Genomic DNA, 51,299 nt, shown 5'->3' on the forward strand with positions numbered 1-51,299 from the left:
GGGCCCAACGCGCGGGGCTCGCGGCGCTGACGCTGGCATCGGCCAGCACCCAGACCCGCCAATCCTGCACCGGCCCGCGCGTGATCGCCCCCGCCACGATGATGCCGCACTCATCCGACCCGGCATGGCCCGTCACCGGCGGATCGACCGCCACCACCACCCGGTCAAACTCGGGCAGGGTGTCGACGCGTGCCGCCTCCAGCACGGCAGGCGTCCAGAGCGCATCCTCGGCGTCGTCGATCAGGATCCCGTCCAGCTCCTGTCGCCCCAGCCGCGTTCCCGCATAGCGCGCCCGCACCTCATCGAGGAAACTCTCGGCCAGATAGGCGCGGTTGGCCTCGGTCGGCGCGCTGGTGACCACCGTCGAGGGCACCGCCACGATATCCTTCAAGACGCCCACATTCCGCGGTGTCGTGGTCACGCAGACACGCGGCGCCTCCCCCAAACGCAGGCCGAATTGCAGCATGTCCCAGGTTTCCCGCGCCCGCTTCCACTTGGCCAACTCATCCACCCAGGCGCCATCGAACTGCGGCCCGCGCAGCGCCTCGGGGTCATGCGCCGAATAGGCCTGCGCAACCGCGCCGTTTGGCCAAATCAGCCGCTTGCGCGTCGCCTGCCAATCCGGGCGGCGGTCGGGCGGCGAACAGGCCATGATGCCGCTCTCGCCAAACACCATCACCTCGCGCACCTGATCAATCGTCTCGCCCACCAGCGCGATCCGCTTGCACCGCCCCTCGTCCAACGGGCGCGATCCCTCGACCTGCGCGCGCACCCATTCGGCTCCAGCGCGGGTCTTGCCCGCGCCACGCCCACCCATGATCACCCAGGTGCGCCAGTCGCCCTCGGGGGGCAGTTGATGCTCCAATGCCCAGAATTCGAACAGATAGGGCAGGGCCATCCGCTCCCCGTCACTCAGCGCATCGAGGAAGTCGTCCCTCACAGCCAGCCCTCTTGAGGCGATCCAGTCGGCACCCGATCTGATGCCGGGCATCGTCGAAATCGAGCGCGTATCCGTGGACAATGCCACGGTCTTCTCGTCTGCGTTTTTCAAGTTGTGCCTCCGCTTCTATGGCGATCTTCAGCCATTGCCGGATCTCGGCAGTGGCCTTGGTCGCATTCTTCAACTCATCCAGGTCTCCGGCCCTGATCCGCAGATAGATATCTGCGAGGTCTTCGCGCATATCCGCCAATTGGCGCTCCAGCGCATCGATCGAGGTCGTCAGGCCCGTGGGCCCCACATCGGGGGTGATCAAAACCATGCGTGCTCTTGCCTCATGATTGGTGTGTTTCGGAAAACCCTCCATCCCGCCGACACGAAAAAACGGCCGCCGGGGTTTCCCCCGGGGCCGCTTGCCCAATTCGTCCAGCATGTCACAACCGATAGATGAAAGCGTGCGCCGAGTCAAGCACGCGCGCCTCGCGCTTGTCGGCTAAGCCTCCGGTATATTTACCTTTTCTTAACTATGTGCCACCACGCGGCCGGGTTTTTCTTGGTCCACATACTCCCGCCGGAGGCGCTCTTTGACCTCTGCGTTCAGGCGCGGTGTGCGCCCTCGGCCAGCCCCTGCACAAAGCTCAGAACATCCGCCACAGACCGCCCCTTGGCGATCTCGCCCACAATCGCCGAACCCACAACGCAGCCATCGGCGACGCTGGCAATCGTCTGCGCCGTCTCGGGCGTGCGGATGCCAAAGCCCACGATCACCGGCAGATCGGTCTGCGCCTTGATCCGTGCCACCTCGGGGGCCACATCCGCCGCCTCTGCCGCCGCAGCCCCGGTGATGCCGGTGATCGAGACGTAATAGACAAAGCCGGATGTGTTCTCCAAAACCTTGGGCAGTCGTTTGTCATCGGTGGTGGGGGTGGCGAGGCGGATAAAGTTCATGCCCGCCTTGCTCGCCGGAATGCACAACTCGTCATCCTCTTCGGGCGGCAGATCGACCACGATTAGCCCGTCAATCCCGGCGGCCTTGGCGTCGACCAGAAACTTCTCCACGCCGCGATTGTAGATCGGGTTGTAATAGCCCATCAGCACGATGGGCGTGGTGTCATCGCCCTTGCGAAACTCGGTCGCCATCGCCAGCGTTTTCTCCAGCGTCATGCCTGCCGCCAGCGCTCGCTGCCCCGCCAATTGGATTGTCGGCCCATCCGCCATCGGATCGGTAAAGGGCACGCCCAACTCGATCACATCGACGCCCGCCTCCGGCAAGCCCTTCATCACTTTGAGCGACTGATCGTAATCCGGATCGCCCGCCATGATGTAGGAAACAAACGCCTTCTTCCCGGCGGCTTTCAACTCTGCGAATTTGGCGTCGATGCGTGTCATGGGGGTCTGTCCTTCGAATGGGTCCGTGCGGGTTTGGCGCAAAGCGCGCGGGAAATCAATGCCCGGCTTGACCTTGGCCCGCGCAAACCCGTAGATGCGCGCAATTCACCGCATGGAGGGTCTGAGATGGGCTTTAAAATGGGAATCGTGGGCCTGCCCAATGTGGGCAAATCCACGCTCTTTAACGCGCTCACCCGCACCGCTGCCGCGCAGGCCGCGAATTTCCCCTTTTGCACCATCGAGCCGAATGTCGGCGAGGTAGCCGTGCCCGATGCGCGGCTGGACAAATTGGCCGAGATTGCCGGCTCAAAACAGATCATCCCAACCCGGATGACCTTTGTCGATATCGCAGGCCTTGTCAAAGGCGCGTCCAAGGGCGAGGGGTTGGGCAATCAGTTTCTCGCGAATATCCGCGAGACGGATGCCATCGCCCATGTGCTGCGCTGCTTCGAGGATGGCGACGTGACCCATGTCGAGGGCCGCGTCGATCCGGTGGCCGATGCCGATACGATTGAAACCGAACTGATGCTGGCCGATCTCGAGTCGGTCGAGAAACGTCGCGCCGGGCTGCAACGCAAGATCAAGGGCGGCGACAAGGACGCCGTTCAGGCCGAGCGCCTGCTCGCTCAGGCACAGGCTGCGCTGGAACAGGGCCGCCCCGCCCGTACCGTGCAGGTCGATGCCGAGGACACCAAAGCCTGGAAAATGTTGCAACTGCTGACCGCCAAGCCAATCCTCTACGTCTGCAATGTCGATGAGGCGAATGCCGCCACCGGTAACGCCCATTCCGACGCTGTGGCGAAAATGGCCGCCGAACAGGGCGCGGCCTCGGTCGTGATCTCCGCCCAGATCGAGGAGGAAATCTCCAAGCTGGAGCCGGAGGAAGCCGAAATGTTCCTCACTGAAATGGGGCTCGACGAGGCTGGCCTCGACCGTCTGATCCGCGCCGGTTATGAGCTTCTGCATCTGGAAACCTATTTCACCGTCGGCCCCAAAGAGGCCCGCGCCTGGACCATCCCCGCAGGCACGCCCGCCCCCAAGGCCGCAGGCGTGATCCACGGCGATTTTGAGCGCGGTTTTATCCGCGCCGAGACGATTGCCTATGACGATTTCGTGGGCTTGGGCGGCGAGCAAAAGGCCAAGGATGCGGGCAAAATGCGCTCTGAGGGCAAAAGCTACGTCGTCAAGGACGGCGACGTTCTACACTTCCTCTTCAACACCTGAGCGGGGCAGGGCGCGCCCTGCCTGCGGCTCATGCAGATGCGCCCCGCCAGATCCAGCCGCCGCCCAGCACGCGGCTGCCGTCCGTCTCATAGAACACGCAGGCCTGACCGGGCGACACACCTTCTTCGGGGGAGAGCAATTCGACCGTCGCCTCGGTCGCTGAAATGGGCCGCAACACAGCCTCGCGCGGCGGGCGGGTTGAGCGCACCTTGACCGAGACCTGCCATTCCGCCTGTGATGTCATCGGCACATCGCCCAGCCAGTTGATTTCGCGCAGCGGCACGGTGCGGGTCGACAGCATCTCTTTGGGCCCGACAATCACCCGGCGCGTGTCCACGTCAAGGCGCACGACATAGAGCGGCTCTTCCAGCCCGCCGATGCCCAAGCCCCGGCGCTGACCGATGGTGTAGTGAATGACCCCCTCATGCTGGCCCAAAACCCGGCCATCGGCATGCACGATCTCGCCCGGTTCCGCGGCACCGGGGCGCAGTTTTTCGATCACGCTGGCATAGTTGCCGTTGGGCACGAAACAGATGTCCTGACTGTCAGGCTTGTCCGCCACCTGAAGCCCGTATTGCGCGGCCAGTTCCCGCGTCGCCGCCTTGGACGGTAGATGCCCCAGCGGAAACCGCAGATAGTCAAGTTGCTCGGGCGTGGTCGAGAACAGAAAGTACGACTGATCGCGCGCCGAATCGCTTGCACAATGCAATTCCGGCCCCTGCGAGCCTAGTTTGCGCTGAATATAGTGCCCGGTTGCCATGCAATCGGCCTCCAGATCGCGGGCGGTTTCCAAGAGATCCTTGAACTTGACCCGCTCATTGCAGCGGATGCACGGCACGGGCGTCGCCCCCGCCAGATAGCTGTCGGCAAACTCGTCAATCACCGCATCACGAAAGATGTTCTCGTAATCCAGCACGTAATGCGGAAAACCCATCTCTTCGGCCACGCGGCGCGCGTCGTGAATATCCACCCCGGCACAGCAGGCGCCCTTCTTGGCCAGCGCCGCGCCATGGTCATAAAGTTGCAGCGTGACGCCCACAACGTCATAACCCTCAGAGGCCAGATGCGCGGCCACAACCGAGCTGTCGACGCCGCCTGACATCGCCACGACCACGCGGGTCTCGGCTGGGGACTTGGGAAATCCAAGCGAATTCAGTGGTTTGTTCGTATCCAGTGCCATAGTGGCCTCCGCTCGGGTCTTTCAGAATATAGGAAAATCCTAAACACTCTCAAGACCCGGTTTCACGCCCCGTTAAGCCTGAGATGGGCATTCTCACCCTATCAAGACAAAGGGTGAGCGTGATGTATCTCAAGAAAGTCGAAGGGCCAAGGGCCGTTAACCTGCCCGATGGCACCGTTCTCAGCCGGGCGGATTTGCCGCCCCCGGACACGCGGCGATGGGTCGCCTCGCGCAAGCTCGCGGTGGTGCGAGGGGTGGCCTACGGGCTGATCGCGCGGCACGACGCGCTCGAGACCTATGGGCTCAGTGACGAAGAGTTCGACAGCTGGATCGCCGCCGTCGTGCGGCACGGCGAGGGCGCGCTCAAAGTGACCTCGCTCAAGGTCTATCGGTAACCTTAAGTTGAGTTTGGCGGAGGCCATAACACTGGTAACGGGTAGTTAACCATTTTTGACCAGTGTGTCCGGTATCGAAGCAATTACCTGTGGAGTCCCCAATGCGCGTACTTTTGGTCGAGGACGATCCGACAACCTCTAGAAGCATCGAACTGATGCTGACCCATGCCAATCTCAATGTCTATACCACCGATCTGGGGGAAGAGGGCATCGACCTGGCCAAACTTTACGATTACGATCTGATCCTGCTGGATCTTGGTCTGCCGGATATGAACGGGCATGAGGTGCTGCGCCAACTGCGGCTGGCACGGGTTGCCACGCCCATCCTCATCCTCTCCGGGGCCGGTGACACCGACAGCAAGATCAGGGGGTTCGGCTTTGGTGCCGATGATTACCTGACCAAGCCGTTTCACCGCGACGAATTGGTGGCGCGCATCCATGCGATCATCCGCCGCTCCAAGGGTCATTCCCAATCGGTGATCCGCACCGGCATGGTCAATGTCAATCTCGACGCCAAGACGGTGGATGCGGGTGGCAAGGCGGTGCATCTGACCGGCAAGGAATACCAGATGCTCGAGCTTTTGTCGCTGCGCAAGGGCACGACGCTGACCAAGGAAATGTTCCTCAACCATCTCCATTGATGTGTAACATATTGATTTTATTCATGCGCAAGGGGGCCGTTTCAAAGACGTTTCAAAGTTCACGATCCGTTTTTGTTCCGTTCCGCCTGCGCTTTTTCCGCCCGTGCGCGCTGCGCGGCCTTGCCAGCATAGAGCCTGACCATGCCTGACGATGAGTGTCCGGTGATGCTCATGATGTGCTGATCATCCAGCCCGATGGCGGCCAGTTCTGATGCTGCCGTGTGGCGTAGGCTGTGAATATCCCAAGCCTGAGCGCCGATATTGTCGCGCGCCTCCTTGATCCACTTCCATGCCAATTTGTAACTTACCGGCCGCCCATCGCTCTGTGTGACCAGGTGCATGCCGCGCTTGGGCGTCGCGCGAAGAGCGGCGGAAAGGCGGGCGGTGAACGGTATCCACACCTCTGCCTTTGTCTTTCCCTGCCGCACTGCGATCCCGGCGCCATCAATGTGACCCCATTGCATTGCCAGAACGTCACTGATGCGCTGGCCCGTGCCAATCAGCAGCTCGAACAGCAAAAGAACCTGCCCATCTGTGGTGGCACGAAATGCCTCGACCATATCGGCTGGCCATGGGTGGCGGGTCTTGGTGGGGGCAAGGCTCTCAACGCCCTTTGCGGGGTTGCGCTCAAGCCAATCAATATCAATGCCGTGTTCCAAAAGGATCGACATTGCTCCTACGCGCCGGTTGGCCGTGGTTGGGGTGGCGGACAAGGCGTCCCGCATTTCTATGACGTGGCGGCGGCGGATGCTGGCGGGATCTACGAGCCCGATGCGATCCTCAAGATAGCGAAATGACTGCCGGTAGCTTTTTTGCGTGTTGGGGGCCAATCGCGCCCATTTGTGCGATTGCATATAATGGGCGATCAGCTTCTTTACTGTGCGCTGTGGCTCGCGGCTGATGTTGCCATTCAGCAGGCGGTTATACTCTGCCCAGAACGCGTTGCTACCGGGTTCGGATTGAATGCGCATGCAGACGTTGCCGCGAATGAAGTAGGGGTAGCGATTCCGGCCCTTGAGATAGACGTGCTTTGGCAGGTCGCGCTTTACCATTTCACCTCGTCAATCTTTTGCGGTTTGTTCATGTCGGCGAGTTCGATCTCGATTTTCCTGCCATCGACCACGATTCTCGTGATGATCTCACCAGCTTGGCGAAGCTGGCGGACCAATTCAAGAGCGCGCTGATCTGTGCTGGCGGCGGGCATGGGTCAGTCTCCGGGGGCGGTGGGCTCTTTCGGATACAAGCGGTTCAGCTCATCTCTTGCTTCGGGAAATTCCTGCTCAATCTGAAACGCTAAGTCAGCCACCCTAGACGCCTCATCTCGGTCCCCACTTCTGGCTGCATGAAGACATCGGTGGTTTAGCTCCATGATTACGTGCGATGCGTGATGTTCAAACATTGACCGCCTCCCCTGCATCCGCGAGGGAGCGCAGGTGGTGCTCTTCCCCCGTTCTGGTCCTGATCCAGCCTGACCCGTTGGGCATGCCGTCCCAATCGCAGACGGGCGACAGGAGGATCAGGCCATCGTTGCGCAGATCGCGCAGGATGGCTTTGGTCACGTCGAGGGGCAAGGCGAGGTCGCGGGCAATCGCGCGGCCAAAGCGCAATTCTTCGGCATGCAGCGCGGGCACCTCGGCCAGAACGGCCATGCGCAGGGCGGCGTAGTGGCTGGCGGCGGTCATCACACCATCCCCAACGCTTCTTTATACATCTCCAGCACCGCCTCTTCTTCGGCGATGTCATCCTTGTCGCGCTTACGCAGGGCGATCACCTTGCGGATGATCTTGGTGTCGTAGCCGCGCCCCTTGGCCTCGGCCATGACCTCCTTTTGCTGATCGGCGATGTCCTTCTTTTCGGCGTCAAGGCGTTCCCAACGCTCGATGAACTGGCGCAGCTCGTCAGCGGTGACGCGGTAGGCTTGATCCTTGGCGGCGGCGAATTCGGGGTCGTGTTTCATGCGTGGGCCTTTCGATAGGGAGTCTGCGGCGCGCTTGAGATCGTCGCCGGTGAAGGGTGGCGTGGTGACGGTGCTGCCATCCGCGCCGGTGTAGCTGAGCGTCATGCGGGTGGTGTCGCTCATCGGATCGTTCCTCTCTCAATCATGCGCAGGGCCGCGCGGGCGTCCTGCCGTTCGGTGGGGTCTGTGCCGCGCAGCAGGAGGGCAAGGCTTGCCACTCTGATCGTGCGGGCGTCGTGGTGGGTGATATCGGCCAGCACCGCTCTGGAATCCGTGAGTGATGGCGCGGTGCTGGCCCCGCCGTGGGGAGCGGCGGTGTGGGGGTGGTGGGTCATACGAGTATCTCCTGACCAAGAACGGCCATGGCGAGTCTCCTGATCCTGCTGTCATCCGCCTGCTTCGCATCAAAGCCCTGCATCGGATCGGTGATGCCCCGGCTTTGGTCTGCCTTGATGCCCAGCATATCCAAAATCACGGGGTCACTGCCGCCTGCGGTGTGCAGATAGTGCGCCGTGACCTGTCGGCTTTGGCCGGGGCGGCGAAGTCTCCCGATGACCTGTTTGTGAACCTGCGGTGACCAGTCCAGTTCTCCGAACACCACGTCGCTGCAATACTCTTGCAGCCCGTCAAGGCCCGCGCCTGACCGGAGCGAAATCATCATCACGCGGGAATCTCCCGTGGTGAACCGCGCGACGTTGCGGCGCTTTCCCGCGGAACTTTCGGTGCCCGTGTACATCACCGGATTGTGGTGCTGCAGGGCGCGGTTCCATATGTCATAGACATCCCGATGCCAGCCCGCCAAAAGCACTCGTGGACTATCGCGCAGCAGCAGGTCCACATAGGCGGCGACAGAATCGGCCTTGGCAACGCCGGTCAGTAATCGCATCTTCATGTCCAGTTCACGCGCTGCCTGACCGGCCTTGACAAAAGAGCCTTCCAGAACGGTCATTGCCAGCATCTTGAACAGGTCTTCGGCGTCCTGGGCGGCGCCCTCGTTCCAGCCCACCTCCCAATCGACGGTGTTGAGGGGCGGCATTTGCGCCGAAACCGTCGCATCGTGTTCTGTGCGGCGCAGGAAATAGCCCTTGTCGCGCAGGTATGTTCCAAGCGCGTCCGGCTGTTTGACCGTCTTTCCCCAGTCGCACCATTCGCGCATGAATTCATCCCAACTGCCCAAGAGGCCCGGCTCGATGAACTGCATGACGTTGAATATTTCGTCGCCGTAGTTGTAGATTGGCGTTGCGGTCAGGCCCATTGTGACATCAGCGCGCGATGACAAGTAGGCGGCGGCGTGCCCTTTTGCAGTGCCTCTGCCTGTGCGCAGTTCCTGAACCTCGTCATAGATCACGCTACGAAAGAGGCCGGTGTTGATGACATCTGTCCACCCGGCGATGTTCGAGTATTTGAAGATATAGGCATCGGCGACTGGCAGATCATAGGGCTGTGTGCCCTTTATTATGTGGGTGCGCAGGTGCGTGAATTCCTCAGCCCGGTCGCGCCATTGATCGGCAAGGTGGGGTTGCACCACGATGGCGGCGGGCAGGGGGGCACCGGTGGTTAGCGTGCAAAGCGCCGAGATCGTCTTGCCCAACCCCAGATCATCACCAAGCAACAGGTTCGGGTTCTGGATGGTCAGCGCGGCTGCTTGCCGCTGGTATCCGTAAGGCTCGCGCCCTTCGATAAACCCTGCGTTGATGGGCGGCGTCCAGTCAGGCATCAGGATGCGCTCACGCTCCGAGGCCTTTTCGCGGAGTCGATTCACGCCGGTGATTAGGTCGAATTCATGGGTGTGGCGCAGCGGATAGCGCTGCATGAACCAGTGCAGATCGGCGCGAGTTTCGTCGGTGTCACCCAGGGTGATCTCCTGCGCGGTCTTGGGAACCTTGGTAAAGAGGCGTTTGAAGGCAATGGCGACGTGCGGCTGCAAGTCGGTGATGCGCCATTGTCTCGGGTCCCCTTCAAGGGTGAGATTGCCATAGGTAATCGTCACAATGCGGACCTTCCGAGAGAGACAAGGAACACAGGCACGCCGTGGATTTCGGTAGGCAGCCCGAGATATGTGCCAGTGACCAAAATCAAGCCGCTCAACCGGTCGCCTTCGCAGTATCTTTCGAGCTGCCGGTAGATCTTTCGACGCGGGTAGCGCGTCTTGACCTCAATGCCGATTGTTTCGCTCACCATGAAGTCGATGCGATCTTTCGGACCCATGCGGACCTCGCGTTGAAAAGGCAGGCCAGAGTCGGTCAGCCATGTGTTCAGCGCATCTTGGAGCGCCAGTTCTGTGGTCACCGGCAAGCGAAGGCCGCGCAGTTGGCGGGTCAGGGTTTCGAGGGGGTCGCTCATGCTCTCGCCCTCTCTGTGGCTGCGGTTGTCCATTGGGTTGCGGCGGCGCGCATATCAGTCTCCAATCCTGCCCATCAGCACCAACGCGATGCAGGCGATGAGGGTGTAGGCCGTGGCGAAGAAAAGCGGGAGGCCTGTGAGGGGCTTGGGGCGGGTCATACCGGCACCTCGTTCCATTCCCGGCCATCGAGCAGGCGACCGGCGCGGGCTTTGCCAATGCGGCGGATGATCGCATCGCCTTCCCGAAGGTGTCCGTCTGGCTCTCGATCACGCTGAACAAACCGCACCTTATCCTTGCGCATGTCGCCACCGAGATCGCCGCCCGCCATAGGATTCTCGACGCCCCACTCCCCCCATTGCTTAAAGTGGAATGCCACGCCCGCCGCTTGGCACTGGTCGCGCAGGGATCGCGCCCAATCAGGGTGCATTGGTCGCGCCTTGGGACCGCTCTCGCCGCCAACGATGATCCAGTCGAGGCCGTCGAGGATTTGGCCGCCGATGTCCTGCCTCTCATAGCCATCCTGATCGACGTATGTGGATGCGCCCGGCAGGCATGGCGCGGTGCCAATCCATCGCGTCAAATCCACCAGCCCCAGCAACGGCTCCATGCTCAGGAATCGCACCGCTGCGGGTGTGGCCAGCAGCTTCGGAATGTCCCGGTCGGCCTCGGCTTGATTGACGATAGTCGCGCCGACCCAGACGTTCGACGGGATGCCCTCGGGGAACATCACCGCCAGAAAGCGTGCTGCGTTGCCAATGCGCTTGGTCAGCAGCATCCAGATAAGGTTGGGTGTCGCCCGGATCAGATCCCCGAGGCGTTCACGGACGCCCTCTGGCCAGTCATTGTCGAACACGTCGCACAAGCTGCCGCAGAACACGCGCTTTGGATTTCCCGGTGCTGACAGGTTGTTCCACTTGATCGGCTGACGCCAGTAGGCATCGCTGGTGACGCGCCGCGCCTCCTTCGGCCCCCACTTTACCAAGCCGCTGCGCTTGGCCCAGCCTTCGGCATAGCAGTTGTCGCAGCCCGGCCCGACCTTCTGACAGCCGGTCACGGGATTGAACGTGTGGTCAGCCCACTCGATCTTGGTCAGTTCAGCCATGTCAGTTGCCCCCTATGATCAGCACGGCAAGCATGGTTGCCGCAGTCGTGCCTAGCGCGGCGAAAAACAGGACCGGGATGCGGCGCAGGGGCTTGGGCTTGCGGGGCGGGTGTGCCCATGTGCTGTGGTGGTTCATGAGTCACCGCCCTTCACATAGGCGCGGCGACCAAGGCGGACTTGCAGGGCGCGGAAGCACTGCTCCTTGATATCGTCCGGGCCTTTGCGCATTTGCAGCGCCGCCCAATTCCTGACAATGTAGAAATCATCCACGATCAAGCGCAGATCCTCGTCGGTCAGGTCTTGGCCGCGCGGGATGGTTCCGCCGCTGATCACATCGGCTTGAATCTTGTTCATCTCAGCACCCTCCCCGGCACGCGGCTTCAAACCCCGGCCCCACGTAAGGCGCAGGCGTGGCGGGCAGGGTCATCACCCCGAGGATGATGGCCCCGATCACGATGGCGGCGAATACGATCACCCACGCGGTGAGGCCGGGGGATGGCGCGTCGTCGTGGCTGTAGTGTGCGCGGCTGTGCTTGCGGGCCATGCCGGAGAATTCGCGCACATCGTCGGCCTGTGCTGCGGCGACAATGCGGGGGTCTGGCGGTGAGGGGGTCATGCTGCATCGCCCCCATTGTCGTAGCCGTGCTGTGCGGCGCGGTCGTGGATGCGGCGCAGGCGGTCAGGCTCGGTGGTGCCGAGGCGGGCGGTCAGCGTCATGGCACAGCCGTTGAAGTGGCGCACCATGGGCAGGCGGGTGTAGTTGTAGCTCTGGCCCCGCGCCTGTTTCAGGGTGGCCCATGCAAGGCCGCGTGCGCCGGGGGCAGTGCCAAAGCGCGCCGGATCGGACAGGAGCGCTATCGCCTCGGCGACTTGGGTTTCAGTGGGTCGGGACATTGTGGGTCTCCTTTCCGGGGTTCAGCGAATATGGCTGGGGGTGTCGAGCGGTTCGCCCATGGCAATTTGCTCGGCCTCGGTGAGGCTGATGTCCTTGCCGTTGATGGCAAATTGGGTGGTGTAGAGCGGGACGCCATCGGCAGAGTCCGGCGCCCGCGTGGCGGTGCAGGTCAGGTTGCCGTGGTCGGTCATCTGGCCCAGCACGCCCCGATCATCACGATCTTCGCAGAGGCGGGCAATCGCGACACGGCGCATGGCCTGGATGAAGTTCTGCGCGGCTTGGTCTGTGGGGGTGTCGGTCACGGGATGCTCCATCGGTTGATGGGGCGAAGTTCGCAAAAAGCGAACCACATTGCAAGATATAAATTCGCAATAAGCGAACTATGGTTTTGTGTAATAATCGCTGATAGCCGAATCGCAGCGATTTTCGTTTGAGCATTACGGCCTTGCCGTTCGATTTTAATGCCAATACCGTGACGGGGTAATTTTGACTGAATGAGGTTTCATATGAAGAGACGAATGTTTTTATGCGGGCTTGCTGCCGTGGGCTTGACTGGATGCACTGAGCCTGTGACCCACGCAACCGCTAGCGGAAAACCGGAAGTTGTAGTGAGTGGCCGCAATTCCGGTTGGGTTAAAGGGAAACTGGTGAACAGCATGTTGAACCGGGGGTATTCGATCTCGAACGACACCGGCTATACAATTGCTTTTGATCGACCTGTTCAGAACGCATTTGCGGCGGCCCTTCTCGGGAGCAGTTACGATTCGTCGCCGAACACCCGCGTCACTTTCTCCACAGCCGAGGTTTCGGGAGGCACTCGTGTGGTTGCCGATCTGGCCGTGATTACCAATCCTGGTTCCGCTTTTGAGCGCAGAACTGCGTTTAATGGTCATGAAGACAGTGTCAAGATTCAGCAAATGTTGAACGATCTCGCAAAATCCTAAAAAAATGCCATTTTGCTCGCACTTAAGGTGCGGGCATTTCTTTGTTCACTACCGCTTGACGGTGTTCACCTGTGCGTCTTACCGTGAACGAACGCGGAACATTCTAGGTGGTTATTATGTCAGATGAAGAAACGGCAGAGCTCATTTCCGTGCTATTGCGACTAAGCGCGCAAGAGCGGAAATCCGTTTATGAGATGGCTAAGTCGCTTTCTCAAGCAAAGACGCCGCGTGACGAGAAACGGAGCGACGGTCTTCCTCGCTGAGTGACTGCATAATCTCGATGTGCATCAGTATTTCTTGGGAAATGTCATCGCTATCAATAATCTCAAAGAGTGATACGCCGAGTTCGTTGGCAATCTTGCTCATTAGTCGACCGCTCGGAAACTTCTTCCCTGTCTCAATCTCGGACATGTAGCTTTTGCTGCACCCGGCCTTAGCGGCTAGGGTTTCGGCGGTCATGCCTTGTTTTTTCCGGATTTCTTTTATGCGCAGCTTCATGTTCGCAAGTTGCCACGAATGCGCATCACTGGCTAATCGCATATAGCGAACTTTTTTGCTTGTGCTTTGGTTCGCTTTTTGCGAACTATTGGGCATGATGAACCTCGACACATATCTGAAATCGGTCAAATGCACTCAGAGGCAGTTTGCGGCGAAGCTGAACGTTTCCCCGTCCTACCTGAACGAGATTGTAAAAGGCACGAAGTCTCCGAGCCTCTCGCTTGCGATCAGGATTGAGAATGAGACTGGCGGCGAAGTCGCGGTTGCATCCCTTCTCTCCCAACAAGACCGAGGTGCCGCATGACCTATCTCTCATTTCTCGCCCTGTCCTTTGCCGGGGGTGCGTTGTCCGGGGCGCTGCTCGCGCTGATCGTCGCGCGGCGGGCCGCTGCGGGGATGATCCGGAAGTTTGAGGGCCAGATGACGCCCCGTGTCGAAGTGGTCGCGCGCGTCGAGAATGGCAGCATCGTGCAGGCCGTGCGTGAGGCCAGCGCCAATGACGCGGTGCGGGTGGTGCATATGGCTGGTTCGACCCATGGAGGGCGGCGCTGATGTCACCTGCATTCACAGTCGCGAACGTGCGCACCTCTGAGCCTGATGAGGGGCAGCGGCTATCTGAGGCGAACATCGCCGAACTGACGGCGGGGTCACCCCGTTCGATCAAGAGCATCCGCACCTCAGTTCCAGATTTTGCGACAGGCGGTCTCCTATCTATTGCAGGGCCTGATGGGTGCCCTCTATGCGGTCGGCGCAGTGCTGCAACTCGGCGGCGAGGCGGCGTGCTGTCTCGGCTGTCATGCGTAGTTGGTGGATGTTTTGGGGCGGCACTTCGGTTCCCGCTGGCGCTCCTTCGTCGCCTGATGAGCAGAGGCGCAGCAGGATGAGGTCGACTGCAGCGAAACTCACTTCGGCGGTGCGGAATGTGTGCACGAGGCTGCTGATCAGTGTGCCGTCGCGGCGATACAGCAGGCCGTCTTTTCCGACTATGGCGTCGGCTTTGGTTTCCATGGGTGGTGTCCTTTCCGATGTATGGCACCTGTGGTTGGGCATGTCGGGGTTGCAGCCCCGGCATGCCGCTGATCTTGTGTCGGATTTCGTGCACTGTCCAGATGTTGTGGTGATGCGGGAAGCGGGAGGTCTGGCATGACCCCCCGTCCCGTCCTTTCCCTTGCTGCTTCAAATCCTGTTCACGCTCCATGTGATCAGGATGCAGGAAAGGGCGTTGTGATGTCTTACGAAATGTTTTTCAGGCCGCAGCCGGTCGATCTGACGGGCTTTGCGCGGGCGTTCCCGGATCGGGCGCGAGCGTATTTTCGCGCAACTGGATTAAGCCCGGCACAGATCGCCGTGGCCTATGGCGTGACCGAGCGCACGGCCATGAACTGGCTGGAGGGTGTCACGCGCCCGACCGGCGACAAGGTGGCGGTGATTGCCGTGGTCGATCCGGAAGGGTTCGCGCGGCATCTGGCCCCGGATCTGCGGAGGGCGGCGTGATGGTATCCCCGACACTTGGACGCGAGGTGATGCGGCGGCGACGGTCGTGTGATGCGACGGATGCCTCGGACGTGCTGCGCCAGATCGGCGCCGGGCTGCGCGATGACGCGACCATGGCGCTCTGCTGTGGGGCGGGTGTTGTGCAGACGCGGTTCACTCTGACGGTCGCGGATGCGCGGGCCTTGGCGGATGAGATCGCGCGGTTGCAACGGTTGGATGCCCCGGCTGTCGTTGCGCCCGAGGATTTGAGCCATGTCGCGCCGCCCGAGTGGCCGTTTTACGCGCTGTTCGGGCTGATCGTTCTGGCGCTGCCGGTCACGCTTTGGGTGCTGCAATGAGTGCGCTCTTGGCCAAGGCACGGGCGGGGCAGGCGGTGACGCTGCTCGACAAGATCGCGGCTGAGACCTCGGTCGAGGAACTGGACGGCATGCGCGCGGCGCTGTCGGCGCGGGGGCAGGTGTTGTGCCCGGCTGAGACAGAGGCGTTCGCGCTGCGACGGGCTGAGTTGTTGAAGGGGGCGCGGTGATGCCAACGAAAAACTACAGCCGGTCAGAGGATATTGTGGCGCTGGAATTGCTCGATATGGCGGATCGTGAGGGCCTGCGGGGCGCTGAGTTGCGGCGGCGCATGTCTGCGATCACGCGGGACAGTTGGAGCAATGGGCGGGTGCAGGGGCTTTTGTGCCGGCTGCGTCTGGAGCCTGAGCCTTGCGCCTGCGTCCGCCCCGAGAACCGCGATGGTGGCATGCCTGCCCGGTGGTGGGTAGAGGCGGTGCGTTGATGGGCAAGCGCAGCGCCTTTGAGCGGATCGAGCGGGATTTCTACTGGACGCCAGAGGCGGCTGTGCTGCCGTTGCTGCCGCATTTGCCCTTTGGCACCATGTTTGTCGAGCCATGCGCCGGGGATGGCCGGTTGGTCAAACATCTGGAAAAGCACGGCATGTCCTGTCTTTTCGCCTCGGATATTGAGCCGCGCGCTGAGTTTGTGCGTCGGCGGGATGCCCTTGATCTGTGGTTTCGGGCCGAAGTTCCGTCTGCGGATATGTGCATCACCAATCCGCCTTGGGGCCGCAAGGTTCTGCACCCAATGATTGATGCGTTCCGCGTCCAGCTTCCGACATGGCTGCTGTTCGATGCGGACTGGGCGCACACCGTGCAGGCGGCGCGTTTCATGCCCTATTGCCGCAAGATCGTGAGCGTGGGCCGGGTCAAGTGGATCGAGGGATCGACCATGACCGGGAAGGACAATTGCGCGTGGTATCTCTTCACGGCTGAGGCGGGTGCTTGCGAGTTTCACGGGAAGGTGGGCGCATGAGCGATTTCATCGCGCGCATTCGGGAAATGGCCGATGAGGGCTATAGCCAAGCAGAAACGGCGCGAGCGCTGCGGGCGACCGCAGGGCGGGTCCAGTATTACGCCAAGGCCAATGGCATCGAGTTTGGCAACAAGCGCAGCATCATCGACCTCAACGAGCTGCGGGCGCTGGCGCGCAAGGGCCTCACGCGGCAACAGGCGGCAATCCTGATGGGGGTTGCCTATCGCTCGATGTGTGTGGCGTGGCGGCGGGCAGGGTGTGATGAGCTGATGCCCGAGCAACCTGCGCCCGCCGTTGCTGAGGCTGAGCGTCAAGACATGCGCCCGGATCAGGCGGCGCGGATATTGGAGGCGGTGGCGCATCCCAAATGGTCGCCTGCGCTCGATGCCGACATTCTGGCGCGTAAGGATCGGGGCCAGCATTTCACGCGGATCGGGGCCGAAATGCGCTTGCCCCGCGTGACGGTCGAGCAACGCTGGCACCGCCTGCGGATCGTGCCCCTGATGGTCGAGGCGCTGCGCGTCGCGGTGCGCGCTGATCTGAAATACGCGGCCCTCGATGAGGTGACGCTATGAGCTTCTCCGGCATATCCTCCTCCCTTGCCGGGGCAGAGCCGGGGCGCAGCGGTGAACCTGCGTCGTATACGTCCCTGTTGGACTACCCCTCGGCCTTCGGGTCGGGGGGGCTTTTCTGGCCGCTTTCTGGTGGTGTGTGGCCTGCGTTGCTGCGCAGCTTGGTAGGAACGGGAGCTCGACGCCCTAGTACGCCAGCCACACACCTCCCGAGCGCGGATCGCAGAGCAATGTCGGCAAATGGCCCGAGTGATCATAGGGCACTGCGGGCCTCCCTAGCACATACGATATGTGCGAGTCCGACAGGCCGCGCGCTCAATATCCCCCGTCCGCGCCGGGTATCGCGCGACTACTGTCCTCAGACTGGCCCCGGTCGCGTGCCTCCAGCCCGCGCCGGGGTGTCTTTTGGGCATGGGGGGTGAGGCGATGGTCATGTGGAGGTGTGCAGGTTGTGGATTGGAGTCGCCCGACAAGGTGCGCCGCTGCGATTGCGCCACGTCCGTGGTCATTCCTTCCGATCCGAAGAAGGCCGGCGTTGGGTCGGCCTGGAAAGAAGAGTCCCTGAGTGTTTGCCCAACATGCGGGCACCACATCGAGTCCAGATAGGAGTAATGATGATGGCAACGGTAAAGAACGGCGAGGCCGATGATCGGCTGAGGGCAGTCAGCCCCAAGGATTACGACCGGATGAGCATGGATCAACTGTTTGCGCCGATCTCGGCCGCGGTGATCCCGGCGAACAAGCTCTGGACCGGGGGAGGTCGCCATGTGACGCCGCAAAAGGCCGCGCATTCGGGGCGGCGCGCTGTGGTCAACACGCGCGGCAAGCCGAAGGGGGCCGGGCTGTGAGTGAGACATCGCGCCAAGTCGATCCCTTTGCGGGCGTATTCTCGGGCCACACGCTGCGCCCGGATCGCGAGCCTGATTTCAAGATCGGCCCGCCTGATGATCCCTACATGCTGCGGTGGTGGCTGATCCCGCGCAATGAGGCGTTCAACGTCTATTATCACCGCATCCTGCACGATGACGATGACCGGGCGCTGCATGATCATCCGTGGCCAAGTTTCTCAGTCATGATGACCGGCGCGATCCGCGAGATCACGCCCGAAGGGCCGCGCATCCTGCTCAAGGGCGATTGCGTCTATCGCGGGCCGGACATGGTGCATCGGCTGGAGTTGGTGCGCGGCGAGCCTGCTGAGACGCTGTTCATCACCGGGCCGCGCATCCGCGAGTGGGGATTTCACTGCCCCAAGGGCTGGGTGCATTGGCAAGAGTTTGTCGGCGAGAACATCGGCGAGGTTGGGCGCGGCTGTGGCGAGATGGCCTGAGCCGCACTGAGGTTAGAGCAACGCGCGCCAGACGCGGAATGGGGGCAGAGATGGCCGATGGGGCAATTACAATACGGGGCGTGACCTATGCCAGTGCTGCGGCTGCGGCACGGGCGTTTGGTGTCACGCGGGCTGCGGTCTATGCGGCGCGGGATTTGGGGCGGCTGGATGCGGTCGGCATCGGCAGCGGCAACGCCGGGGCGCGGTGTCGTCCTGTGGTGATCTGCGGGCTGTCCTTCCCCTCGATCACGGCGGCGGCGCAGGCCGTGGGCGCGGATAAGAAATACATCTCGCACCGGATTGCGACTGGCGCGGGCCTTGGAGCCGATCTGCGCACGCGGTTCGAGACGCTGCGGTGCGCGCGCCATGCCGCCGCCTTGGCGCGTGTGGTCGCCGCCGAGCGCGCAAGGCATGCGAGGGTCTGGAAATGAGCCACAAGGCCACGACTTGGCTGTCTGAGATACCTGCCGACCGTCTTGGCGCGTCCGAGTTCCGCGTGCTGTTTCACCTCTGTGATTGCCACAATCCATCGGCGGGCTGTTTCCCGACGCAGGCCTATCTGATCGAGCGTGCCGGGGTGTCAAATGGCACGCTGAACAACGCCCTCAAAGCCATGGAAGTGAAGGGCCTGATTAAGCGTCACCAGACCCGCAACGGCGTGACCAAGCGGCAGAATCCGACACGCTACATCTTGGGGTTTGAGACGGTTGATACACAAGAGCCGACTCCAAAATCTGGAGACGGAAAACGGGGAAAGCCGTCTCCAAAAACTGGAGACGGAGCCGACTCCAAAAAAAGGGGTGAGCCGTCTCCAATTTCAGGGGGGGGTCCGTCTCCAGCCCACTGGAGAGTAACCTGTAAAGAACCCGTAAATAACCGGGCGTGCGAACGCGAGGCGATGTTTTTCACCAGCGATGAGGTCGGTGAAGCACAGCAGATCGCACGGCACGTCAAGGCAGGTAAGCCGGTTCGGGCAGAGGGCATCGCAGAGCGGATCAAGACCTGTCTGGTCGCACACAAGCTGCTGACGGATCACGATCTGAAAACTTTGGGCATTTGCTGAGAAAGGGCCAGAGGCATGGACAGCACCGAACAGGCAAGCGGCGAAAAGCGGGTGAGGGAGGTTCTGGTTGAGCCTCTGCTCTGTCGGGGTCTGGCCAAGCCGTCGAGCCTGACCAAGGATCAGTTCGAGGCGATGATTGACGATCTCTGCAAGAGGTTGGCCTACATGACCGGCGAAAGCCTTGCGGCGCTCGAAGAGGTCGTGGCGTCCAATCCGGGCGGCAAGGACAAGGATCGCCTGCCGATTGCAAATGCCATTCTCGGATGGGCGGCGCAGATCCAGCCACCCGGCGATGATGCGAGTCCGCTGATCCGGGCCGTGTTCGCCAACGCGCTCGGGGCGGACGCCTTGGCAGGCGGATGGGCACCGGAGCTGCTGGCCGAACTGCGGCGCAACCGGCGCTGGCCCAACGCCTGGACCGTGACGCAGATCAAATCCGATGCCGAGCCGAACGCGCGCCAGTTGCGGACCATCGAGGGCAAGTTGGCGCGGGGTGAGGATCTCGGCCCGACCGAGGCGATGTGGCGGGATCGGCGCGTGGCGGCGCTGCGCAAGTGTCAGGAGATCGCGGGATTGGCAGAGCAGGAGAGCGGCAAATGAGGCACAACATGCAGGATTTCATCAAAGCGGGGCAGGTGGTCTATGTGGCTGCGGATGGGGTGGCGCACTGTGGCAAGGCCATAGCTGCGGCAGAACGGGCGCGGGTGGCCGATCTCTTGGCGCGGGCCACGCCGCCCGATGCCTGCGGGCCTGAGATGCCGGTTGCCCCCGCACGCGGGCCGATGCTCGCCTTCACGCCGCGCAAGGTGGTCCAGACCGAGGCGGGCAACTATCGCTCGGTCAGTGATGGCTATGTCGGGCGTCAGGCGGCGCGGGTGGCGGATGCGTTCGACAATATTACCCGCAAGGCATTCGAGGCGCATGAGAAGCTGGGTGGCGGCGATGCAGCGTTCGTGCCGCCGTTCTCGGTCGGGCAGGTCGAGATAGGCCGGGAATATGCTGCACTGGTCGAGCGGGTGGCCAGTTCTGGCCTTGGCTGTGTCTCGCTTGAGACATCGGGCGGTGGTGGTGGCAATGGTGGCGAGGGTGTGCAGGCTGCGGTGTTCCGCGACATCGAGCGGCTGCGGATGCTGCGGCGGCGGATGGATACGGGGCTTGCCCGCAAGGTGCGGCGCGAGCGGCCCAATGGTGACAAGCGCCGCTCGATCTTGGTGCGTGTGCTGGTCGATCAGGTCTGCGTCCACGGCATGAGCCTCGATGCAGTGTTGAGGGCGCATGGATGGGGTATCAACACCCGGTGTCGGGACGGCCTGCGCAGCGCTCTATGTGGGGCACTGGACCGCATGCGGGGGTTCGATCTGGTGCGACCCACAAAATAGGGTTTGACAGCTTAGGCTCGCTGACGGTAAAGAATCTATTATCATCACGAATTGCGCCCGGAGCGGAGACCCCGCCACCGGGCGTAGTCATGTCCGGGCTATGCCCATCGGTGCAAAGGGCAGAAGCGAGCAATGATCAAATCAAGATGGTATGTTGATACTTGGTCTGGCTGGGTCATTGTTGGTCGCCGTGTAGGGCTCAAGTTTGATATTGGACATTGGTTCATTGGTCTCAATGTATCCCGATATGAGATCATGCTCGGTCTTGGACCTCTTAGGATCGTTGTTCACTTGGACACTGTGTCCAAATGGGGCGGCTAAGGTCGCTCCAGCCACGCATCGGTGAGTTGTCATCGGGGCCGCGCAAGCTCGACATCAGCTTCGAGGATGCCCGCCGCTCGGTCGAGTGGCGCAAGTGGTATAACATCGCACGATGGAAGGCCCGACCCAACGGTGCACGGTGGCGCTGCCTCGTGCGTGATCTGTTCACCTGCCAGATGTGCGGTGTGATTGAGGCCGACAGTTCGATGTTGGTCGCGGATCACAGGACGCCACACCGAGGCGATCCCGATCTGTTCTGGGATGACGACAACCTGCAGTGCCTGTGCAAGGCCTGCCATGACACACACAAACAGCGCGCCGAGCAGGGGCAGAGGGGAGGGGGGGTCTAATCTCTACGACCCGCCCCGGCTGGACACCGGCGGCTCCAACACGCGGAGATTTTTTATGATGGCGGGCAAATTTCGGGATGATCGGGCCACCGACCTTTTCGGGAACCCCGTCAGAGAGCGTCTGGGCGCGCGTGGCAGGCCACCTTTGCAGATCGCCCCGCAAGACCGGGATATGGTGGAGGCCGCGTTGGCGCGTGGCTGGGGAAGCCAGCGTATTGCAGATGCGGTTGGGATCTCCCTTGCATCTCTCAAGCGATATTTTAGAGCCGCGCTTCTGGAGCGTGACAAGATGCGTGATCGGCTGGAGTTGGCCGCGAATGCTCGCCTGATCCGGGCGGCCATTGAGGATGGCAACATGACCGCGATGAAGCAGCTGCGCGAGATGCTGGACCGCGATGGTCTAACGCGGCAAAAGGTGGTGCTGGAGGCCCAGCAGAAAGAAGCCCAAGACGCCGGGATCGGCATGGGCAAGAAGGAAGCCGCGCAGCGTGCGGCGGAAGAGGCGGCAACGTCTGACGGGTGGGACGATCTTCTCGGGCCGAGTCGGCTAAACTGAGATCATGAACGCACCAGTTCGTCGGCAGCTCTGGGACACCTCGCTGCCCGATTGGGATATCCGGATTCAGACCGGCCAAAGTCTGATTCCTGAGTTGCCATTGTTCGATGCTTCGGCGGATCGGGCACTGGCGATCTTCAAGCGGTTACGGGTTCCTGACCTGATCGGCATGCCGACCTATGGTGAGGTTTGTGAGAAGTGGGTGTTCGATCTGGTGCGGGCGATCTTCGGATCGCTCGACCCGGTGACCAAACGGCGGGCGCTGCGGGAATTCTTCCTGTTGATCCCAAAGAAGAACGGCAAGTCATCCATCGCGGCCGCGATCATCGTGGTGGCCTGTCTGGTGAATGAGCGGCCAGAGGCGGAGCTGCTGTTGATCGCGCCGACGATGACAATTGCAAAGATCGCGTTCAAGCAAGCGTGGGGTATCATCCGGGCTGATGAAACGCTCGACAAGCTCTTTCACATTCGTGAGCACCTGCGCACGATCACGCACCGGCTGAGCAAGGCGGAGATCGCCATCAAGGCTGCTGACAGTGACGTGATCACAGGGGGCAAAGCGACCTACACGCTGATTGACGAGACCCACGAGTTCGCGCGCAAGAGCCGGGCCGAGGCGGTCTTTGTCGAGTTGCGCGGCGCTTTGGCATCGAGGCCGGATGGCTTTTTGATGCAGATCACGACGCAATCTAAGAGCGCGCCATCGGGTGTGTTCAAGAAGGAACTGGAGCGCGCCCGCGCGGTGCGGGACGGTCGCTTGAAACTGCCGAACCTGCCGGTGCTGTATGAGCTGCCGCCCGCGATGGTGAAGCAATGGCAAGACCCCAAGACGTGGGGAATGGTCAATCCGAACCTTGGCCGGTCGGTCGATCCTGACTTTCTGACCGATCAACTTGTCCAGGCAAAAGAGGATGGCGCGCAATCGCTTGCTCTCTTGGCATCGCAGCACTTCAACGTCGAGATCGGCGTGGGGCTCGGAGGCGACTGGCAGGCGGCGCGGCATTGGGCCGGGGCTTCGGGGATTCTGACCTTCGAGGATCTGATGCGGCGTAGCGAGGTGATTGTTGCCGGCATCGACGGTGGTGGCCTCGATGACCTGTTCGGTCTTGGCCTCTTGGGCCGGGATCGTGAGACCAAGGATTGGCTGGCGTGGTTCCATGCCTGGGCGCATCCCGAGGTTCTGGAGGTGCGCAAGGAGATCGCCCCGCGGCTGATGGATTTTGCCGAAGCCGGGGATCTGACGATCCTCGACCCGGATCAGCCGACGCAGGACATCGAAGAGGTGGCCGCGCTGATCAAAGCGGTGGCGGATGCGGGCTTGTTGCCAGAGCGGGATGCTATTGGCGTCGACCCCTACGGAATTTCGGCAATGCTCGATGAGCTGGTGCTCAACGGGATCACTGACGATCAGATCGTTGCGATCCGGCAAGGCCCTGCCTTGTCGCCTGCGATCTGGGGGATCGAGCGCAAGCTCAAGAACGGAACATATCGGCACGGCGGCCAGCCCATGATGGACTGGTGTCTCGGCAATGCCAAAACGGAAACGCGAGGTTCGGCAGTGATGATCACGAAGTTCACGGCAGGGCGCGCGAAGATCGACCCGCTGATCGCGGGGCTGAACTCCTATCAGCTCATGTCGCGCAATCCGGTGGCAGCCGGTTCGGCGGCGTTTGAATACACGGGGATGTAGAGATGGGCCTGTTCAACATCTTCAAGTCCAGTGCTATCGCTGTGCCCGCCGCCGCACGCTCTGAACCGCCGATTTCGGCGGCTTCCGACGTCCAGAGTGAAAGCCAGTGGCGCACCTTTGCGGTCGAGGGTCGTGCGTCACGCGCCGGGGTGCGGGTCAATGAGACCAGCGCGCTTTCAATTCCAGCAACGCTCGCTGCCTTGCGCATTCTGACCGGCACGTTTGCCATGACGCCGGTGCATTACTACGAGCGAAGCGAATCCGGAAGGCTGAACCAAGATACTTTGCCAGAGGCCCAACTTTTCCGGGCCAGCCCGAACAGCCATCAAACGCCTTTCGCGTTCCTTGAGTTGATGTTGGCGGATATGCTGCTGACCGGAGACTTCTACGCCTATGTCAGTCGAAACGCGCGGGGTGAGCCAGTCGCTCTGACGCGGCTTAAGCCGGGCGCGGTGACGATCGCGGATTACTTCGACCGCGAGGTCGGGACCGTTTTGTTCTACGATGCCACATTGCCCGATGGGTCGAGTGGTCGTTTTGCCAAGCGTGACATCATGCATGTGCCCGGATTCAGCCGAGATGGCATTCACGGCCTTGATCCGGTGAAGTATGCGCGAGAGGCGCTCGGTGCGTCGATTGCCACGTCGAACCACGCGGCGAAATTCTGGGGCAAGGGTGGCAGACCGTCCACCGTTCTGCAAACCAAGGCCAAGGTTAACCATGACGACAAGGCGCGCATTCGTCAGGACTGGCAGTCGCTCTACAGCGGGCCAGAGGGCGATCAGGTTGCGGTGCTGGATCAGGAACTGACAGCGCAATTCCTGACTCATGACATGAAGTCGAGCCAGTTTTTGGAAACACGCCAGTTTCAGGTTGTTGATCTGGCCCGAATCTGGGGTGTTCCGCCGCACCTGATCTTTGATCTGAGCAAAGCGACGTTCTCGAACATCGAGCAGCAGTCTCTTGAGTTCGTCATCTATCACATGGGGCCGCATTATCAGCGCGTGTCGCAGGCGCTGACCATGCTCTTTGGGCGCGCCGGGCATTATTTCGAGCATCTGACAGACGCCTTGGTCAAGGGCGATCTGAAAAGCCGAATGGAGGCCTACTGGCTGCAGCGCCAGATGGGCATGGCCAATGCCAACGAACTGCGGGCCAAGGAAAATCAGCCGAACATCGACGGCGCGGCGGGCAAAGAATACTGGCGCCCGTCCAACATGGCGCTCGCGGGAACGCCCGCAGCGAACCAAGGAGAGACATCGTGAAACAGGAACTTTCAGCGGTCATTTCCGCTATCCGGTCACAGCCGTGGGCAATCTTGCCGGACTATCTCGCAGCCATTGAAGCCATCGCGCTGCGCGCTTTCGACTCGGATGTTCTTGAGCGCCTGGCAAAGGACGGCCATGCGATGCAGGTGCAGCACAGCTTGGAGGCGGTTGCCGCTCTCGGGACGCGCCTCGACGGTTCTGAGATGAGCATGGTCCGAAACGGTGTTGCCGTGGTGCCACTGGTCGGGGCCATCTATCCCCGGTCCAACATGGTCAGCGCATCCTCGGGCGGCACGTCGCTGGACACGGTCATGCGTGACATGCGCGTGGCTTGGGCGTCGTCGGATGTCGAGCGGATCGTGATGCTGATCGACAGTCCCGGTGGCGTTGTTTCTGGCCTCGGTGAAGCTGCGGAAATGCTGCGCGCTGGCCCCAAGCCAATGACGAGCTTTGTCACGGGCATGGCGGCATCGGCGGCCTACTGGCTTGGTTCGCAAGCTGGAGACATGGTTCTCGATCGGGCGGCGTCTGTCGGATCAATCGGCGTTGTCGCCTCAATGAGCCGCCAAGAGGCAGTCGATGCTGATGGCCGGCGCTCTTATGAAATTGTGTCAAGCGGTGCCCCGTTCAAACGTCCGGACCCGTCCACCGAAGAGGGGCGGGCGTCAATTCTGCGCGATGTCGATGCGATCGAGGGTGTGTTCGTGGGCGACGTGGCCGCAGGGCGACGTGTTCCGGAGGGCGTCGTGCGCGAGCAATTCGGCAAGGGCGCGATGGTCTTTGCCGGGGAGGCCGTGCGTGTTGGCATGGCAGATCGTATCGGAACGCTTGAGGGCGTTCTGTCACAGGGTTCCGGGTCAAACCGGACAAAAGTCGTAGGGGGTCGCTCGCGGGCCTCTGCGGAGATTGAAACGCGGCGGCGTGCCGCACAATAGGAGCTGACCATGGATAAGATCCTGGAGCTGAAGGCCCGCCGCGCGGGTATTATCGACAAGATGGAGGCGCTTGTTGCCTCTGTCCCGGATGGTGAGGATTGGACAGCCGATCAATCGACCGCATTTGAAGCCCTCAAGGCCGAAGATGACAAGGTCGCTGGTGAGTTGGCCCGCCTTGAGGATGTTGAGCGTCGTCGTGCGCAGGCTGCGCGCCCTGCCGCTCCGCTTCCCGGATCGAACCCGGCCCCGGCTGCGGGCGTTCCTGCTGTCCCTGCAGAGAAGGGCCTGACCTTTGCTCGCATGGTTCGCACCATCGCGGCGGCAGGCGGCAATCACTACGTCGCACAGCAGATCGCCGAGGCCAATGGCGACAGCGGTCTGTTCGCAGGCCAGCAAATGGGGCAGGGGGCACTTGGTGGTTTCCTTGTTCCCGAGGATGTGTCGACCGAGGTCATCGAGTTGTTGCGCCCGGCCAGCGTCGTGACCGCCATGGGGCCGCGCATCGTGCCGATGCCCAATGGCAACATGACCACCAACCGCCGCGCGTCTGGCGCCAACTTTGCCTATGGCGGCGAGACTGACGATGCCCCGGCGACTGGCTACACCTACGGCCAAGTCAAGCTGTCGGCCAAAAAGCTGCGCGGGATTATCCCGATTTCCAACGATCTGCTGCGCTCGGCCTCGACCGCAGTCGACCGGATGGTTCGGGATGACGCGGTTGCGGACGCGGCACAGATTCAGGATCGTTTCTTCCTGCGCGGCAATGGCACTGAATACTCTCCGAAGGGTCTGCGCTATCAGTTGGTTGGCACGAGCTTTGCGGCAACCAACATCCTGAACATGACCGCCGCGCCGGATCTGCAAAAGGTCGACAATGATTTGGGCCGGATGGAGCTGGCACTCGGGAATGCCAACGTGCCCTATACCGGCGCGCACTGGATTGGATCGCCGCGCACCGCGATGTATCTGACCAACCTGCGCGACGGCAATGGCAACAAGGTCTATCCCGAGATGGCGGATGGCATGCTGCGTGGCAAGCCGTTCCACCAGACCACCGAGATCCCCGACAATCTTGGCGGTGGGACCGAGTCCGAGCTGATGCTGGTTCACCCGGCGCATATTCTGATCGGCGAACACATGGGCATCGAGGTCGCAATGTCGACCGAGGCGGCCTACAAAGACAGTGCTGGGACCATGCAGGCTGCGTTCAGCCGTGATGAAACGCTGATGCGGATGATCATGCAGCACGACATTGGCGCACGCCACTTGCCTGCCATCGCGGTGATGACCGGCCTGACCTGGGCACCCTGATCCCAAAACCCTGATCTGATCTGAGATCAACCGGCAGGCCGGTCCCACTGGCCTGTCTTTTCCCTGCAATCATGGAGGTCTGACATGACCACTCAAAATCGCAGCATCGGCGACCTGATCACGGTTCGCCGCGCCGCTGCCAATACCGCCGCGACCGCAGCCGGGACCGGCGATAACACCGCCGTGACGGGTGTGATCATTGATCGCAACGCCATCGGCAACCCGCAATCCGCCGTTCTGGCGATCCCGTTCACCGCAACGCTTGCCGCTGCCGCGACCCTGTCGATCGCGTACACCGTCCAGGAGGGTCAGGAGGATGACCTTGGGGACGCCGAGACGTTGCAATCCGCAGCCTCTGCGGTGGTTGCCACCGGCCCTTCGGGAGGCGGCACCGTCACTGGCACCTTTGAGGTCAACGTGCCCCTCATGGGTGCAGGCCGCTATGTGCGCGCAAACTTCACCCCTGATCTGAGCGCAGGAGGCATCGACACTGCGGCGCTCTCCGCTGTGCTTGTGTTCGGTGGCGCAGATCGTCTGCCGGTCTGATGCGGCGCGTCAAGTTCACCCGGGTTTATCGTATGTATCAACCCGGAGAGACTGCGGCTTTCAGCGATAGCGAAGCTGCATCTCTGATCCCCGGCTTTGGCTATGACGCCGATGGTCCGTCGCCGGTTGAGGCACAGGCCAAGGCGGACGCTGAGGCAGAGGCGAAGGCCAAGGCGGATGCCGAAGCGAAGGCCAAGGCGGATGCTGAAGCGGCAGAGGCGCAGGCCAAAGCGGACGCTGAAGCGGCAGAGGCGCAGGCCAAAGCGGACGCTGAAGCGGCAGAGGCGAAGGCCAAGGCGGATGCCGACGCGCAGGCCAAGGCAGCGAAGACGAAAGGCTAAACCATGCGGCTGACACTGATCACGGCGCCTACCAATGACCCGGTCGATCTCGCGTCAGCCAAACAGCATTGCCGCGTTGATCACGATGACGATGATGTTCTGATCTCTTCGCTGATCACAGCGGCAGCGCAGTATCTTGACCGCCCGTCCGGTATTCTTGGCCGGGCGGTCATGTCTCAGGTTTGGAGGTTGGAGTTGACGGGCTGGCCCGAAAACCTGGCTTTGCCGGTCGAGCCTGTCGCCTCTGTTGTGGTGACTTATACCGACGCCAATGGTGCGGAGCAGACTCTTGACGCATCGGCCTACACCTTGTCGGCTTGGCCGTCATATGCAACCGAGTGGCGCTTTGTCCGGGATGCGGTCCGACCTGTGCTGCATGACTCTCCCTATCCGGTGAAATTCACCATCACAGCCGGTTATGCAAACGCCGCAGCTGTGCCGCAGCCTCTCAAAACTGCGATGCTGATGCTGGTGGCCCACTGGTATCGGACCCGTGAGACGGTTGTCATGGGGGGCGTGAACGAAACGCCCATGGCCTTCGATGCGCTTATCGCGCCTTATCGGAGGCTGGTGTAATGTCGGGGGCGGGTGAGCTTTCAGAGCGTTTCGCGTTCGACAGCCCGACCACCGCGCCGGATGGCTCTGGCGGCAATGAGGCAGGCTGGGCGGAGCAATTCAGCCGTGCGGCACAGGTGATCTACTCGCGGGGTAATGAGAGCGTCGAGGCGGCGCGCTTGGCCGGGCGCTCGATCTACAAGGTGAAGCTGCGCAGCGACAGTGGCACGCGGACCATCACGACCGACTGGCGGGCCCGGGATGTGCGGCGCAACGTGGTCTACAACATCCGCGAGGCTGATGCGATCACCGACCGGGCTTGGGTGTATTTGGTGGTTGAGAGTGGGGTGGCGGTATGAGCGTTTCGCGCGAACTGCAAACCGCGATTTTAAACGCTCTTGTGGCCGATGCTGGCGTTGGGGCCTTGGTGGGTGATCGTATCTATGACGGCATGCCTTCCAATGGGCAATATCCCTGCATCACCGTCGGGCCAACGGACAGCTTCAATGAGGATCTGGCTTGCGTCGATGCACGCACTGAAACTGTGCAGCTCGATGTGTGGTCGCGCGATCAGGGCCGGATGGGGCCGTGCAAGGATATTTGCGATGCGGTCAAGGACGCGCTGCATCTGGCCGACATCACGCTGACGCAGCATGCCTTGATCCGCATTCGGACAGGCGGCATCCGGGTTTTCCGCGATGCGGATGGTATCACGGCGCATGGCGTGGTGACGGTCGAAGCCGATCTGGAAGAGATCAATGGTTGATGGCCTCGCCAAGTTCGAGGCGCGCTGGAAAAGGATACCGAAGAACGCCACGATAAACGTGCGCGCCGCTATGGAAGACATGGCAAACGATATCGTCGAGGAAATGTGGTCGCGTGCCCCGCAGGGCTTCACAGGGAATCTCGGTGCCTCAATCGGCTGGACTTGGGGGGATGCTCCGGCTGGCAGCTTCGTGATCGGCACAGTGGGTGGGCGTGAGTTCGCCACTATGCGGATCACGATTTTCGCGGGTGGCGGGCGCGGCACGGATCGCGATGCGTTCTATGCCCGGTTTCACGAGTTTGGGACAGTGAAAATGCCCGCAAATCCGTTCTTTTTCCCCGTGTGGCGCGCGCGGCGCAAGCGGGTGAAGGGGCGGATTTCGCGGGCGATCAGCAAGGCGATCCGAGAGAGTTAGCGGCAGATAGTCGTTTCCATGATGCTTGTCATGGTTTCGGAATTTTGCGCGACAGCGGCAGCTAAATCGTCGCTCGATTGACGGAGCATGTCGCGCACCGGGTCCGAAATACCCTCAGCTTCAGAGTGAATCAATAGACCTACCTGCACGACCAGAACGGCAATAGCCAGCTTGGCCGAAGCCTCTCTTTGCCCAAGGTAATCGAGGCAGGGATTTGTCGCAGATAGCGCGGGCGCTGTGCTCAACATCAGGGCGATCACTGCAATTCGAAACATAGGGTGCTCCATGAAAATCAGGGTCATTCAGGATGCGCATCATCGCATCAGTTCCGGGCTTTCACAATCGTTCAAGGCTGGAACAGAGGTATCCGTTCCGCAGGCGACCGCAGAGGTGCTTGTGGCGCGGGGCGTTGCCGAGGTGATCGGCGGCAAGAAACCGTCAAACGCAAAGGAGTAATTCATGGCGACGGGAAAACAGACCACACGGCTGATCATTCAGCTTGGCGATGGCGCAACGCCGACAGAGGCTTTCGCCCATACCTGCGGGGCGAACACGTTTGGGGTCACGCTGACCAACAACCTCGGCGAGAACACGGTTCTGGATTGCACAGATCCTCTGGACCTGCCGGGGTCTATCGTGCGGCACCTTGAGAGCCAAGATACCAGCGTCACCATCAGTGGCATGGTGACAACCGAGGCGTGGCCGACTTGGCGCGCATGGGCGGACGGCGGCACCGAGAAGAACATCAAGGTTCTGCTGGACGAAAGCCTTGCCAACAATGGCGGTCACTGGATTCTGCCCGCCTATTTGCAGAGCCTTGAACTTAGCAAGGAAAGCTCGGGCAAGGTGACATTCTCGGCCACCATCGCGGGTGCCGGTCAACGCACCTGGACGGCGGCTGCATCCTGATGGTTGACGTGATTACAGAATGGGCCGGGAAAGAGCGTCTTTTCCGGCTCAGTTTTGGTGGCGTTCTGGACCTTGAACAGGCGACGGGCAGCGGCGTGGGTGAGATATTCCTGCGCGTTGCCGGTGGCCGGTTCGGGGTCAAGGATGTTTACCACACCATCCGCCTCGGCCTGATCGGCGGCGGTTTGGGCATCCTCGATGCAAAGCGGATCATGGACGCGCATTTCGACACGCGCCCCTATCTGGAAAACAGCGCCTTGGCGGGGCAAATCCTTTCGGACCTGATGACTGGGATCGAGCCGGTCGAAGATGAGGGCGGCAAGGGCGATCACGCCCCGCACAAGTTCTCTGAGGTCAGCCAGATTTGCCGCACATTCAACCTCTCGCCGCTTGAGCTACGCGAGATGCGCTATGCGGATTTCGTGAACATGGTGCGCGGCTTCAATGCTGTTAGCGACCGCAAGGCACCGCACCTGACCGAAGAAGAATTCATCGACATTCTCAACCGATATGAACCCGAGGCAGTGAAGTAATGGCCCAAAGCGTCGAGGACTCCCTGATTGTTCGCATGGAAGCGAGCCTGCGCAAGTTCGAGCGCCAGATGGAAGGTGGGCGCGTGGCGGCGGTCAAGGCCGCCAAGGGGTCTGAGGCTGCATGGAACCGTGCTGGAACGCAGATACAGGCCAACGCCAACCGGGCCACAACTGGCATTGCCCGCATGACGCAGGTGTCAGGGGCGGGCCGGTTTGTCTTGACCAATACCGCCAACCAGATCGGTGACATTGCGGTGCAGCTTGAAAGCGGCACCAACGCTTTCCGGGTGGCTGGGCAGCAGCTTCCGCAAATTCTGGGCGGCTTCGGGGCATTGGGTGGCACGCTTGGCATTCTGGCCCCGCTCTTGGGCACGGTTGCCGCCATCGGCTTGCCTATCGCTGGCATGCTCTATGCCATGGGCGATGAGGCCGACAAGGCGGACCCCAAACTCAAGACCTTTGCTGACCGCATTGATGACACAGCGGCGGCGATTAAGCGCGCTCAGGCAGCGGCAGAATTGGCGAGCACTGGCGGGCTGGAAAGTCTAGGGGATCGCTTTGGTGAGATCACCGAGGATGTCAGAGTGCTTGCGCTTGAATTGTTCCAGATGGAGGAACGTGCCGCGCGGCTCAAGATAGGGCAAATCCTTGATGAGGTTTCAGGCAGTATCGAAAAGGCGGCAGGCTCGGTGGGTGCGGTCGATCTGGCACTTTCGCAGGTCGGCACAGAGGCGGCGCGGGAACAGATCGCGCTGTTGCTCGAGCAGATTGCCGAAATCGAACAGCGCCGCGACGCTGGTCTCTTTATCGACCAGTCCGAAATCAACCTCCTAGCGCAGATGCGCGAGGAACTGGCGGCGCTGCAAGGCGACATGGCGAACCTTGGATCATTGGCAGATGATGTGCGCCTGCCGTCCGACCTGCTGGCGGGGCTGGCAGAGGCGCAGGCCCAATTTGCGGCTGCCAAAGACGCAGCCGATTTTGAAGCAGTGGCGGATCAGTTACGACGTATCAAAGACGCCATGCGGGAGATGGGCGACACCTTCTCACAACAAGTCATAGATAGGGTGATACAGGCAGAGATCGTGTCCCGCGAAATGGCCAAAACCATTGAAGATGGCCGACAGGCTGCGGAGGATCTGGCAAATGTTGATATCGCAGGCGGAATCAGCGGTGCAGTATCCGAGGCGGTGCGGCTTGCGCAGGCTCTCGGTGTTTCGCTGGACACTGCCCGCAAGATTGCCGCGTTAGGGCCGCAGGGGCAGACAAACCCGGTCGGTCGCGGGCGTGGCGGCGATCCGCGTGACTTTGGCGGCTCTGCGTTCGATATACAGAACGCGGAAGGCACCGAATTTCTGGCGAACTACAAACCGCCCAAGGCCGCGCGTGGTCGCTCTGGTGGCGGATCAAAGAAAGATGATGAACCCTTCTTCGCGGATGCGGAAAAGCAGATCACGGCGCTGAATCGTCAGATTGAGATGATCGGCAAGACCAACCGCGAAATCACCGAGATGACCGCGCGTTACAAGCTGCTCGATGAGGCCAAGAAGCGCGGCCTCGATCTCGACAAGGAACAGATCGGGACAGGTGAAACGCTGCGCCAAGAGATCGACCGGCAGGCCGAAACCATCGGCAAGCTGACCGAGGCAAAGGAAGAGGCTGCGCAGAAGGCGCAAGAGGTTGCTCGCCTCAATCAGCAGATGAAGGATGCGTTCCTGAATGCCGCGATTGAAGGTGAGGGGCTGACCGGCATCTTGGAGGGTCTTGCAAAGTCTCTGGCGCGGGCTGCACTGGAGGCGGCGTTCTTCAAGACTGGTCCTTTGAGCGGCGGCGGCGGGATTCTTGGCGGTCTATTCAGCGGCCTGTTTCCGAACGCGAATGGCAACGCCTTCTCTGGTGGCCGTGTGACGCCCTTCGCAACAGGTGGTATTGTAAATGGCCCCACTCTTTTCCCCATGCGAGGCGGCCCCGGCCTGATGGGTGAAGCCGGGCCGGAGGCGATCATGCCCTTGACCCGGATCGGCGGCAAGCTGGGCGTGCGAGCAGATGGCGGCGGTGGCACAGCAACGCTGCGCATCATCGCCCCAGAGGGCTTTGAGGTGGATTTTGACGGCAAGATGACGGGTATCGCTGTCGAAGTGACTAAGGCGGGACTTCAGCAATTCGCCAAGAATACGATGCCTGGCTTGGTCCAAAAGATCAACAAAGACCCCCGGAGGCTCGGCTGATGCCCTTGGCTTTCCCCCTTGTCCTAGCCGAGTTCCAAGAGCGCCTGAAAATCTCGGTCTCGCAGCTCGTGATCAACACGCCCATGCAGATCGACCGCACGGCCAGCGGTGTGCCGTTGCCCGCGCAGCTTGGCGAGCCGGTCTGGCGTGGGGCGTTTTCCCTGCCGCCGACGAATGATGCCAACAACGCCGCACGGATTGATGCGCTTTTGTCCGTGCTGGACACACCGGGCGCGTCGTTCCTTGTTTACAATCCGCGCAAGACCCACCCGGCAGATGACCCCACCGGGTCGATCCTTGGCGCGGCCACGCCTGTGATCTCGGCTCTTGACGGCGCTGATTTCCGCATGCTGTCCCTATCCGGCCTGCCTGCGAGCTACCAATTGCGCGGCGGTGATCTGATCGGCTGGCAGTATGGCTCAAGCCCCACGCGCTATGCGCTGCACCGGCTTGTGAGCGACGTGCAGGCCAATGGCTCGGGCGTCACAGCGTCGTTCCAAGTCACGCCACCGATTCAGCCCGGTGTCACCACCAGCACGCCTGTGACGCTGATCAAGCCCGTCATCAAGGCGCGGCTTGAGCCAAACCCCGGTTACGGCGTGCAGCGGCCTGTCGTGTCCGAAGGACCGCAGTTTTCATTCGTGCAGATCGTGGGGGCATAATGCGGGATTACGGCACAGCCACCGAGTCGATGCTGGCAAGCCTGTCGGGCGTCATATCGCGACATCTGGTTTGGTTGCAGGCCCGGCGCCGGTCAACGGGGCTGATCGAGGCGGTGGGCTTTTGGAATGGCCTCGACGTGCGCCAGTTCACCATCGGCGAGACCGCGCGCAGCTATCAGGGCGCAGGGTCGATCCTTGGCCTTGATCCGATCCGGGGCGAGGTCGGGTTGAACGTGCGGATGCACACGATCCGGTTTTCCGGCATCCCGGCTGCGGTGGTCAATCTGGTCAATCTCTATGAACTGCGCGGACGACCCGTCGAAGTGCATCGCGTGTTTTTCGATCCTGTCAAGGCGGTGCAGGTGGGCGTCCCGGTGCGCGTCATCAAGGGCTGGGTCGAGGAAATGCCGCTGCCACGCGCCGCAGTGGGGCAGTCGGTGGATGTCACCATGACGGTGGCCAGTGCCGCCCGTGCCCTGACCCGCACCTTGGCGCTCAAGAAATCCGATTCCGCGCAACGCCGGATCAACGCTGCCGACCGTGGCCGCGAATATGCCGCCACCTCTGGCGCCGTGCCGGTGTTCTGGGGGGCAGGCAAGTCGCAGAACGGCACCCCGCCGCCCACGACAACAAAGCCCGCCACGCCCACGGCAGATGAGCGCGCAGGCGGTGGCGGCACAGGCAACGGGGATAATCGCGGATGAACCGGGCGCAGATGCTTATCGACTATCTCGACACGGTGCGCGTCAAGCGGTTTCGCCCCGGCTCTCACGACTGCGGCATGTATGTTGCCGGGTGGGTCAAGGCCTGCACTGGTGTCGATCATGGCAAGCGGTGGCGGGGCCGCTATCGCAGCATGGATGGTCTGGCGCGCGTGATGGCGGAGGATGGCTTTGTGAGCCACGTCGACTACATCGCGAGCCTATTCCAAGAGATCCCGCCAGCCATGGCGCAGGTGGGTGATCTGGCCGTGTGCGAGAGCAGCGCCATGGGCATCTTTGCCAGCGACCGCGTGTTCGTGCTGCGCCCCGACGGGCTGGGGCATATTTCCCGACTGAAAGCGCTGAGGGCCTTCAAGGTATGATCCTGTTTTTCGCGATCCTTGCGGCGCTCATCGCAGCGCCCAGCGGAGCTATGGCCGAGCCGATCTCGACCGCCATTGCCGTGGCTCTGGCCGCGTCGAGCGCCGGGGCTGGCACCTTTGCCGCGATTGCAGCCGGGTTCGGTGCGCTCGGGGCATTTGCGACACAGATCATCGTGGGCGCGGGCCTGTCGCTCTTGGGACAGATTTTCGCGAAGAAGCCCAAGGTCAATGGGCAGGGCATCCAGACTGAGCAGACCACGACTGGCGACGTGACACCGCAGAAATTTATCGTGGGCACCTACGCGGTCGAGGGGCACGCGGTTGCGCCTGCCTACTCCCGGTTCAAGAACAACGGCATCCTGACCTATATCCTTGAGATCTCGAATATCCCCGTCACCGGCCTGACCGGGCGGATCATCATCAACGGCAAATACTCGGACATCGAAGCGCCGGACAATAGCGCCGGGCCGTTCAATGAGGTGCCGGTCAATTCCGGGCGGCGCATCCTGACCGAGTTCCGTCAGGATGATACCGACCCGACCGCGTGGCTGTGGTTCTACGATGGCACGCAGACCGAGGCCGATCCAACGCTTGTGACCTATTACGGCAGCAATGTTGACCGGCCTTGGACCACGGATCATGTCTTAAACGGCACTGCCTATGCGGTTCTGGAGTTCGCGCTTGATCCTGAGATTTATCAGGGCCTGCCCTCGGTTCGCTTCGAGGTTGAAGGCATCAAGCTCTACGACCCCCGCAAGGATACGACCGTTGGCGGCTCTGGCGCGCATCGCTGGAATGATCCGGCGACGTGGGAATTCAGCGAGAACCCGCAGGTGATCAATTACAACATCCTGCGCGGGATCACCCTGCCCACGGGCGACATCTGGGGCGGCAAGGTGGCGGCGGAGGATTTGCCGCTGGATAACTGGTTCGCCGCGATGAACGAGTGCGACGTGCTGATCGGCACGCGCAAGCAATACGTGGCCGGGTTCGAGATCAACGTCGAGGAAATGGAGCCCGCAGACGTCATCGAAGAAATGAACCGCGCCAGCTTTGCACAGATGGCTGAGTTCGGCGGCGTTTTCCGGGTGCGCGTGGGAGCGCCCTCGGCCCCGGTGCTGGCCCTCACGGATGCGGATTTCGTGATCACGGAATCCTCGACGCTCACGCCGTTCCCCGCATTCGAGAACGTGACCAATGGCATCACCGGCACCTATGTCGAGCCAAACGACATCTGGGAAGGCCGTGAGGCCGATCTGATCCTGAATGAGGATTGGGTAGCAGAGGATGGCGCACAGCGGGTTTCGAGCGTCGGCCTGCCGGCGGTGAGCGTCAAGGCGCAGGCGCAGCATCTGCTGAATTCGCTGCTTCTGGATGCGCGCCGGTTCGTCACGTTCCAAGTGACCTTGCCGCCCTCGTTTGCTCTGGTCGAACCGCTGGATTCGATCAGCTTCAGCTCGGAGATTTACGGCTACACCAACAAGACCTTTGAGGTCATCGAGGTCGAGGACCGCACCGACACGCTCTTGCAGGTTGTGGTGATGCGCGAGCGCGAGGCAGGCGATACCGATTGGGGGCCTGAACTGGACGTGCCAGCACCCCTGCCGACCAACGGCCAAACGCCGCCCGCACCGCTTGTCGTGCCGCTCTCGGTGGCTGCGTTCGATCTGTCAGACGCCACTGGGGCTGCGCGCCGCCCGGCGATCCTGCTGACCTGGACGATTGAAAGCCTGCCCGCGATCCGTAACCTGAAATATCAGGTGCGCGTGAAGGCCACGCAGGAGATCGTCGCAGAGGGCATCAAGCCGGTCGACGGGGGCCGCGTGCTGGTGCGGGGCGACATCATCGCCGCGACGGAATACGAGGTCCGCGCCCGTTATGTGGCCGACAGCCCGACCGCGTGGACGCCGTGGCTGAGTGTGACCACGCCGGATTTGCGGTTGACGCAGGCTGACTTAGCCGACGCCCTGCGCGACCAGATCGACACGGCCTTTGACCGGCATGATGCTGTGCTTGGCGATGCGAACATGCCGCGCTCTGTCTCGGACTTGTTCAACCGTGTGGGTGAGGGTGCCGATGAGGTTGCCGAGGGACTGCTGCGCGGTTTCCTCGATGGGCAGGCGGTGCGCGAAACAACGGCATTTGGGCGGCGCGAGATTTCCACGCAGGTCGTGGACGGTCTGAGCGCCGAGGCGAGCGAGCGGCTTGTTCTCGCCTCTAAGGTCGATCAGAACGCCGCCGTGATCACACAGGTGGCTGCAACCCGTGTGACAGCCGAGGGCGCGGTGGCGGCGGTCAATCAGCAGATCGTCGCCAGCTATGGCAGCGTCACGGCGCTGGCAGAGTCCACGGCCTTTGCTGAGGCCACGCTGGATGGGATCACGAGCGGCTTTGTCTGGTCGCTTGGCGGCGATGACGTGCTGTCGCTTGTGCGTGTGGACGATGGCGAGACAGGGCCTGTGACGACCGCCCGGATCAAGGGCGATTACATCAAACTGGATGGCACTGTCGAAGTTTCCGGCGACTTTGTTCTTGATGGTGATCTGATCCTTGGCGGCTCGATTGTCACAGACAAGATCGAAGCAGATGCAACAGGGGCAATTAGCGCCACAACGCTTGGTTCAGATTTTCTGATCACCAGTACTTCTGCCTTTCAAGATGTTCTGACTTTGACGGCAGCGCACAGCAATCTGCCGAGTGAGCGACACATGATCCTGAACGTCAGATTTCAGGCGGGGTCACTCAGCCCAGATGATCTGGGCGCTGACGTGGAGTATCGCATACTTCGGAACGGGGTGCAGATGGAAGACACGCTTGTCTACCGTCAACGCGTTGAGTTGGGCAAAAGGCAACTGCTCGACAGCATGGTTTTCAAGAACCGCACGACGCCGGGGGCATCCGCGACAACCTACAAATTGCAGGCACGTTACTGGTTTCACCCCGGTGGTCTTAAGGGCGTGCTCGTTTTGCCGGGAACGCAGCTTTTCGCGGAGGAAAAAGCAATTGCCACATTCAGTTGATACAGAGCGAGGAACACCATGAGCATCTGGTATCGCACCGGAACGATCAGCATCACGAGCGGCAGCGCCGCACTGACGGGCAGCGGCACGGCATGGCTGGCCAACGCCGCGCCGGGCATGATGGTGGTGCGCAATGGCGTGATCGTCGGCGAGGTGCTGACGGTCAACAGCAACACCTCGATCACGCTGGCGGTCGCCTATACCGGCACGACGATCAGCGGCGGCAGCTACGCCATCGCCAATCTCGGGGCCGTGCGCGCCGGGCTGATCGCGGCCTTCAACGATGTGATGTCGGTATTTGCTGCAGCACAGGCCGGGCCGCTGTCTGGCCGGTTTGGCGATGGCACGCTGGCAGAGCCGGGCATGGCTTTTCTGGCCGATCTAAACACCGGGTTCCGTCGCCCGGCCGCGGACCAGATCGGCATGGTCACGGGCGGTGTGCAGCGGGCGCTCCTGTCGAGCGCGGGCCTCAACGCGATCACAAACCTGCTGCTCAACGGGTCACAGGTCTTTGCGCGCTCGAATATCCTTGGGACGGTCACTCAGTCCGCAGGTGTGCCGACCGGCGCGCTGATCGAAAGCGTGTTTGTCGGCGGCAATGGCGAATACACCAGGTTCGCCAACGGCACGCAGATCTGTGCGACGACAGTTGCCACCTCGGATGCGGGTGAAGTCGCATGGACCTATCCGGCTGAATTCGCCGTCACCCCGCGCGTGGCGGCTGTGACCACCGGCGGTGGTTCCGTGGCCTTTGCTCGGGCGTCGAGCGTCACCACAACAACGCTGAATATGAGCACCTTTTTGACCACCAATGCGCGCGTGTCCAGCTTTGCAAACATCGTTGCCGTTGGCCGCTGGTTCTAAGGAGAGACCCGATGCACATCACTCTGATCCCGCAGCGCCGCACCACCCCCCTGACGGTCACGCGCACCGGCGACATTCTGACACTCAACGGTGAGACCTTCGATTTCTCGCCCCTGCCAGACGGGGCCACGCTGCCACGCGAGGCGATTGCGAGCAATTGGTTCGCCGGTCCTGTCGAGCGGATCGAGGGCGTGCTGCACCTGTCGCTGATCGTGCCGTTCGGTTCATCTGCGCCACCGCAGACGATTAACCCCGCGCCCCTCACGCTGACCCTCAACGGCGCTGTGACCCTTCCGCCCTATGATCTGGAGATCCCCGATGCAGATTGATTTCACCCAAGCGATCACTGCCGAGGCAAAGGCACAGGCGGAGGGTGAGGCCCGCGCCGCTGGTGTCAATTCAGAGCGCGACCGGCGTGTTGTGGCCGGGGCGACGTTCACCATTGCGGGCCTTGGCGACGTTCGTTCCTTGGGCCGCGACGTGGACAAGACCAATCTGCAAGCTCTCGGGTTTGCTGCGAGCCTGCGGATCGCGGGCGGGGACGTGACCACGATCACGCAATTCCGGGATGCAGATGACGTGATCCACGACATGACGCCGCCGCAGGTGCTGAGCCTCTGGTCGCAGGCGTCAGCCTATGTCTCGGCGGTGTTCCAGGCGTCGTGGGCAATCAAAGATGATCCCGCAGGCATCCGCGCCGACTACACGGCGGATGAATATTGGCCGTAAGGCCCAACGAAACGAGCAGATAAGAGGGGCGTTGGCATGACCGACCCGAGCGGAATCGATAAATTGGTGGTCATGCTGGCCAGCGTAGCAACGTGGCTGTCCGGCGAGGTGGGCCGGGTGCTCTTGGCCGGTGCCTCGGGCGGGCTGGTGCGATGGCTGGTGCAGGAAAAGCGCCGGCTGCGCGACGGGGTGATCGCCGTTGTGGCGGGTGCGCCCTCTGCGTTTTATCTCGGCCCCGCGGTTCCCGGTCTCATGGAGTTCGCGGGCATGCGCGTGGCGGACAGCCCGAATATGACGCAGACGTTCGGGTTTCTGGCAGGCCTTGGTGGCATGTCTCTGGCCAAGGCCCTGATCGGGCTGATCGAGGCGCGGGTTACGTCTGGTTCGGAGGAGCAAAGATGACCAACCGGCGCAAGAGCAAGCTCAAGCAGCATGCGCGCGAAGAGGTCAAGGCTTGGGTAATCGGGGTGTGCCTCGCATTTGCCCTCTACGCGGTTCTGAATTTCATCTGAGAGGATATCCAATGACTGATCTGGTCTTTGTGTGGGCAGCCTTCTGGCTGGCCCAAATCGCAGACGTGTCCACTACGAAGGCGGCACTGCGCGAGGGGCATGTCGAGGCCAATCCAATAATCGCCCGCCTGATGGGCATCACCGGCCATTGGTGGGCGATCAAGCTGCTGGCAGGCGTTGTCGTGGGCGCGTTCCTGACGTGGCTCGGGCAGGGCGCGTGGGTGCTGGCCTTGGCCGTGCTGACGGGCGGGATCGCGGCGAACAACTGGCGCATCGTGCGCAAGGGGCGGAGGGACCGGGAATGATCCCCTTTGACACTCTCACATGGCACTACACCGCGACCTTTGACGATCAGGATATTGGCGTTTCCGAGATCCGCGACATGCACCTTGCGCGCGGTTTCAGCGACATCGGCTATCACGGCGTCCTGCGCCTCTCGGGCGTGCGGGAATGGGGCAGACCCATGACGAAGACCGGCGCGCATGTGCGCAATCACAATACGCGCAATCTTGGTTTCGTTGCGGTCGGAGGCTTGCGGCACGAAAGCGGGCCCAACGTGGGAATCGACACCCGAACCCGCGAACAGATCGCCGCACAGATCGAGCTGACGCGGTGGGCGCTTGAGACCTATCCGACCATCAAGCACGTGATCGGGCACCGCGATCAGGTGGCCACCCAATGCCCCGGCTATGACGTGGCGCAATGGTGGGCGGGCGTGACCGGCGGTCGCGTTCCTGTGGCCCGTCTGGTGCCCTCTGATGCCCCTGCGGTGTCCTATGCCCTCACGAAGCGTGGATCGACCGGCAGGACGGTCCGCACGCTGCAAGACGCACTCAACGGGCTGGGTCATGGGGCAGGGGCTGTGGATGGTGTGTTCGGCCCTGCCACCGAGCGTGCCGTGCGTGAATTCCAGATCGCCAACGGCTTGCCCGCTGATGGTCTGGTCGGACCTGCGACGTGGGCGCAGCTGCTCAAGGCGGGGCGCTCATAGAAATTCCGAAATTGGCATGAGCCATTCGCCCACCCGAGCGTCAACGGGCATATCGAAAGGACAGGACACAATGTCTGGAAAAATCAGGGGGCGGTTCACGCTCCAGAAGATCGAGCAATTCCCGGCTCATAGTGATGACGCATGTCTTTGCAACGTCGAGTTTTCCGCCGTCACGTCAGGCAAAGCGGACTGTGAAACGTGGTCGAAATACACGCCAAACGGAAAGCTGGAAATGACGATCACCAACCCTGCGGCCATGAAGTGTCTGGCGGTTGGGAAGGATTACTACGTCGACCTTGAACCGGTTGAATGACCGACAAGGGGCGGCTTCGGTCGCCCCACTTACATTGGAGATCCTGAAATGTCTGCCTTGATATATCTGACGTGGGTCGTGATCGGCTGGATCGTGCTTGGTGCGCTTTACCTGATCGGCTTCACCGGCTGGTGGATGATGGCCCTCACCATCATTCTTGCGGCGATCACTGGCGTGTCCATTTTCATCGTCCTGATCGTGGCTGAGGGCATGAAGCGGTGACCTGGCTCACCATCGCCCCGCTCCTGCGCCGATACGGCCCCACGGTGCTGCTGATCCTCGTCGTGGGCATCGGGGGCCGGATGCTCTGGGGCCACGTCTGGCAACGCGGCTGGGATGCCCGTGACGCAGCCTTGGCCGCAGAGACCGCCGCCCGCCAAGCCCGCCTCGATGATCTCGCCGCCGATCTGCGCGCCCGTGAGGTGGCGCTCGAGCGCGCCGCGCAAGACCGCGCCACACTTGAAAGGATGCTCAGTGATGAAGCCTCTGACGATCCTCTTAGCAATGATCCCGGCCTTGGCCTTGACAGCTTGCGACGGCTCAACCGGGTCCGGTGATCCCGGAGCGCTGCGCCTGCCGCCTCTGTCGCCCGCTCTGGTGAAGCCCTGCGCCGGGCCGGGGGAGATACCGCTCCGCCTCGACCAGCGCACACAGGAGGCCGCGTGGCGGCGCGACCGCATCAACCTCGCACAGTGCCGCGACCGGCACGGGGCACTGACGTCATGGGCTGCCGGAATCGCGCCCGCAATCACAGGAGAGTGACCATGATCCGCGCCCTTGCTCTATGCCTCATGTTGGCATCCCCTGCCGCCGCTCAACAGGTCCAGTGCGGCCCGGTGCCCTACATCATGGCATCATTGATGGGTCGCTATGGCGAGGCCGTTGTTGACGAACACACAGACGCGCGGCGCGGTGCGATCTGGCAGATGTGGGCCAACGATACGACCGGGTCATGGACACTCACAGCTACGCTGGGAATCACCACCTGCATCGCTGCGGCGGGGCAGGGCTATGACGGCCAAACCGTGCTCGACCTGATCGGCGACACACCCGCCTGACTTTACCTACAAACCCATAACCACGATAATAGGAGATCACAACATGGCCTTTATCTCTGACACCGTTCTCGATGCCGCATTGCAGGTTATCCGCGATGCGGTGACGCCTATCCTGCATCTGTGCTCATCTGAGCCTGCCAACTTTGCGGGGGTGGCTGCGGTCACGCTTGGCAACAAAGCGGCCCCTACGGTTGGCGCGCAGGCCAATGGCGCTGTGAGCGGGCGCAGCGTATCTATCGCGACCTTTACCGATGGCACGATTACCGCTACCGGCACCGCGACCCATTGGGCGTTTGTCGATGCGAACAGCAGCGCCTTGCTTTTCACCGTGGCTGTGCCAGCATCGCAGGCTGTGACCAGCGGCAACCCTCTTTCAATGACATCGGCGCTTGTCGTCAATATCCCTGATCCCGCCTGATGAATCGCGACGGCTATGGGGATAACGGCGGCCCGGTGCTGGATGGCGTCCGCGCTATCCATGCCTGGAATGCCGCTCTCATGGCCGCAATCGACCTGCTTGAAAAGTATGAGCGTCCGAATATCAGCCTGAAAACGCTGAGTTCAAACACGTTTCAAGCGGGACAAATGGACCTCGCGGCCTCTCTCAAGCGCGATCTCCGCGCTCTCACGCTATGACCGCAGAAAGGGTCGAAAATGTCAGATATTGTTACGCAGATCAAAGAGCAAATTGACATCACGCAAATCGCCCTGAGCACCGCAGAGGGCCGGGTCGAGCTGGACACACGTCTGAACGCGGCTCTCGCTGAGATCCAAGATGAGCATCTTAGAACAGTGGCGTATGAAATGCTGAAATCATGGCGTCGTAGCCTGTTCAACGACGAAAACCCACCGCACGTTTATCACAGCTCCGCCAAGGTCCAGCAAATGCTGAACACAATCGTGCCTTCACCCGAAGAGATTGTGACGTGGATCAAAGCGGCCGATGGCCGCACCTATGACGATTTTGCGCAGGAAATTACCAAACGCATGCTTGAGCGCGTTGCTGCCGTCGCTCACTAGTAGGGACTAGCCCAATGCCGTTGATCACCACTAATCTCAAAGCCCAGTTCGAGACAACTAATACAGTTGTCTCGCCGACTTCGTGGATTGATGAGGTTGCCGGGATCGAACTGACACAGATCGGGTCGATGGCCGATCCTGCGCTCGTAGCAGGAGGCACGCCAACGGGTGCTTCCTATTTTGCTTTCGACAGCGCTAATGACGGGCTGGGGACTGCCGATCTGGCAGGCGCGGACATACCGGACGGCGTAGAGCCTCGCACGATGTATGTCGTGGTCCGTTTCCCGACTGGCTCTACTGCGGGGAATTTTCACGGCGTCATGTATGGCACCGCGAATACGCGCCAAGCGTTCGGCATGGTGATGAGCAACACCGAAAAGGTGCTTACCGATTTCTGGGCCGCCAGCTTTGCATCCACCGCCAGCTTTAACGACAATACATGGCACGTCATAGCGATCACGTTCGACGGATCTGGTGTCGTTGGGTACGTTGACAACGCTGGCGTCATTTCCGGCACGCCCGCCACCCTCAATACGGTGCTTTCGCGGCTGTATATCAACTACAAAATCAACAACAGCGCGGGCGCGCTGATGGATTGCGCCGCTGTTCTACTCTACGCCGGGACGCACAGCCCCGAGCAGCTGACCGAGATGAACGCCTACCTGCGGGGCAAGTATATCGAGGCCAGCTTAAGCGATGAGGTTGGCGGCGGCACCCTCGCGTCTGGCGCCCCAGCGATTTCCGGTGGGGCTGTCGGCCAGACACATCAGATCGGTGTCGCAACACTGTCGACCGCTTCGCCCGCTATCTCCGGGGGCAATCCGGGCCAGACACATCAATTGGGCGGTGCAACGGTCTCGGCGGGCCTTCCGGCGCTAACTGGTGCCAGCGTCGGTCAGACGCACCGGCTTGGCGGATCGTCGCTGACCTCTGGAAGCCCAACAATCACGGGCGGCGCGGTCGAGCCAATTGACCAGGTTGGCGGAGCCACTGTTTCGACAGGTGCGCCCTCGATCACGGCTGGAGATCTGGGGCAATCACACCGCATCGCCGGGGCCAGCGTATCAACCGGATCACCCACGATTTCAGGCGGGTCACTGGACAACGTGTCCAGCATCGGTGGCGCGACCATCACGGCAGGCGCTCCGGCGGTCACAGGCGGCGGCGTAGGGCAGTTGCACGTCATTGCCGGGACTGACCTCACCGGCGGCACGCCCGTGCCCTCTGGCGGGGCCATAGCGCAATTGCACCTAATCGCAGGCACAGACCTGCAAGCCGGTGCGCCTGTGATTTCCGGTGGCGATGCGGCCCAAGGCGTCGTGGTGCCGGTGGTTGTGGCCCTGTTCCGCGACACCGCGATCTGGGATGAGCCGCGCGTCACTGCCACTTGGGATGAGCCGCGTCTTGAGGCGGTATGGGATGAGCCACGATTCACAGCGCTTTGGAGACAGTGACATGCAGACGATTGAGACATTCGAGAAGAACACCCTGTCTATCATCATCACATGGCTGCGGGAAGACGGCTCGGCCAAGGATTTGACGGGCGCAACTGTCGAGGCCTTTGCCAAGGTGCAGGGGGCTGCGATAGCCCTTTCCGCTGAGGTTCTGGACGGACCCGCCGGTGAGGTGCGGGCGTCAGCGCCTGCGGATACTCTACCCTCGGGGTTCTATGCGTTTCAGGTCCGGGCGACCAAGGACGGGGTGACGCGGACCTATGAGAGCAACATCGCGGTGAAGCTGTCTCTGGCGGCGTGACGCTTTAGGCCATTGTAGCCCCACCCATTGTTCGCTAATCGTTCCGCATGCAACGCGGCTCCCACGCCTATATCGAATGCGCTTGCGGGCGGGAGAGCACGCTCTACCTGCCTGACCTTCCTGCGTCCAAGCTCGATGCCTCTGGCCACACGATCAACCGCGAGGCGCTGGCGTTGATGCGTTGCCGCAGGTGTGGCCGGGTAGGGCGACCGGCTGAGGTGCGGTTCTTCTGGGCTTGTGGATTGCCTGCCTCCGAGGTCACGACAGATCAAGCGCCGGATCGTGGGGACAGTCACGATCTAAGCGATTGATTCCTATTGTGGGGCCTCTGTCCCCAAGGTTTATCTAAGTGCTTGTTTTTGCGGTATTTTGGTAGGCCCGGAGGGACTCGAACCCCTAAGCATGCAGCCTAATGATTTTGCGTTTCCAATTTCACGATTCGTTTACGGTTTGTCTTTGAAACGATTGGCTGTAGAGCGCTGATTCCACGCGATTGTGACGAATTCCTCAACCATCTCTACGGCGGCATGGACGAGCCGGAACTCAAGATCATTGACGTGTTCATCTGCAAACTGCGCAAGAAACTCTCTGAGGCCACCGATGGTGCCAATTACATCGAGACGGTCTGGGGGCGCGGCTATGTGCTGCGCGATCCCGAACTCGGCGAAATGGACGGGCGACCTCTGGCGGTGGGTGCCTGAGGGCTGCGCGGCCTCTGGACGCTGGGCGGGTCGGGCACTATCACTCTGGTCAGGTATGAGGTGGGCAAGGCGTTGCCGCCTCATCCCGGATCAGAGAGGGGCCGATGACCGACAGGATTGCCGTTGAGGATCTGACCGAAGACGAGGCGCGGACAGAATTGGCGCGCCTTGCTGCGCTCTTGGCTGAGGCCAATCGGGCCTATCACACCGAGGATGCGCCCGAGATCACGGATGCTGCCTATGACGCGCTCAAGGCGCGCAACGCGGCCATTGAGGCGCGGTTTCCCGCGCTCAAACGTGCGGACAGCGCTTCGGAACAGGTGGGGGCCGCGCCGTCGGATGGCTTTGCCAAGGTCACGCATCGCATCCGCATGCTCAGCCTTGGCAATGCCTTCGAGGCGGGCGATGTGGCCGAGTTCGACACCCGTATTCGCCGCTATCTGGGTTTGGCGGATGACGCCCCATTGGCCTACACCGCCGAGCCCAAGATTGACGGGCTGAGCCTGAGCTTGCGCTATGAGGACGGTAAACTGGTGCAGGCCGCGACGCGCGGCGATGGCGAGGTGGGCGAGAACGTGACCGCCAACGCGCGCACCATCGCTGATATTCCCGAGACCCTGACCGGCGCACCCGAGGTTCTCGAAGTGCGCGGCGAGGTCTATATGAGCCATGCCGACTTCACAGCGCTGAACGCGCGACAGGCCGCCAAATCCGACAAGTCCTTCGCCAATCCGCGCAATGCCGCCGCCGGATCGCTCCGGCAGCTTGACGCGACCATCACCGCCGCGCGCCCGCTCAGGTTCTTTGCCTATAGCTGGGGCGAGGTGAGCGCGCCCCTGGCGAACACGCAGATGAGGGCCATCGACCGTCTGGCGGCGCTTGGGTTTCAGACCAACCCGCTAACGGTGCTCTGTGATGGGACGGAGGCGCTGCTTGGACAGTACGCGCGGATTGAGCAGGCACGCGCGACCTTGGGCTATGACATCGACGGCGTGGTCTACAAGGTCGATGATCTGGGCCTGCAAGCGCGGCTCGGCTTTCGCTCGACCACCCCACGCTGGGCCATCGCGCATAAATTCCCGGCTGAGCTGGCCTGGACCCGGCTGGAGGCGATCGACATTCAGGTGGGGCGCACCGGCGCGCTGAGCCCGGTGGCGCGCCTCACGCCCGTCACGGTCGGTGGCGTCGTGGTCAGCAATGCAACCCTGCACAATGAGGATTACATCGCCGGGCGCGACAGTAAGGGCGACGTGATCCGAGGCGGCAAGGATATCCGCGTGGGCGATTGGGTGCAGGTCTACCGTGCCGGCGACGTGATCCCCAAGATCGCCGATGTGGACCTCACAAAGCGCCCCGACGATGCCGCGCCGTTCATATTTCCCACCACATGCCCCGAATGCGGCTCTGACGCGGTGCGCGAAGAGGGCGACGCCGTGCGCCGCTGTATGGGCGGTCTCATCTGCCCGGCGCAGGCGGTGGAAAAGCTCAAGCATTTCGTCAGCCGCGCGGCGTTTGACATCGAGGGGCTGGGGGCCAAGCAGGTAGAGCAGTTCTACCGCGATGGCTGGATCAAGGAACCGGCGGATATTTTCCGGCTGCAAGAGCGCTATGGCTCTGGCATGCAGCAATTGAAAAACCGCGAGGGCTGGGGCGAAAAGAGCGCGAAGAACCTCTTTCAAGCGATTGAGGATAAAAGGAAAATACCATTTGGTCGGTTGCTCTTTGCGCTTGGGATCCGGCATGTGGGGGAACAGGCCAGCACCCTCATCGCGCGCAACTATGGCACCTGGGCAGAGTTCATCGCCGCGATGGATGCGGCCAAGGACTTTGAAGGGCCGGACTGGGAGCGGCTCTTGGCCATCGACGGGGTCGGAACGGTCATGGCCCGCGCCCTTGTCGGGGCCTTTGCCGAACCGCATGAACGCGACAGCATCGACCGGCTGACTGCGCATCTGACGGTGGAAGAGACCGCGCGCCCTGACACCTCAGGCAGCCCGGTGGCGGGCAAAACCGTGGTCTTCACCGGCACGCTGGAAAAGATGACCCGCGCCGAGGCCAAGGCGCGCGCCGAAGGCCTTGGGGCCAAGGTCGCAGGCTCGGTCAGTGCCAAGACTGACCTGCTCATCGCCGGCCCCGGTGCCGGGTCCAAGGCCAAGAAGGCAGCGGAATTGGGGATTGAGACCATTGACGAGGATGGCTGGCTCGCCCTCATCGGGGACGCATGAGCGGGCGGCCGGAAATCCTCTTTCCGCTTTTTGCCGGGCTGGAAACGCTGGAGGGGATCGGCCCCAAGACCGCGCAGAGCCTTGCCGCGCTTGAGATCACGCGCCCGCGTGACCTGATCCTGACCCTGCCGCATTCCGCTGTGGATCGCCGCCGCCGCGCCACGGTGCAGGGGGCTGACCTTCCCGGCATCGTCACGGTCGAGGTGACGGTAGGTCAGCACCGCCCACCATCTCGCAAAGGCGGCCCCTACCGCGTGGTGGTTGAGGATGCCGCCACCAGCTTTCATCTGATTTTCTTTCATGCCCGCGATGACTATCTGCGCAAGATGTTGCCCACCGGCGCGCGCCGCATTGTCTCGGGCAAGGCCGAGCTTTTCGACGGGATCGCACAGATGGTGCATCCCGATCACATGCTGCCCGTGGAGGAAGCGGGCGAGATTCCCGATTTCGAGCCGGTCTATCCGCTCACCGCAGGTGTCACCCAACGGGTGATGGCCAAAGGGGCGCACTCGGCGCTGATGCGCCTGCCAGAGCTCGCCGAATGGATCGACCCGGTGCAAAAGGCGCAGGCCGGATGGCCCGATTGGGTGGATGCGATCCGCAGTGCCCATGCCCCGGATGAGGCGCGTGATCTCTCGCCCGCGCATCCGACGCGCGAACGTCTTGCCTATGACGAACTTATGGCGCACCAGATGACGCTGGCGCTCGCGCGCTCAAAGCTGCGCCGCGCCAAGGGGCGCGAAACCATTGGCACCGGGACATTGCAGGCCAGGGTTCTGGAGGCGCTGCCTTATGCACTCACCGGCGCGCAGACGCGGGCGATTGCCGAGATTGCCGCCGATATGGCCGCCCCACAGCGGATGAACCGGCTGCTTCAGGGCGATGTCGGCGCAGGCAAGACGCTGGTGGCGTTCAAGGCGCTTCTCATTGTGGTCGAGGCAGGCGGGCAGGGCGTGATGATGGCCCCCACCGAAATCCTCGCGCGCCAGCATTTGCAGGGGTTGCGACCCTTGGCCGAGAGCGCCGGCGTGGTGCTGGAAATCCTGACGGGCCGCGACAAGGGGGCAGAGCGCCGCGCCAAGCTGGCAGCCCTTGCGCGGGGCGACATTCAGATCCTGGTGGGCACCCATGCAGTGTTTCAAAAGGATGTAGAGTTTGCCGACCTGCGTCTGGCGATTGTCGATGAGCAACACCGCTTTGGTGTTCGGCAACGGCTGGAACTGGGCAAAAAGGGCGCGCAGGCCGATGTGCTGGTGATGACCGCCACACCGATCCCACGCTCTCTGGCCTTGGCGCAATATGGCGATATGGATGTCTCGGTGCTGGACGAGAAACCGCCCGGTCGCAAACCGATCAAGACCGCATTGGTCAGCATGGGACGGATTGACGAGGTGGTGGATCACCTGCGCCGCGCCATTGCCGAGGGGCGACAGGCCTATTGGGTCTGCCCTCTGGTCGAGGAAAGCGAGGTGGTGGACCTCAGCAGCGCCGAGGAGCGGTTCAAGCGGCTGCGCGCAGCCCTTGGCGAGGGGATTGTGGGTCTGGTGCATGGTCAGATGCCGCCCGAGGACAAGGATGCCGCCATGGCCGCCTTTCAGCGTGGTGAGACAAGCGTGCTGGTCTCAACCACGGTGATCGAGGTCGGCGTGGATGTGCCCAATGCGTCGATCATGGTGATCGAGCGGGCCGAGAGCTTTGGGCTGGCGCAGTTGCATCAGTTGCGCGGACGCGTCGGGCGGGGGCAGGCGGCCTCGACCTGTCTCCTGATGTATCAGGCTCCGCTCAGCGAAGGCGGCGAGCGGCGGCTCACCACAATGCGTGATACCGAGGACGGGTTTCGGATCAGCGAGGTCGATCTCGAGATGCGCGGCGCGGGCGATCTCATCGGCACGGCGCAATCGGGGTTGCCGCGATTCCGCATCGCCGATCTCGAATCGCAATCGGCGCTGATGGCGGTGGCGCAATCGGATGCCCGCAAGCTCTTGCATGACGATCCTGACCTCGTGTCCGACCGGGGGCGCGCGGCTCGGGTGCTGTTGTGGCTGATGGAACAGGATCAAGCGATCCGTTTGATTTCAGTAGGTTAGAAGTTTTGTTCACATTTGTTCTTAAAAAGTTCTTTACTTAGTTAACGCAATATGAGAACAAAGTGGCAACACAGAGGTTTTCTGAAGGAGCCCCCAGATGTTGCACCAGATCAAGACGACTGCGACCCGTGCGCAGGATACGATTATCGGCGATGCGATTGGCGCGCTTGCGCTGATGGTGACGCTGGTCGGTGCGCTCTATCTGCCGGGTGTTCTCTGACTGTCCTTTGTGTTTTCTGCCTGAGTTCCTGCCTGCGGGTCCGTCCTTGACCTTGGCTGCATCCCCTCTGTCCCAACGTCGGGGATGCGCCACACCCACCTGTCCCAACCGGTTTTCGGGGTTTGCCTCATTCCTCCCGAAATATGTCCGGGGCCTGTGACCCGCTCAACTCTGCCGCCGCCGCTCACCCGAGCGTGCGGCGGTTTTTTCACGCCACCGGCTCGGTGGCGGGGCGGAGACGCTGCACCAGCACGGTGCCAGTCTGGACGATGCCCTTCATCCGCTCTTCCAGCCGGATCATTTCGGACATGACATGGCGCAGATGTTCACTCTCATCCCCCAAGGCGCCCAGATCGGCAAAGAGCGCCTCGCTGCCCGCGATCTGAGCCTCGGCATTGACAACCACGGCGCGCAGGTCCTCGACCAGTCCCGCGGCATCCTCTCCGCCGGTTTGATCTCGCAGATCGGCAACCGCGTGCCGTGCCGTATCAAACCACGCCTGTGACAGGCGCGGCTCCGACTTGGCGCTCACCATCGCGGCGCGCTCCAACCGCCGGATGCGGCCGGTGAGCGTATCAATCCGGTCCCGCAGGTCGCCTTGGATCGTGACAATATCGTCATTCACCTTGACCACCCGTCGCAGCACCTCGTCCAACTCGCCCATCAACCGCGTGATCCGA

77 protein-coding genes and 2 pseudogenes (1 of these 79 running past the window's edge) are annotated in these 51,299 nt (G+C 61.9%); 58 read left to right on the forward strand and 21 right to left on the reverse strand.

The genetic code is table 11. From position 1 onward, the window contains the following. The 3 genes from VR71_RS01950 to trpA form a co-directional block, all read right to left on the reverse strand. Positions 1-898 (reverse strand): terminase family protein (locus tag VR71_RS01950; RefSeq protein WP_045680722.1); only part of this gene is annotated, 898 nt, incomplete at its 3' end. Positions 899-908: 10 nt separating this feature from the next. Further along, a complete protein-coding gene (locus VR71_RS01955; protein WP_045681019.1) occupies positions 909-1,259 on the reverse strand; it encodes a hypothetical protein in 351 nt (116 codons plus the stop codon). A 275-nt stretch (positions 1,260-1,534) separates the two neighbouring features. Then, entirely contained in the window at positions 1,535-2,326 is a 792-nt protein-coding gene (gene trpA / locus VR71_RS01960) for a tryptophan synthase subunit alpha (protein ID WP_045680724.1), read from the reverse strand. Positions 2,327-2,452: 126 nt separating this feature from the next. Between trpA and ychF the strand changes: the two genes are divergently transcribed. After that, a complete protein-coding gene (gene ychF / locus VR71_RS01965) occupies positions 2,453-3,550 on the forward strand; it encodes a redox-regulated ATPase YchF (protein ID WP_045681020.1) in 1,098 nt (365 codons plus the stop codon). 28 nt (positions 3,551-3,578) lie between these two features. On the opposite strand, the gene mnmA is transcribed toward ychF, so the two are convergent. Beyond that, positions 3,579-4,730: a tRNA 2-thiouridine(34) synthase MnmA gene (gene mnmA, locus VR71_RS01970; protein ID WP_045680726.1), complete on the reverse strand. Its 1,152-nt coding sequence runs from the start codon at positions 4,728-4,730 to the stop codon at positions 3,579-3,581. 122 nt (positions 4,731-4,852) lie between these two features. Between mnmA and VR71_RS01975 the strand changes: the two genes are divergently transcribed. Beyond that, complete coding sequence (locus tag VR71_RS01975) at positions 4,853-5,125, forward strand: DUF1153 domain-containing protein (protein ID WP_045680728.1); 273 nt, start codon at positions 4,853-4,855, stop codon at positions 5,123-5,125. Between the two features lie 101 nt (positions 5,126-5,226). Continuing rightward, a pseudogene (locus VR71_RS01980) lies at positions 5,227-5,763 on the forward strand (response regulator transcription factor); the annotation flags it as partial. A 62-nt stretch (positions 5,764-5,825) separates the two neighbouring features. On the opposite strand, the gene VR71_RS01985 reads toward VR71_RS01980, so the two are convergent. The 13 genes from VR71_RS01985 to VR71_RS02035 form a co-directional block, all read right to left on the reverse strand. Beyond that, positions 5,826-6,818 (reverse strand): tyrosine-type recombinase/integrase, encoded by a 993-nt coding sequence (locus VR71_RS01985; protein ID WP_045680729.1) that lies wholly within the window; start codon positions 6,816-6,818, stop codon positions 5,826-5,828. Then, a complete protein-coding gene (locus VR71_RS24495; RefSeq protein ID WP_296429690.1) occupies positions 6,812-6,970 on the reverse strand; it encodes a hypothetical protein in 159 nt (52 codons plus the stop codon). The genes VR71_RS01985 and VR71_RS24495 overlap by 7 nt, the downstream gene beginning before the upstream one ends. Positions 6,971-7,157: 187 nt before the next feature. After that, complete coding sequence (locus VR71_RS01990) at positions 7,158-7,448, reverse strand: hypothetical protein (protein WP_045680731.1); 291 nt, start codon at positions 7,446-7,448, stop codon at positions 7,158-7,160. Beyond that, a complete protein-coding gene (locus VR71_RS01995) occupies positions 7,448-7,723 on the reverse strand; it encodes a DUF2312 domain-containing protein (protein ID WP_045681024.1) in 276 nt (91 codons plus the stop codon). The genes VR71_RS01990 and VR71_RS01995 overlap by 1 nt, the downstream gene beginning before the upstream one ends. Positions 7,724-7,842: 119 nt before the next feature. Further along, on the reverse strand, positions 7,843-8,058 hold the full coding sequence (locus tag VR71_RS02000) for a hypothetical protein (protein WP_045680733.1): 216 nt from the start codon (positions 8,056-8,058) through the stop codon (positions 7,843-7,845). Continuing rightward, positions 8,055-9,713, reverse strand: a complete 1,659-nt coding sequence (locus tag VR71_RS02005) for a DEAD/DEAH box helicase (protein ID WP_045680735.1) — start codon at positions 9,711-9,713, stop codon at positions 8,055-8,057. Before VR71_RS02005 ends, VR71_RS02000 begins: the two co-directional genes overlap by 4 nt. Continuing rightward, the gene (locus VR71_RS02010) at positions 9,710-10,066 is read right to left on the reverse strand and encodes a hypothetical protein (protein ID WP_296429692.1); all 357 of its coding nucleotides are present in this window, start codon (positions 10,064-10,066) and stop codon (positions 9,710-9,712) included. Before VR71_RS02010 ends, VR71_RS02005 begins: the two co-directional genes overlap by 4 nt. A 155-nt stretch (positions 10,067-10,221) precedes the next feature. After that, a complete protein-coding gene (locus tag VR71_RS02015) occupies positions 10,222-11,169 on the reverse strand; it encodes a phage Gp37/Gp68 family protein (RefSeq protein ID WP_045680739.1) in 948 nt (315 codons plus the stop codon). Between the two features lies 1 nt (position 11,170). Then, complete coding sequence (locus tag VR71_RS24500; protein WP_296429693.1) at positions 11,171-11,305, reverse strand: hypothetical protein; 135 nt, start codon at positions 11,303-11,305, stop codon at positions 11,171-11,173. Beyond that, positions 11,302-11,523, reverse strand: a complete 222-nt coding sequence (locus tag VR71_RS02020) for a hypothetical protein (protein ID WP_045680741.1) — start codon at positions 11,521-11,523, stop codon at positions 11,302-11,304. The genes VR71_RS24500 and VR71_RS02020 overlap by 4 nt, the downstream gene beginning before the upstream one ends. Position 11,524: 1 nt before the next feature. Next, positions 11,525-11,785, reverse strand: coding sequence for a hypothetical protein (locus VR71_RS02025; RefSeq protein ID WP_045680743.1), 261 nt, complete (start codon positions 11,783-11,785; stop codon positions 11,525-11,527). Beyond that, positions 11,782-12,063 carry a hypothetical protein gene (locus VR71_RS02030; protein ID WP_045680745.1) on the reverse strand — a complete coding sequence of 94 codons (282 nt, stop codon included), beginning with the start codon at positions 12,061-12,063 and terminating at the stop codon, positions 11,782-11,784. Before VR71_RS02030 ends, VR71_RS02025 begins: the two co-directional genes overlap by 4 nt. 21 nt (positions 12,064-12,084) lie before the next feature. Next, on the reverse strand, positions 12,085-12,366 hold the full coding sequence (locus tag VR71_RS02035; RefSeq protein WP_296429696.1) for a hypothetical protein: 282 nt from the start codon (positions 12,364-12,366) through the stop codon (positions 12,085-12,087). Between the two features lie 204 nt (positions 12,367-12,570). Between VR71_RS02035 and VR71_RS02040 the strand changes: the two genes are divergently transcribed. Then, positions 12,571-13,008 (forward strand): hypothetical protein, encoded by a 438-nt coding sequence (locus VR71_RS02040; RefSeq protein WP_296429697.1) that lies wholly within the window; start codon positions 12,571-12,573, stop codon positions 13,006-13,008. Between the two features lie 198 nt (positions 13,009-13,206). On the opposite strand, the gene VR71_RS02045 is transcribed toward VR71_RS02040, so the two are convergent. Further along, a complete protein-coding gene (locus VR71_RS02045) occupies positions 13,207-13,602 on the reverse strand; it encodes a helix-turn-helix transcriptional regulator (RefSeq protein WP_296429699.1) in 396 nt (131 codons plus the stop codon). A gap of 1 nt (position 13,603) precedes the next feature. On the opposite strand from VR71_RS02045, the gene VR71_RS25515 reads away from it, so the two are divergent. Then, positions 13,604-13,810, forward strand: a complete 207-nt coding sequence (locus VR71_RS25515) for a transcriptional regulator (RefSeq protein WP_367118640.1) — start codon at positions 13,604-13,606, stop codon at positions 13,808-13,810. Then, positions 13,807-14,058, forward strand: coding sequence for a hypothetical protein (locus VR71_RS02055; protein ID WP_045680753.1), 252 nt, complete (start codon positions 13,807-13,809; stop codon positions 14,056-14,058). Before VR71_RS25515 ends, VR71_RS02055 begins: the two co-directional genes overlap by 4 nt. A gap of 159 nt (positions 14,059-14,217) precedes the next feature. On the opposite strand, the gene VR71_RS02060 is transcribed toward VR71_RS02055, so the two are convergent. Next, a complete protein-coding gene (locus VR71_RS02060) occupies positions 14,218-14,514 on the reverse strand; it encodes a hypothetical protein (RefSeq protein ID WP_045680756.1) in 297 nt (98 codons plus the stop codon). A 219-nt stretch (positions 14,515-14,733) separates the two neighbouring features. Between VR71_RS02060 and VR71_RS02065 the strand changes: the two genes are divergently transcribed. The 24 genes from VR71_RS02065 (at position 14,734) to VR71_RS02175 (ending at position 29,708) form a co-directional block, all read left to right on the forward strand. Continuing rightward, positions 14,734-15,000 carry a helix-turn-helix domain-containing protein gene (locus tag VR71_RS02065; protein WP_045680757.1) on the forward strand — a complete coding sequence of 89 codons (267 nt, stop codon included), beginning with the start codon at positions 14,734-14,736 and terminating at the stop codon, positions 14,998-15,000. Beyond that, complete coding sequence (locus VR71_RS02070) at positions 15,000-15,338, forward strand: hypothetical protein (protein ID WP_045680759.1); 339 nt, start codon at positions 15,000-15,002, stop codon at positions 15,336-15,338. Before VR71_RS02065 ends, VR71_RS02070 begins: the two co-directional genes overlap by 1 nt. Further along, a complete protein-coding gene (locus VR71_RS02075) occupies positions 15,335-15,526 on the forward strand; it encodes a hypothetical protein (protein ID WP_045680761.1) in 192 nt (63 codons plus the stop codon). The genes VR71_RS02070 and VR71_RS02075 overlap by 4 nt, the downstream gene beginning before the upstream one ends. Next, the gene (locus tag VR71_RS02080) at positions 15,526-15,780 is read left to right on the forward strand and encodes a hypothetical protein (protein ID WP_045680763.1); all 255 of its coding nucleotides are present in this window, start codon (positions 15,526-15,528) and stop codon (positions 15,778-15,780) included. The genes VR71_RS02075 and VR71_RS02080 overlap by 1 nt, the downstream gene beginning before the upstream one ends. After that, entirely contained in the window at positions 15,780-16,313 is a 534-nt protein-coding gene (locus VR71_RS02085; protein WP_045680764.1) for a hypothetical protein, read from the forward strand. Before VR71_RS02080 ends, VR71_RS02085 begins: the two co-directional genes overlap by 1 nt. Then, positions 16,310-16,888 (forward strand): hypothetical protein, encoded by a 579-nt coding sequence (locus VR71_RS02090; RefSeq protein WP_045680767.1) that lies wholly within the window; start codon positions 16,310-16,312, stop codon positions 16,886-16,888. The genes VR71_RS02085 and VR71_RS02090 overlap by 4 nt, the downstream gene beginning before the upstream one ends. Positions 16,889-17,502: 614 nt before the next feature. After that, complete coding sequence (locus VR71_RS02095) at positions 17,503-17,733, forward strand: hypothetical protein (RefSeq protein ID WP_296429701.1); 231 nt, start codon at positions 17,503-17,505, stop codon at positions 17,731-17,733. Further along, the gene (locus VR71_RS02100) at positions 17,730-18,212 is read left to right on the forward strand and encodes a hypothetical protein (protein ID WP_296429702.1); all 483 of its coding nucleotides are present in this window, start codon (positions 17,730-17,732) and stop codon (positions 18,210-18,212) included. Before VR71_RS02095 ends, VR71_RS02100 begins: the two co-directional genes overlap by 4 nt. Before the next feature lie 50 nt (positions 18,213-18,262). Then, positions 18,263-18,643 (forward strand): hypothetical protein, encoded by a 381-nt coding sequence (locus VR71_RS02105; protein ID WP_296429704.1) that lies wholly within the window; start codon positions 18,263-18,265, stop codon positions 18,641-18,643. Beyond that, a complete protein-coding gene (locus tag VR71_RS24505) occupies positions 18,640-19,275 on the forward strand; it encodes a helix-turn-helix domain-containing protein (RefSeq protein ID WP_296429706.1) in 636 nt (211 codons plus the stop codon). Before VR71_RS02105 ends, VR71_RS24505 begins: the two co-directional genes overlap by 4 nt. Before the next feature lie 15 nt (positions 19,276-19,290). After that, positions 19,291-19,875 (forward strand): hypothetical protein, encoded by a 585-nt coding sequence (locus VR71_RS02110; RefSeq protein ID WP_045680776.1) that lies wholly within the window; start codon positions 19,291-19,293, stop codon positions 19,873-19,875. Next, positions 19,872-20,654, forward strand: coding sequence for a hypothetical protein (locus tag VR71_RS02115; RefSeq protein ID WP_296429708.1), 783 nt, complete (start codon positions 19,872-19,874; stop codon positions 20,652-20,654). The genes VR71_RS02110 and VR71_RS02115 overlap by 4 nt, the downstream gene beginning before the upstream one ends. A gap of 308 nt (positions 20,655-20,962) precedes the next feature. Further along, positions 20,963-21,325 (forward strand): HNH endonuclease, encoded by a 363-nt coding sequence (locus VR71_RS02120; RefSeq protein ID WP_045680778.1) that lies wholly within the window; start codon positions 20,963-20,965, stop codon positions 21,323-21,325. A gap of 58 nt (positions 21,326-21,383) precedes the next feature. Then, positions 21,384-21,881, forward strand: coding sequence for a hypothetical protein (locus tag VR71_RS02125; RefSeq protein ID WP_045681031.1), 498 nt, complete (start codon positions 21,384-21,386; stop codon positions 21,879-21,881). Positions 21,882-21,885: 4 nt separating this feature from the next. Beyond that, the gene (locus tag VR71_RS02130) at positions 21,886-23,571 is read left to right on the forward strand and encodes a terminase large subunit (protein WP_045680781.1); all 1,686 of its coding nucleotides are present in this window, start codon (positions 21,886-21,888) and stop codon (positions 23,569-23,571) included. Positions 23,572-23,573: 2 nt separating this feature from the next. Beyond that, positions 23,574-24,836 (forward strand): phage portal protein, encoded by a 1,263-nt coding sequence (locus VR71_RS02135; RefSeq protein ID WP_045680782.1) that lies wholly within the window; start codon positions 23,574-23,576, stop codon positions 24,834-24,836. Further along, a complete protein-coding gene (locus VR71_RS02140) occupies positions 24,833-25,774 on the forward strand; it encodes a S49 family peptidase (protein ID WP_045680784.1) in 942 nt (313 codons plus the stop codon). The genes VR71_RS02135 and VR71_RS02140 overlap by 4 nt, the downstream gene beginning before the upstream one ends. Positions 25,775-25,783: 9 nt before the next feature. Next, positions 25,784-27,085: a phage major capsid protein gene (locus tag VR71_RS02145; RefSeq protein ID WP_045680786.1), complete on the forward strand. Its 1,302-nt coding sequence runs from the start codon at positions 25,784-25,786 to the stop codon at positions 27,083-27,085. Between the two features lie 84 nt (positions 27,086-27,169). Further along, the gene (locus VR71_RS02150) at positions 27,170-27,631 is read left to right on the forward strand and encodes a hypothetical protein (protein WP_045680788.1); all 462 of its coding nucleotides are present in this window, start codon (positions 27,170-27,172) and stop codon (positions 27,629-27,631) included. 32 nt (positions 27,632-27,663) lie between these two features. Further along, positions 27,664-27,972, forward strand: coding sequence for a hypothetical protein (locus VR71_RS02155; RefSeq protein WP_296429710.1), 309 nt, complete (start codon positions 27,664-27,666; stop codon positions 27,970-27,972). Between the two features lie 3 nt (positions 27,973-27,975). After that, positions 27,976-28,548 (forward strand): head-tail connector protein, encoded by a 573-nt coding sequence (locus tag VR71_RS02160; protein WP_045680793.1) that lies wholly within the window; start codon positions 27,976-27,978, stop codon positions 28,546-28,548. After that, entirely contained in the window at positions 28,548-28,886 is a 339-nt protein-coding gene (locus tag VR71_RS02165) for a head-tail adaptor protein (RefSeq protein ID WP_045680795.1), read from the forward strand. The genes VR71_RS02160 and VR71_RS02165 overlap by 1 nt, the downstream gene beginning before the upstream one ends. After that, complete coding sequence (locus tag VR71_RS02170; RefSeq protein ID WP_045680797.1) at positions 28,883-29,293, forward strand: DUF3168 domain-containing protein; 411 nt, start codon at positions 28,883-28,885, stop codon at positions 29,291-29,293. The genes VR71_RS02165 and VR71_RS02170 overlap by 4 nt, the downstream gene beginning before the upstream one ends. Then, positions 29,286-29,708 carry an HK97-gp10 family putative phage morphogenesis protein gene (locus VR71_RS02175; RefSeq protein ID WP_045680799.1) on the forward strand — a complete coding sequence of 141 codons (423 nt, stop codon included), beginning with the start codon at positions 29,286-29,288 and terminating at the stop codon, positions 29,706-29,708. Before VR71_RS02170 ends, VR71_RS02175 begins: the two co-directional genes overlap by 8 nt. On the opposite strand, the gene VR71_RS02180 is transcribed toward VR71_RS02175, so the two are convergent. Beyond that, positions 29,705-29,983: a hypothetical protein gene (locus tag VR71_RS02180; RefSeq protein WP_296429712.1), complete on the reverse strand. Its 279-nt coding sequence runs from the start codon at positions 29,981-29,983 to the stop codon at positions 29,705-29,707. The two genes, VR71_RS02175 and VR71_RS02180, sit on opposite strands and share 4 nt — an antisense overlap. A 10-nt stretch (positions 29,984-29,993) precedes the next feature. On the opposite strand from VR71_RS02180, the gene VR71_RS24510 reads away from it, so the two are divergent. The 28 genes and pseudogenes from VR71_RS24510 to VR71_RS24545 all read left to right on the forward strand — a co-directional run bounded on the left by VR71_RS24510 (position 29,994) and on the right by VR71_RS24545 (position 50,619). Next, positions 29,994-30,164: a hypothetical protein gene (locus VR71_RS24510; RefSeq protein WP_296429714.1), complete on the forward strand. Its 171-nt coding sequence runs from the start codon at positions 29,994-29,996 to the stop codon at positions 30,162-30,164. Positions 30,165-30,167: 3 nt separating this feature from the next. Further along, on the forward strand, positions 30,168-30,617 hold the full coding sequence (locus VR71_RS02185) for a phage tail tube protein (protein WP_045680804.1): 450 nt from the start codon (positions 30,168-30,170) through the stop codon (positions 30,615-30,617). Beyond that, a complete protein-coding gene (locus VR71_RS24515) occupies positions 30,617-31,150 on the forward strand; it encodes a gene transfer agent family protein (protein ID WP_296429716.1) in 534 nt (177 codons plus the stop codon). Before VR71_RS02185 ends, VR71_RS24515 begins: the two co-directional genes overlap by 1 nt. Then, positions 31,150-33,378 carry a hypothetical protein gene (locus VR71_RS24520; protein ID WP_296429717.1) on the forward strand — a complete coding sequence of 743 codons (2,229 nt, stop codon included), beginning with the start codon at positions 31,150-31,152 and terminating at the stop codon, positions 33,376-33,378. Before VR71_RS24515 ends, VR71_RS24520 begins: the two co-directional genes overlap by 1 nt. Continuing rightward, positions 33,378-34,040: a hypothetical protein gene (locus tag VR71_RS02200; protein ID WP_045680805.1), complete on the forward strand. Its 663-nt coding sequence runs from the start codon at positions 33,378-33,380 to the stop codon at positions 34,038-34,040. The genes VR71_RS24520 and VR71_RS02200 overlap by 1 nt, the downstream gene beginning before the upstream one ends. Further along, entirely contained in the window at positions 34,040-34,744 is a 705-nt protein-coding gene (locus VR71_RS02205) for a hypothetical protein (RefSeq protein ID WP_045680807.1), read from the forward strand. The genes VR71_RS02200 and VR71_RS02205 overlap by 1 nt, the downstream gene beginning before the upstream one ends. Further along, on the forward strand, positions 34,741-35,124 hold the full coding sequence (locus tag VR71_RS02210; protein ID WP_296429719.1) for a hypothetical protein: 384 nt from the start codon (positions 34,741-34,743) through the stop codon (positions 35,122-35,124). The genes VR71_RS02205 and VR71_RS02210 overlap by 4 nt, the downstream gene beginning before the upstream one ends. Further along, on the forward strand, positions 35,121-38,144 hold the full coding sequence (locus tag VR71_RS02215) for a phage tail protein (RefSeq protein WP_045680809.1): 3,024 nt from the start codon (positions 35,121-35,123) through the stop codon (positions 38,142-38,144). Before VR71_RS02210 ends, VR71_RS02215 begins: the two co-directional genes overlap by 4 nt. 18 nt (positions 38,145-38,162) lie before the next feature. Then, positions 38,163-39,008, forward strand: a complete 846-nt coding sequence (locus VR71_RS24525; RefSeq protein ID WP_296429720.1) for a hypothetical protein — start codon at positions 38,163-38,165, stop codon at positions 39,006-39,008. Positions 39,009-39,019: 11 nt separating this feature from the next. Continuing rightward, positions 39,020-39,337, forward strand: a complete 318-nt coding sequence (locus VR71_RS02225) for a hypothetical protein (protein WP_045680812.1) — start codon at positions 39,020-39,022, stop codon at positions 39,335-39,337. Continuing rightward, complete coding sequence (locus VR71_RS02230) at positions 39,327-39,737, forward strand: DUF4376 domain-containing protein (protein ID WP_296429721.1); 411 nt, start codon at positions 39,327-39,329, stop codon at positions 39,735-39,737. The genes VR71_RS02225 and VR71_RS02230 overlap by 11 nt, the downstream gene beginning before the upstream one ends. Before the next feature lie 36 nt (positions 39,738-39,773). Then, the gene (locus VR71_RS02235) at positions 39,774-40,139 is read left to right on the forward strand and encodes a hypothetical protein (RefSeq protein WP_045680814.1); all 366 of its coding nucleotides are present in this window, start codon (positions 39,774-39,776) and stop codon (positions 40,137-40,139) included. Between the two features lie 121 nt (positions 40,140-40,260). Next, the gene (locus VR71_RS02240) at positions 40,261-40,554 is read left to right on the forward strand and encodes a DUF5658 family protein (protein ID WP_045680816.1); all 294 of its coding nucleotides are present in this window, start codon (positions 40,261-40,263) and stop codon (positions 40,552-40,554) included. After that, positions 40,551-41,240 (forward strand): peptidoglycan-binding domain-containing protein, encoded by a 690-nt coding sequence (locus tag VR71_RS24530; protein ID WP_296429723.1) that lies wholly within the window; start codon positions 40,551-40,553, stop codon positions 41,238-41,240. The genes VR71_RS02240 and VR71_RS24530 overlap by 4 nt, the downstream gene beginning before the upstream one ends. A 70-nt stretch (positions 41,241-41,310) precedes the next feature. Then, positions 41,311-41,553 (forward strand): hypothetical protein, encoded by a 243-nt coding sequence (locus VR71_RS02250; RefSeq protein WP_045680819.1) that lies wholly within the window; start codon positions 41,311-41,313, stop codon positions 41,551-41,553. A 48-nt stretch (positions 41,554-41,601) separates the two neighbouring features. Next, positions 41,602-41,775, forward strand: coding sequence for a hypothetical protein (locus VR71_RS24535; RefSeq protein WP_296429739.1), 174 nt, complete (start codon positions 41,602-41,604; stop codon positions 41,773-41,775). Beyond that, a complete protein-coding gene (locus tag VR71_RS02255) occupies positions 41,772-42,110 on the forward strand; it encodes a hypothetical protein (protein WP_045680821.1) in 339 nt (112 codons plus the stop codon). Before VR71_RS24535 ends, VR71_RS02255 begins: the two co-directional genes overlap by 4 nt. Positions 42,111-42,317: 207 nt before the next feature. Then, positions 42,318-42,611, forward strand: coding sequence for a hypothetical protein (locus VR71_RS02260; RefSeq protein WP_296429741.1), 294 nt, complete (start codon positions 42,318-42,320; stop codon positions 42,609-42,611). Between the two features lie 43 nt (positions 42,612-42,654). Beyond that, positions 42,655-43,029 (forward strand): hypothetical protein, encoded by a 375-nt coding sequence (locus VR71_RS02265; protein ID WP_045680825.1) that lies wholly within the window; start codon positions 42,655-42,657, stop codon positions 43,027-43,029. After that, positions 43,029-43,247 carry a hypothetical protein gene (locus VR71_RS02270; protein WP_045680828.1) on the forward strand — a complete coding sequence of 73 codons (219 nt, stop codon included), beginning with the start codon at positions 43,029-43,031 and terminating at the stop codon, positions 43,245-43,247. The genes VR71_RS02265 and VR71_RS02270 overlap by 1 nt, the downstream gene beginning before the upstream one ends. Positions 43,248-43,265: 18 nt before the next feature. Further along, a complete protein-coding gene (locus VR71_RS02275) occupies positions 43,266-43,631 on the forward strand; it encodes a hypothetical protein (protein ID WP_045680831.1) in 366 nt (121 codons plus the stop codon). A 14-nt stretch (positions 43,632-43,645) separates the two neighbouring features. Beyond that, on the forward strand, positions 43,646-45,085 hold the full coding sequence (locus VR71_RS02280; RefSeq protein WP_296429743.1) for a hypothetical protein: 1,440 nt from the start codon (positions 43,646-43,648) through the stop codon (positions 45,083-45,085). 1 nt (position 45,086) lies between these two features. Continuing rightward, positions 45,087-45,386 carry a hypothetical protein gene (locus VR71_RS02285; protein WP_045680835.1) on the forward strand — a complete coding sequence of 100 codons (300 nt, stop codon included), beginning with the start codon at positions 45,087-45,089 and terminating at the stop codon, positions 45,384-45,386. Between the two features lie 47 nt (positions 45,387-45,433). Next, positions 45,434-45,697, forward strand: a complete 264-nt coding sequence (locus VR71_RS24540; RefSeq protein ID WP_296429747.1) for a hypothetical protein — start codon at positions 45,434-45,436, stop codon at positions 45,695-45,697. Between the two features lie 192 nt (positions 45,698-45,889). Then, positions 45,890-46,087 (forward strand): annotated as a pseudogene (locus VR71_RS02290) (helix-turn-helix domain-containing protein); the annotation flags it as partial. Between the two features lie 104 nt (positions 46,088-46,191). Then, positions 46,192-48,312 carry an NAD-dependent DNA ligase LigA gene (gene ligA, locus VR71_RS02295; RefSeq protein WP_045680837.1) on the forward strand — a complete coding sequence of 707 codons (2,121 nt, stop codon included), beginning with the start codon at positions 46,192-46,194 and terminating at the stop codon, positions 48,310-48,312. After that, positions 48,309-50,399 (forward strand): ATP-dependent DNA helicase RecG, encoded by a 2,091-nt coding sequence (recG, locus tag VR71_RS02300; protein WP_045680839.1) that lies wholly within the window; start codon positions 48,309-48,311, stop codon positions 50,397-50,399. The genes ligA and recG overlap by 4 nt, the downstream gene beginning before the upstream one ends. 97 nt (positions 50,400-50,496) lie before the next feature. Then, the gene (locus tag VR71_RS24545) at positions 50,497-50,619 is read left to right on the forward strand and encodes a hypothetical protein (protein WP_009818525.1); all 123 of its coding nucleotides are present in this window, start codon (positions 50,497-50,499) and stop codon (positions 50,617-50,619) included. 208 nt (positions 50,620-50,827) lie between these two features. Here VR71_RS24545 and VR71_RS02305 read toward each other — a convergent pair whose 3' ends face one another. After that, positions 50,828-51,299, reverse strand: the end of a protein-coding gene (locus VR71_RS02305; protein ID WP_045680841.1) for a methyl-accepting chemotaxis protein. 749 nt of this gene lie beyond the right edge of the window; only the last 472 of its 1,221 coding nucleotides appear in the window; the start codon falls outside the window, past its right edge; it ends in the stop codon at positions 50,828-50,830.

Source organism: Roseovarius sp. BRH_c41, assembly GCF_000961715.1.
In the GTDB taxonomy this organism is placed as follows: Bacteria; Pseudomonadota; Alphaproteobacteria; order Rhodobacterales; family Rhodobacteraceae; genus Roseovarius.

Bases quoted from the DNA above. Each gene is read 5' to 3' on its own strand.
- VR71_RS25515 (WP_367118640.1), top strand. From the start codon at position 13,604: ATGAACCTCGACACATATCTGAAATCGGTCAAATGCACTCAGAGGCAG.
- VR71_RS02095 (WP_296429701.1), top strand. From the start codon at position 17,503: ATGGCAACGGTAAAGAACGGCGAGGCCGATGATCGGCTGAGGGCAGTC.
- VR71_RS01985 (WP_045680729.1), bottom strand. From the start codon at position 6,818: ATGGTAAAGCGCGACCTGCCAAAGCACGTCTATCTCAAGGGCCGGAAT.
- VR71_RS02025 (WP_045680743.1), bottom strand. From the start codon at position 11,785: ATGACCCCCTCACCGCCAGACCCCCGCATTGTCGCCGCAGCACAGGCC.
- ychF (WP_045681020.1), top strand. From the start codon at position 2,453: ATGGGCTTTAAAATGGGAATCGTGGGCCTGCCCAATGTGGGCAAATCC.
- VR71_RS02030 (WP_045680745.1), bottom strand. From the start codon at position 12,063: ATGTCCCGACCCACTGAAACCCAAGTCGCCGAGGCGATAGCGCTCCTG.
- VR71_RS02085 (WP_045680764.1), top strand. From the start codon at position 15,780: ATGGGCAAGCGCAGCGCCTTTGAGCGGATCGAGCGGGATTTCTACTGG.
- ligA (WP_045680837.1), top strand. From the start codon at position 46,192: ATGACCGACAGGATTGCCGTTGAGGATCTGACCGAAGACGAGGCGCGG.
- VR71_RS02130 (WP_045680781.1), top strand. From the start codon at position 21,886: ATGAACGCACCAGTTCGTCGGCAGCTCTGGGACACCTCGCTGCCCGAT.
- VR71_RS02135 (WP_045680782.1), top strand. From the start codon at position 23,574: ATGGGCCTGTTCAACATCTTCAAGTCCAGTGCTATCGCTGTGCCCGCC.
- VR71_RS02145 (WP_045680786.1), top strand. From the start codon at position 25,784: ATGGATAAGATCCTGGAGCTGAAGGCCCGCCGCGCGGGTATTATCGAC.
- VR71_RS02260 (WP_296429741.1), top strand. From the start codon at position 42,318: ATGATCCGCGCCCTTGCTCTATGCCTCATGTTGGCATCCCCTGCCGCC.
- VR71_RS02000 (WP_045680733.1), bottom strand. From the start codon at position 8,058: ATGACCCACCACCCCCACACCGCCGCTCCCCACGGCGGGGCCAGCACC.
- VR71_RS02090 (WP_045680767.1), top strand. From the start codon at position 16,310: ATGAGCGATTTCATCGCGCGCATTCGGGAAATGGCCGATGAGGGCTAT.
- VR71_RS01955 (WP_045681019.1), bottom strand. From the start codon at position 1,259: ATGGTTTTGATCACCCCCGATGTGGGGCCCACGGGCCTGACGACCTCG.
- VR71_RS02125 (WP_045681031.1), top strand. From the start codon at position 21,384: ATGGCGGGCAAATTTCGGGATGATCGGGCCACCGACCTTTTCGGGAAC.
- VR71_RS24505 (WP_296429706.1), top strand. From the start codon at position 18,640: ATGAGCCACAAGGCCACGACTTGGCTGTCTGAGATACCTGCCGACCGT.
- VR71_RS02280 (WP_296429743.1), top strand. From the start codon at position 43,646: ATGCCGTTGATCACCACTAATCTCAAAGCCCAGTTCGAGACAACTAAT.
- VR71_RS02165 (WP_045680795.1), top strand. From the start codon at position 28,548: ATGTCGGGGGCGGGTGAGCTTTCAGAGCGTTTCGCGTTCGACAGCCCG.
- VR71_RS02055 (WP_045680753.1), top strand. From the start codon at position 13,807: ATGACCTATCTCTCATTTCTCGCCCTGTCCTTTGCCGGGGGTGCGTTG.
- VR71_RS02285 (WP_045680835.1), top strand. From the start codon at position 45,087: ATGCAGACGATTGAGACATTCGAGAAGAACACCCTGTCTATCATCATC.
- mnmA (WP_045680726.1), bottom strand. From the start codon at position 4,730: ATGGCACTGGATACGAACAAACCACTGAATTCGCTTGGATTTCCCAAG.
- VR71_RS24545 (WP_009818525.1), top strand. From the start codon at position 50,497: ATGTTGCACCAGATCAAGACGACTGCGACCCGTGCGCAGGATACGATT.
- VR71_RS02065 (WP_045680757.1), top strand. From the start codon at position 14,734: ATGTCTTACGAAATGTTTTTCAGGCCGCAGCCGGTCGATCTGACGGGC.
- VR71_RS02170 (WP_045680797.1), top strand. From the start codon at position 28,883: ATGAGCGTTTCGCGCGAACTGCAAACCGCGATTTTAAACGCTCTTGTG.
- VR71_RS02185 (WP_045680804.1), top strand. From the start codon at position 30,168: ATGGCGACGGGAAAACAGACCACACGGCTGATCATTCAGCTTGGCGAT.
- VR71_RS02040 (WP_296429697.1), top strand. From the start codon at position 12,571: ATGAAGAGACGAATGTTTTTATGCGGGCTTGCTGCCGTGGGCTTGACT.
- VR71_RS02070 (WP_045680759.1), top strand. From the start codon at position 15,000: ATGGTATCCCCGACACTTGGACGCGAGGTGATGCGGCGGCGACGGTCG.
- VR71_RS02080 (WP_045680763.1), top strand. From the start codon at position 15,526: ATGCCAACGAAAAACTACAGCCGGTCAGAGGATATTGTGGCGCTGGAA.
- VR71_RS01975 (WP_045680728.1), top strand. From the start codon at position 4,853: ATGTATCTCAAGAAAGTCGAAGGGCCAAGGGCCGTTAACCTGCCCGAT.
- VR71_RS02045 (WP_296429699.1), bottom strand. From the start codon at position 13,602: ATGCCCAATAGTTCGCAAAAAGCGAACCAAAGCACAAGCAAAAAAGTT.
- VR71_RS02240 (WP_045680816.1), top strand. From the start codon at position 40,261: ATGACTGATCTGGTCTTTGTGTGGGCAGCCTTCTGGCTGGCCCAAATC.
- VR71_RS02230 (WP_296429721.1), top strand. From the start codon at position 39,327: ATGCAGATTGATTTCACCCAAGCGATCACTGCCGAGGCAAAGGCACAG.
- VR71_RS01995 (WP_045681024.1), bottom strand. From the start codon at position 7,723: ATGAAACACGACCCCGAATTCGCCGCCGCCAAGGATCAAGCCTACCGC.
- VR71_RS02225 (WP_045680812.1), top strand. From the start codon at position 39,020: ATGCACATCACTCTGATCCCGCAGCGCCGCACCACCCCCCTGACGGTC.
- VR71_RS24525 (WP_296429720.1), top strand. From the start codon at position 38,163: ATGAGCATCTGGTATCGCACCGGAACGATCAGCATCACGAGCGGCAGC.
- VR71_RS02010 (WP_296429692.1), bottom strand. From the start codon at position 10,066: ATGAGCGACCCCCTCGAAACCCTGACCCGCCAACTGCGCGGCCTTCGC.
- VR71_RS02205 (WP_045680807.1), top strand. From the start codon at position 34,040: ATGCGGGATTACGGCACAGCCACCGAGTCGATGCTGGCAAGCCTGTCG.
- VR71_RS02175 (WP_045680799.1), top strand. From the start codon at position 29,286: ATGGTTGATGGCCTCGCCAAGTTCGAGGCGCGCTGGAAAAGGATACCG.
- VR71_RS01990 (WP_045680731.1), bottom strand. From the start codon at position 7,448: ATGACCGCCGCCAGCCACTACGCCGCCCTGCGCATGGCCGTTCTGGCC.
- VR71_RS02075 (WP_045680761.1), top strand. From the start codon at position 15,335: ATGAGTGCGCTCTTGGCCAAGGCACGGGCGGGGCAGGCGGTGACGCTG.
- VR71_RS24500 (WP_296429693.1), bottom strand. From the start codon at position 11,305: ATGAACCACCACAGCACATGGGCACACCCGCCCCGCAAGCCCAAGCCC.
- VR71_RS02200 (WP_045680805.1), top strand. From the start codon at position 33,378: ATGCCCTTGGCTTTCCCCCTTGTCCTAGCCGAGTTCCAAGAGCGCCTG.
- VR71_RS02115 (WP_296429708.1), top strand. From the start codon at position 19,872: ATGAGGCACAACATGCAGGATTTCATCAAAGCGGGGCAGGTGGTCTAT.
- trpA (WP_045680724.1), bottom strand. From the start codon at position 2,326: ATGACACGCATCGACGCCAAATTCGCAGAGTTGAAAGCCGCCGGGAAG.
- VR71_RS02275 (WP_045680831.1), top strand. From the start codon at position 43,266: ATGTCAGATATTGTTACGCAGATCAAAGAGCAAATTGACATCACGCAA.
- VR71_RS02110 (WP_045680776.1), top strand. From the start codon at position 19,291: ATGGACAGCACCGAACAGGCAAGCGGCGAAAAGCGGGTGAGGGAGGTT.
- VR71_RS24530 (WP_296429723.1), top strand. From the start codon at position 40,551: ATGATCCCCTTTGACACTCTCACATGGCACTACACCGCGACCTTTGAC.
- VR71_RS02015 (WP_045680739.1), bottom strand. From the start codon at position 11,169: ATGGCTGAACTGACCAAGATCGAGTGGGCTGACCACACGTTCAATCCC.
- VR71_RS24515 (WP_296429716.1), top strand. From the start codon at position 30,617: ATGGTTGACGTGATTACAGAATGGGCCGGGAAAGAGCGTCTTTTCCGG.
- VR71_RS02270 (WP_045680828.1), top strand. From the start codon at position 43,029: ATGAATCGCGACGGCTATGGGGATAACGGCGGCCCGGTGCTGGATGGC.
- VR71_RS02060 (WP_045680756.1), bottom strand. From the start codon at position 14,514: ATGGAAACCAAAGCCGACGCCATAGTCGGAAAAGACGGCCTGCTGTAT.
- VR71_RS02155 (WP_296429710.1), top strand. From the start codon at position 27,664: ATGTATCAACCCGGAGAGACTGCGGCTTTCAGCGATAGCGAAGCTGCA.
- VR71_RS02180 (WP_296429712.1), bottom strand. From the start codon at position 29,983: ATGTTTCGAATTGCAGTGATCGCCCTGATGTTGAGCACAGCGCCCGCG.
- VR71_RS02210 (WP_296429719.1), top strand. From the start codon at position 34,741: ATGAACCGGGCGCAGATGCTTATCGACTATCTCGACACGGTGCGCGTC.
- VR71_RS02250 (WP_045680819.1), top strand. From the start codon at position 41,311: ATGTCTGGAAAAATCAGGGGGCGGTTCACGCTCCAGAAGATCGAGCAA.
- VR71_RS02150 (WP_045680788.1), top strand. From the start codon at position 27,170: ATGACCACTCAAAATCGCAGCATCGGCGACCTGATCACGGTTCGCCGC.
- VR71_RS02215 (WP_045680809.1), top strand. From the start codon at position 35,121: ATGATCCTGTTTTTCGCGATCCTTGCGGCGCTCATCGCAGCGCCCAGC.
- VR71_RS24510 (WP_296429714.1), top strand. From the start codon at position 29,994: ATGAAAATCAGGGTCATTCAGGATGCGCATCATCGCATCAGTTCCGGG.
- VR71_RS24520 (WP_296429717.1), top strand. From the start codon at position 31,150: ATGGCCCAAAGCGTCGAGGACTCCCTGATTGTTCGCATGGAAGCGAGC.
- VR71_RS24540 (WP_296429747.1), top strand. From the start codon at position 45,434: ATGCAACGCGGCTCCCACGCCTATATCGAATGCGCTTGCGGGCGGGAG.
- VR71_RS24535 (WP_296429739.1), top strand. From the start codon at position 41,602: ATGTCTGCCTTGATATATCTGACGTGGGTCGTGATCGGCTGGATCGTG.
- VR71_RS02120 (WP_045680778.1), top strand. From the start codon at position 20,963: ATGGGGCGGCTAAGGTCGCTCCAGCCACGCATCGGTGAGTTGTCATCG.
- VR71_RS24495 (WP_296429690.1), bottom strand. From the start codon at position 6,970: ATGCCCGCCGCCAGCACAGATCAGCGCGCTCTTGAATTGGTCCGCCAG.
- recG (WP_045680839.1), top strand. From the start codon at position 48,309: ATGAGCGGGCGGCCGGAAATCCTCTTTCCGCTTTTTGCCGGGCTGGAA.
- VR71_RS02160 (WP_045680793.1), top strand. From the start codon at position 27,976: ATGCGGCTGACACTGATCACGGCGCCTACCAATGACCCGGTCGATCTC.
- VR71_RS02105 (WP_296429704.1), top strand. From the start codon at position 18,263: ATGGCCGATGGGGCAATTACAATACGGGGCGTGACCTATGCCAGTGCT.
- VR71_RS02020 (WP_045680741.1), bottom strand. From the start codon at position 11,523: ATGAACAAGATTCAAGCCGATGTGATCAGCGGCGGAACCATCCCGCGC.
- VR71_RS02265 (WP_045680825.1), top strand. From the start codon at position 42,655: ATGGCCTTTATCTCTGACACCGTTCTCGATGCCGCATTGCAGGTTATC.
- VR71_RS02235 (WP_045680814.1), top strand. From the start codon at position 39,774: ATGACCGACCCGAGCGGAATCGATAAATTGGTGGTCATGCTGGCCAGC.